This window comes from Pseudomonas sp. TE6283, assembly GCF_054060555.1.
This window is the reverse complement of record NZ_JBSSDH010000021.1, coordinates 1-56,941: the sequence shown is the minus strand read 5'-3', so window position 1 is coordinate 56,941 and position 56,941 is coordinate 1. Positions and strand designations below refer to the sequence as shown.

At 64.8% G+C, this 56,941-nt stretch carries 48 protein-coding genes, 1 tRNA gene and 1 pseudogene (1 of these 50 cut by a window edge); 23 read left to right on the top strand and 27 right to left on the bottom strand.

What is annotated here, in order from left to right; all coding sequences use genetic code 11:
* Positions 1–2,780, top strand: partial view of a DEAD/DEAH box helicase gene (locus tag ACVWZ5_RS22185; protein ID WP_084941385.1) — the 3' portion only. It extends 532 nt beyond the left edge of the window; only the last 2,780 of its 3,312 coding nucleotides appear in the window; the start codon falls outside the window, past its left edge; it ends in the stop codon at positions 2,778–2,780.
* A 54-nt stretch (positions 2,781–2,834) separates the two neighbouring features.
* Here ACVWZ5_RS22185 and nagZ read toward each other — a convergent pair whose 3' ends face one another.
* A complete protein-coding gene (gene nagZ, locus ACVWZ5_RS22180; RefSeq protein WP_196590219.1) occupies positions 2,835–3,833 on the bottom strand; it encodes a beta-N-acetylhexosaminidase in 999 nt (332 codons plus the stop codon).
* 191 nt (positions 3,834–4,024) lie between these two features.
* Positions 4,025–4,729: a TetR/AcrR family transcriptional regulator gene (locus ACVWZ5_RS22175; protein WP_028692735.1), complete on the bottom strand. Its 705-nt coding sequence runs from the start codon at positions 4,727–4,729 to the stop codon at positions 4,025–4,027.
* Positions 4,730–4,948: 219 nt separating this feature from the next.
* Between ACVWZ5_RS22175 and lexA the strand changes: the two genes are divergently transcribed.
* Both lexA and sulA read left to right on the top strand, forming a co-directional pair.
* On the top strand, positions 4,949–5,557 hold the full coding sequence (gene lexA / locus ACVWZ5_RS22170) for a transcriptional repressor LexA (protein ID WP_028692736.1): 609 nt from the start codon (positions 4,949–4,951) through the stop codon (positions 5,555–5,557).
* A gap of 13 nt (positions 5,558–5,570) precedes the next feature.
* Positions 5,571–6,047 (top strand): SOS-induced cell division inhibitor SulA, encoded by a 477-nt coding sequence (gene sulA, locus ACVWZ5_RS22165; protein ID WP_062574613.1) that lies wholly within the window; start codon positions 5,571–5,573, stop codon positions 6,045–6,047.
* Between the two features lie 51 nt (positions 6,048–6,098).
* On the opposite strand, the gene ACVWZ5_RS22160 is transcribed toward sulA, so the two are convergent.
* The 7 genes from ACVWZ5_RS22160 to ACVWZ5_RS22130 form a co-directional block, all read right to left on the bottom strand.
* Entirely contained in the window at positions 6,099–6,332 is a 234-nt protein-coding gene (locus ACVWZ5_RS22160; protein WP_023630868.1) for a hypothetical protein, read from the bottom strand.
* 51 nt (positions 6,333–6,383) lie between these two features.
* Positions 6,384–6,905 carry a DUF6586 family protein gene (locus tag ACVWZ5_RS22155; RefSeq protein ID WP_062574614.1) on the bottom strand — a complete coding sequence of 174 codons (522 nt, stop codon included), beginning with the start codon at positions 6,903–6,905 and terminating at the stop codon, positions 6,384–6,386.
* A gap of 109 nt (positions 6,906–7,014) precedes the next feature.
* Positions 7,015–9,624, bottom strand: a complete 2,610-nt coding sequence (gene topA / locus ACVWZ5_RS22150; protein ID WP_280070543.1) for a type I DNA topoisomerase — start codon at positions 9,622–9,624, stop codon at positions 7,015–7,017.
* A gap of 100 nt (positions 9,625–9,724) precedes the next feature.
* Positions 9,725–9,976 carry a DUF1653 domain-containing protein gene (locus tag ACVWZ5_RS22145; protein WP_028692740.1) on the bottom strand — a complete coding sequence of 84 codons (252 nt, stop codon included), beginning with the start codon at positions 9,974–9,976 and terminating at the stop codon, positions 9,725–9,727.
* A gap of 78 nt (positions 9,977–10,054) precedes the next feature.
* Positions 10,055–11,230, bottom strand: coding sequence for an acetyl-CoA C-acyltransferase FadA (gene fadA, locus ACVWZ5_RS22140; protein ID WP_050704829.1), 1,176 nt, complete (start codon positions 11,228–11,230; stop codon positions 10,055–10,057).
* A 31-nt stretch (positions 11,231–11,261) separates the two neighbouring features.
* Entirely contained in the window at positions 11,262–13,409 is a 2,148-nt protein-coding gene (gene fadB, locus ACVWZ5_RS22135; protein WP_050704828.1) for a fatty acid oxidation complex subunit alpha FadB, read from the bottom strand.
* A 474-nt stretch (positions 13,410–13,883) separates the two neighbouring features.
* A complete protein-coding gene (locus ACVWZ5_RS22130; protein ID WP_028692743.1) occupies positions 13,884–14,321 on the bottom strand; it encodes a hypothetical protein in 438 nt (145 codons plus the stop codon).
* A 110-nt stretch (positions 14,322–14,431) separates the two neighbouring features.
* Here ACVWZ5_RS22130 and ACVWZ5_RS22125 point away from each other — a divergent pair, with 110 nt between their 5' ends.
* Positions 14,432–14,875 (top strand): universal stress protein, encoded by a 444-nt coding sequence (locus ACVWZ5_RS22125; RefSeq protein WP_062574616.1) that lies wholly within the window; start codon positions 14,432–14,434, stop codon positions 14,873–14,875.
* Positions 14,876–14,956: 81 nt separating this feature from the next.
* Here the strand turns inward: ACVWZ5_RS22125 and ACVWZ5_RS22120 are convergent, their stop codons facing one another.
* Positions 14,957–16,888, bottom strand: a complete 1,932-nt coding sequence (locus ACVWZ5_RS22120) for an ATP-binding cassette domain-containing protein (RefSeq protein WP_062359591.1) — start codon at positions 16,886–16,888, stop codon at positions 14,957–14,959.
* Positions 16,889–17,095: 207 nt separating this feature from the next.
* Here ACVWZ5_RS22120 and ACVWZ5_RS22115 point away from each other — a divergent pair, with 207 nt between their 5' ends.
* Positions 17,096–19,024 carry a transglycosylase SLT domain-containing protein gene (locus ACVWZ5_RS22115; protein WP_457340853.1) on the top strand — a complete coding sequence of 643 codons (1,929 nt, stop codon included), beginning with the start codon at positions 17,096–17,098 and terminating at the stop codon, positions 19,022–19,024.
* A gap of 61 nt (positions 19,025–19,085) precedes the next feature.
* Here the strand turns inward: ACVWZ5_RS22115 and ACVWZ5_RS22110 are convergent, their stop codons facing one another.
* On the bottom strand, positions 19,086–19,889 hold the full coding sequence (locus ACVWZ5_RS22110; RefSeq protein WP_084941382.1) for an MOSC domain-containing protein: 804 nt from the start codon (positions 19,887–19,889) through the stop codon (positions 19,086–19,088).
* Between the two features lie 40 nt (positions 19,890–19,929).
* On the bottom strand, positions 19,930–20,859 hold the full coding sequence (locus ACVWZ5_RS22105) for a chemotaxis protein CheV (protein WP_062574619.1): 930 nt from the start codon (positions 20,857–20,859) through the stop codon (positions 19,930–19,932).
* A gap of 335 nt (positions 20,860–21,194) precedes the next feature.
* Between ACVWZ5_RS22105 and ACVWZ5_RS22100 the strand changes: the two genes are divergently transcribed.
* From ACVWZ5_RS22100 to ACVWZ5_RS22090, 3 genes are all read left to right on the top strand, one after another.
* The gene (locus ACVWZ5_RS22100) at positions 21,195–21,698 is read left to right on the top strand and encodes a hypothetical protein (protein ID WP_062574620.1); all 504 of its coding nucleotides are present in this window, start codon (positions 21,195–21,197) and stop codon (positions 21,696–21,698) included.
* 378 nt (positions 21,699–22,076) lie between these two features.
* Positions 22,077–22,973, top strand: coding sequence for a sensor histidine kinase (locus ACVWZ5_RS22095; RefSeq protein ID WP_062574621.1), 897 nt, complete (start codon positions 22,077–22,079; stop codon positions 22,971–22,973).
* On the top strand, positions 22,963–23,622 hold the full coding sequence (locus ACVWZ5_RS22090; RefSeq protein ID WP_062574622.1) for a response regulator: 660 nt from the start codon (positions 22,963–22,965) through the stop codon (positions 23,620–23,622). Before ACVWZ5_RS22095 ends, ACVWZ5_RS22090 begins: the two co-directional genes overlap by 11 nt.
* Here the strand turns inward: ACVWZ5_RS22090 and yegS are convergent.
* Positions 23,606–24,493: a lipid kinase YegS gene (gene yegS / locus ACVWZ5_RS22085; RefSeq protein ID WP_062574623.1), complete on the bottom strand. Its 888-nt coding sequence runs from the start codon at positions 24,491–24,493 to the stop codon at positions 23,606–23,608. The two genes, ACVWZ5_RS22090 and yegS, sit on opposite strands and share 17 nt — an antisense overlap.
* A 267-nt stretch (positions 24,494–24,760) precedes the next feature.
* Between yegS and ACVWZ5_RS22080 the strand changes: the two genes are divergently transcribed.
* A complete protein-coding gene (locus tag ACVWZ5_RS22080; RefSeq protein WP_096049725.1) occupies positions 24,761–26,215 on the top strand; it encodes a mannose-1-phosphate guanylyltransferase/mannose-6-phosphate isomerase in 1,455 nt (484 codons plus the stop codon).
* Between the two features lie 63 nt (positions 26,216–26,278).
* Positions 26,279–27,514 carry a glycosyltransferase family 4 protein gene (locus ACVWZ5_RS22075; protein ID WP_062574625.1) on the top strand — a complete coding sequence of 412 codons (1,236 nt, stop codon included), beginning with the start codon at positions 26,279–26,281 and terminating at the stop codon, positions 27,512–27,514.
* Here ACVWZ5_RS22075 and ACVWZ5_RS22070 read toward each other — a convergent pair.
* On the bottom strand, positions 27,503–28,723 hold the full coding sequence (locus tag ACVWZ5_RS22070) for a molybdopterin molybdotransferase MoeA (protein WP_062574626.1): 1,221 nt from the start codon (positions 28,721–28,723) through the stop codon (positions 27,503–27,505). The two genes, ACVWZ5_RS22075 and ACVWZ5_RS22070, sit on opposite strands and share 12 nt — an antisense overlap.
* Positions 28,707–29,246, bottom strand: coding sequence for a molybdenum cofactor biosynthesis protein B (moaB, locus tag ACVWZ5_RS22065; RefSeq protein WP_028692756.1), 540 nt, complete (start codon positions 29,244–29,246; stop codon positions 28,707–28,709). Before moaB ends, ACVWZ5_RS22070 begins: the two co-directional genes overlap by 17 nt.
* 170 nt (positions 29,247–29,416) lie before the next feature.
* Between moaB and ACVWZ5_RS22060 the strand changes: the two genes are divergently transcribed.
* Both ACVWZ5_RS22060 and ACVWZ5_RS22055 read left to right on the top strand, forming a co-directional pair.
* A complete protein-coding gene (locus ACVWZ5_RS22060) occupies positions 29,417–29,638 on the top strand; it encodes a YgdI/YgdR family lipoprotein (protein WP_023632528.1) in 222 nt (73 codons plus the stop codon).
* 81 nt (positions 29,639–29,719) lie between these two features.
* Positions 29,720–29,796: transfer RNA gene (locus tag ACVWZ5_RS22055), tRNA-Pro, on the top strand.
* A gap of 106 nt (positions 29,797–29,902) precedes the next feature.
* On the opposite strand, the gene mqo is transcribed toward ACVWZ5_RS22055, so the two are convergent.
* From mqo to ACVWZ5_RS22035, 4 genes and pseudogenes are all read right to left on the bottom strand, one after another.
* Positions 29,903–31,468, bottom strand: a complete 1,566-nt coding sequence (gene mqo / locus ACVWZ5_RS22050) for a malate dehydrogenase (quinone) (RefSeq protein ID WP_062574627.1) — start codon at positions 31,466–31,468, stop codon at positions 29,903–29,905.
* A gap of 336 nt (positions 31,469–31,804) precedes the next feature.
* Positions 31,805–32,509, bottom strand: a complete 705-nt coding sequence (locus tag ACVWZ5_RS22045) for a methyl-accepting chemotaxis protein (RefSeq protein WP_425049088.1) — start codon at positions 32,507–32,509, stop codon at positions 31,805–31,807.
* Between the two features lie 228 nt (positions 32,510–32,737).
* Positions 32,738–32,848 (bottom strand): annotated as a pseudogene (locus ACVWZ5_RS22040) (hypothetical protein); the annotation flags it as partial.
* Positions 32,849–33,618: 770 nt separating this feature from the next.
* Positions 33,619–35,382, bottom strand: a complete 1,764-nt coding sequence (locus ACVWZ5_RS22035; protein ID WP_062574628.1) for an ABC transporter transmembrane domain-containing protein — start codon at positions 35,380–35,382, stop codon at positions 33,619–33,621.
* Between the two features lie 246 nt (positions 35,383–35,628).
* On the opposite strand from ACVWZ5_RS22035, the gene ACVWZ5_RS22030 reads away from it, so the two are divergent.
* Positions 35,629–35,802: a PA1571 family protein gene (locus ACVWZ5_RS22030; protein WP_167388413.1), complete on the top strand. Its 174-nt coding sequence runs from the start codon at positions 35,629–35,631 to the stop codon at positions 35,800–35,802.
* Between the two features lie 52 nt (positions 35,803–35,854).
* Here the strand turns inward: ACVWZ5_RS22030 and pdxB are convergent, their stop codons facing one another.
* The 3 genes from pdxB to rlmM form a co-directional block, all read right to left on the bottom strand.
* On the bottom strand, positions 35,855–36,997 hold the full coding sequence (gene pdxB, locus ACVWZ5_RS22025; RefSeq protein WP_062574629.1) for a 4-phosphoerythronate dehydrogenase PdxB: 1,143 nt from the start codon (positions 36,995–36,997) through the stop codon (positions 35,855–35,857).
* Positions 36,998–37,045: 48 nt separating this feature from the next.
* Positions 37,046–37,288: a sulfurtransferase TusA gene (gene tusA, locus ACVWZ5_RS22020; RefSeq protein ID WP_028692762.1), complete on the bottom strand. Its 243-nt coding sequence runs from the start codon at positions 37,286–37,288 to the stop codon at positions 37,046–37,048.
* Between the two features lie 68 nt (positions 37,289–37,356).
* Positions 37,357–38,421 (bottom strand): 23S rRNA (cytidine(2498)-2'-O)-methyltransferase RlmM, encoded by a 1,065-nt coding sequence (gene rlmM / locus ACVWZ5_RS22015; protein ID WP_457340852.1) that lies wholly within the window; start codon positions 38,419–38,421, stop codon positions 37,357–37,359.
* A gap of 219 nt (positions 38,422–38,640) precedes the next feature.
* Here rlmM and acnA point away from each other — a divergent pair, with 219 nt between their 5' ends.
* From acnA to ACVWZ5_RS22000, 3 genes are all read left to right on the top strand, one after another.
* Positions 38,641–41,382: an aconitate hydratase AcnA gene (gene acnA / locus ACVWZ5_RS22010; protein WP_280070539.1), complete on the top strand. Its 2,742-nt coding sequence runs from the start codon at positions 38,641–38,643 to the stop codon at positions 41,380–41,382.
* Positions 41,383–41,512: 130 nt separating this feature from the next.
* Positions 41,513–42,289: a CPBP family intramembrane metalloprotease gene (locus tag ACVWZ5_RS22005; protein WP_280070538.1), complete on the top strand. Its 777-nt coding sequence runs from the start codon at positions 41,513–41,515 to the stop codon at positions 42,287–42,289.
* 200 nt (positions 42,290–42,489) lie between these two features.
* A complete protein-coding gene (locus tag ACVWZ5_RS22000) occupies positions 42,490–44,055 on the top strand; it encodes a methyl-accepting chemotaxis protein (RefSeq protein WP_062574632.1) in 1,566 nt (521 codons plus the stop codon).
* Positions 44,056–44,146: 91 nt separating this feature from the next.
* On the opposite strand, the gene ACVWZ5_RS21995 is transcribed toward ACVWZ5_RS22000, so the two are convergent.
* The 4 genes from ACVWZ5_RS21995 to ACVWZ5_RS21980 all read right to left on the bottom strand — a co-directional run bounded on the left by ACVWZ5_RS21995 (position 44,147) and on the right by ACVWZ5_RS21980 (position 46,976).
* The gene (locus ACVWZ5_RS21995) at positions 44,147–45,031 is read right to left on the bottom strand and encodes a pseudouridine synthase (protein WP_336196887.1); all 885 of its coding nucleotides are present in this window, start codon (positions 45,029–45,031) and stop codon (positions 44,147–44,149) included.
* A 50-nt stretch (positions 45,032–45,081) separates the two neighbouring features.
* The gene (locus tag ACVWZ5_RS21990) at positions 45,082–45,390 is read right to left on the bottom strand and encodes a hypothetical protein (protein WP_050704807.1); all 309 of its coding nucleotides are present in this window, start codon (positions 45,388–45,390) and stop codon (positions 45,082–45,084) included.
* A gap of 68 nt (positions 45,391–45,458) precedes the next feature.
* The gene (locus ACVWZ5_RS21985) at positions 45,459–45,695 is read right to left on the bottom strand and encodes a glutaredoxin family protein (RefSeq protein ID WP_050704806.1); all 237 of its coding nucleotides are present in this window, start codon (positions 45,693–45,695) and stop codon (positions 45,459–45,461) included.
* Between the two features lie 72 nt (positions 45,696–45,767).
* Positions 45,768–46,976, bottom strand: coding sequence for an ammonium transporter (locus ACVWZ5_RS21980; RefSeq protein WP_062575753.1), 1,209 nt, complete (start codon positions 46,974–46,976; stop codon positions 45,768–45,770).
* 302 nt (positions 46,977–47,278) lie between these two features.
* Between ACVWZ5_RS21980 and ACVWZ5_RS21975 the strand changes: the two genes are divergently transcribed.
* The 6 genes from ACVWZ5_RS21975 to ACVWZ5_RS21950 all read left to right on the top strand — a co-directional run bounded on the left by ACVWZ5_RS21975 (position 47,279) and on the right by ACVWZ5_RS21950 (position 54,252).
* The gene (locus ACVWZ5_RS21975; RefSeq protein WP_028692771.1) at positions 47,279–47,590 is read left to right on the top strand and encodes a DUF883 family protein; all 312 of its coding nucleotides are present in this window, start codon (positions 47,279–47,281) and stop codon (positions 47,588–47,590) included.
* Positions 47,591–47,599: 9 nt separating this feature from the next.
* Positions 47,600–47,974, top strand: a complete 375-nt coding sequence (locus ACVWZ5_RS21970) for a phage holin family protein (protein WP_457340851.1) — start codon at positions 47,600–47,602, stop codon at positions 47,972–47,974.
* Positions 47,971–48,300, top strand: a complete 330-nt coding sequence (locus ACVWZ5_RS21965; RefSeq protein ID WP_062574635.1) for a hypothetical protein — start codon at positions 47,971–47,973, stop codon at positions 48,298–48,300. The genes ACVWZ5_RS21970 and ACVWZ5_RS21965 overlap by 4 nt, the downstream gene beginning before the upstream one ends.
* A 78-nt stretch (positions 48,301–48,378) precedes the next feature.
* Entirely contained in the window at positions 48,379–49,710 is a 1,332-nt protein-coding gene (locus ACVWZ5_RS21960) for a deoxyguanosinetriphosphate triphosphohydrolase (RefSeq protein WP_062574636.1), read from the top strand.
* A gap of 281 nt (positions 49,711–49,991) precedes the next feature.
* The gene (locus ACVWZ5_RS21955) at positions 49,992–50,612 is read left to right on the top strand and encodes a response regulator transcription factor (protein WP_084941379.1); all 621 of its coding nucleotides are present in this window, start codon (positions 49,992–49,994) and stop codon (positions 50,610–50,612) included.
* A gap of 52 nt (positions 50,613–50,664) precedes the next feature.
* Positions 50,665–54,252, top strand: a complete 3,588-nt coding sequence (locus ACVWZ5_RS21950; protein WP_336196874.1) for a transporter substrate-binding domain-containing protein — start codon at positions 50,665–50,667, stop codon at positions 54,250–54,252.
* 29 nt (positions 54,253–54,281) lie between these two features.
* Here the strand turns inward: ACVWZ5_RS21950 and ACVWZ5_RS21945 are convergent, their stop codons facing one another.
* Complete coding sequence (locus ACVWZ5_RS21945; RefSeq protein WP_028692777.1) at positions 54,282–54,626, bottom strand: YggL family protein; 345 nt, start codon at positions 54,624–54,626, stop codon at positions 54,282–54,284.
* Positions 54,627–54,812: 186 nt separating this feature from the next.
* Between ACVWZ5_RS21945 and dacB the strand changes: the two genes are divergently transcribed.
* Entirely contained in the window at positions 54,813–56,276 is a 1,464-nt protein-coding gene (dacB, locus tag ACVWZ5_RS21940) for a D-alanyl-D-alanine carboxypeptidase/D-alanyl-D-alanine endopeptidase (protein WP_062574638.1), read from the top strand.
* Positions 56,277–56,941 lie beyond the last annotated feature (665 nt).

The following is a 56,941-nucleotide window of genomic DNA, read 5'->3' as shown; positions in this document are numbered from 1 at the left end:
ACGAGCCGCCGAAGTTCGTCAAGGACGAGGACCTGCGCATCCTGCGCCAGCTCTCGGCGCAGACTGCACCCTACGGCCATGAGCGCGGTTATCCACTCAAGGGACACGAAGGCGGCGAGCTGCTGCAACGGGCACTGGACACCGGGCGCATGATGTTCATCGAAGGCCTGCCCCTGCTGATCCCGGGCGCGCCCCGCCAGGCAGCGTTCCGCTGGGTACGCCTGGACAACGGCGACTATCGCGGCCTGTGGTACAACGGCGAGGTACCGCTCGATTGCGTGCTGCCGCTGGTGCCGCTGTACTACTTCGACATCGACACCCAGGAAGTCGGCACCGTTTCCCACGACCTGGATCCGCACACCGCCCTGCAGCTGTCCCTTGCTCCCGATGTACCGGAACACCTTATCGTGCCCCTCAGCCACAAGCTCAACGCCCTCAATCATCAACTGCCGACGCCCACTACCGTGCAACAGGAACAGCTCGACAACATCGAGCCGATCCCGCACCTGACCCTCGGCAGCCTCGAGTTCAGCGCCTACACGCCCAAGACCGGACGCATGCAACGGCAGATGCAGCACCGCGCCGCGCTGGCGTTCGACTACGACGGCCTGCGCGCCAGCGGCGGTGAAGACAAGCCACTGAGCCGCCTGGTGGGCAGCACCAGCCAGCGCATCCGCCGCCAGCCCCAGGCCGAGCAGGCCCTGCGCAAGGTGTTGCGCGAGCAGGGCTTCAAGCCCGCCACCCGCCAGAGCAAGGCCCTGCCTGACAGCGCCGGTGAAATGTACCAACTGCCCGACGACGAAGCCTGGCTGCGCTTCGCCCGCGAAGGCCTGCCGCGCCTGCGCGAGGCCGGCTGGGCCATTGACGTGCACCGCGACTTCGCTTTCAACCTGCACGAGGTCGACGACTGGTACGCCACCATCGACGAGGCGCCGGGCCACGAATGGTTCGACCTGGAGCTGGGCATCGTCGTCGACGGCCAGCGCCACAGCCTGCTGCCAATAGTCCTGCAGCTACTACGCGCCAGCCCCGAGCTGCTGCGCCCCAGCGAGCTGGCGCGGCGCAGTGACGATGAACACCTGCTGATCGACCTCAACCGCGCCCGCCACGACAGCCCGGCGCTGCGGGTCGCCCTGCCCTACGGGCGGATCAAGGCGGTGATGGGCACCCTGGGCGAGCTGTACCTGCATGAGGACGCCAGCGGCCCGAGCCTGCGCCTGGAGCGCGCCGACGCCGCGCGCCTGAACGACATCGACCACCTGCCACTGCAATGGCAAGGCGGCAGCCATGTCCGCGACCTGGGCCGGCGCCTGCGTGACGCCCGCGACCTGCAGGTGACGCCGCCCAAGGGCCTGAACGCCAGCCTGCGCCCCTACCAGCAGCAAGGCCTGAACTGGCTGCAGGCCCTGCGCGAAATGGGCACCGGCGGCATCCTTGGCGACGACATGGGCCTGGGCAAGACCCTGCAGACCCTGGCCCACCTGCTACTGGAGAAGGAATCCGGGCGCCTGGTCCACCCGGCACTGGCGGTGATGCCCACCAGCCTGGTGCCCAACTGGCTCGACGAGGCCCGGCGCTTCGCCCCCGACCTGCGCATCCTGGCCCTGCACGGCCCCGGTCGCAGCAAGCACTTCGCCAACCTGGCCGACTACGACCTGGTACTGACCACCTACGCCCTCGTCCCTCGCGACCTGGAACACCTCAAGGCCCAGCCCTGGCACCTGCTGGTACTGGACGAGGCGCAGAACATCAAGAGCAGCACCAGCAAGGCCGCCCAGGCGGTGCGTGAGCTGCAGGCCAGCCAGCGGCTGTGCCTGACCGGCACCCCGATGGAGAACAACCTCGGCGAACTGTGGTCGATCTTCCACTTCCTGATGCCCGGCTGGCTGGGTGACAGCAAGCGCTTCACCCAGGACTACCGCACCCCGATCGAGCGCCACGGCGACGCCGAGCGCATGGCCCACCTGGCCAGCCGCATCCGCCCGTTCCTGCTGCGCCGTACCAAGGAGCAGGTGGCCACCGAGCTGCCGGCCAAGACCGAGATGATCCACTGGGTCGAGCTCAGCGACGCCCAGCGCGACACCTACGAGGCGGTACGGGTGGCGATGGACAAGAAGGTCCGCGACGAAATCGCCCGCAACGGCGCCGCCCGCAGCCAGATCGTCATCCTCGACGCGCTGCTCAAGCTGCGCCAGGTGTGCTGCGACCTGCGCCTGGTCAAGGGCACCGAGGCCAAGGGCACATTCGCCGACAAAGGCAAGCTGGGCAGCCTGCTGGAAATGCTCGAGGAGCTGCTCAGCGAGGGGCGCAAGGTACTGCTGTTCTCGCAGTTCACCTCGATGCTGGCGCTGATCGAGTTCGAGCTGGAGAAGCGTGGCATCCGCTACAGCCTGCTGACCGGCGACACCCGCGACCGCCGCGCACCGGTACAGCAGTTCCAGGACGGCGACAGCGAGGTGTTCCTGATCAGCCTCAAGGCCGGCGGCACCGGACTGAACCTGACCGCCGCCGACACCGTGATCCACTACGACCCGTGGTGGAACCCGGCCAGCGAAAACCAGGCCACCGACCGTGCCTACCGTATCGGCCAGGACAAGCCGGTGTTCGTGTTCAAGCTGATCACCCGGGGGACGGTGGAGGAGAAGATCCAGCAGTTGCAGCAGGAGAAGGCGGCGCTGGCGGCCGGGCTGCTCGATGGCGGCCAGGCCGGGCAATGGCGGCTGGGGGATGAAGAGATCGAGGCGCTGTTCGCGCCGTTGCCGGGTAAACGAAGTAAATAAAAGCCCGCCCCACGAGCCCCCAGGGCTTCGCTGGAACGGGCTTGCCCCGCAAGGTCAATCGACCAGTTGGGCTTCCTTCAACGCCCCCAGCGCCTCCAGCCAACGCGGCTGCTGGCGGTAATCGGTACGCGCAAAGCCCTGCCCGCGCATCCGCGCGATCCGCGGCGACGGCTTGACCTTCATCCGCTGCGCCGCGCTCAACGCCAGTTCAGCCGCCGCCCGGTCGTTGCACACCAGGCCCATGTCGCAGCCGGCGCTCAGAGCCGCCTCGATACGACTGGCGGCATCACCCACCACATGGGCGCCGGCCATGGACAGGTCGTCGCTGAAGATCACCCCTTCAAAGCCCAGCTCGCCCCGCAGGATGTCCTGCAGCCAGCGCCGGGAGAAGCCGGCCGGCTGGTTGTCGACCTGCGGATAGATCACGTGGGCCGGCATCACCGCCGCCAACTGGCCACCCAGGCGGGTGAACGGCACCAGGTCGGCCGCGCGCAGCTGCTCCAGGCTGCGCTCGTCGACCGGGATCGCCACATGGGAGTCGGCCTCGGCCCAGCCGTGGCCGGGGAAATGCTTGCCGCAGGCAGCCATGCCCGCGGCGTTCATGCCGCGGATGAACGCACCAGCCAGCGCGGTGGCACGCTGTGGATCGCCTTCGAAGGCGCGGCTGCCGACCACGGCGCTGCGCTGGTGATCAAGGTCCAGCACCGGAGCGAAGCTCAGGTCCAGGCCCACCGCCAGCACCTCGGTGGCCATCAGCCAGCCGCACTGCTCGGCCAGGTACTCGGCATTGGCGTTGTCGGCGATCGCGCGCATGGCCGGCAGGCGCACGAAGCCCTGGCGCAGGCGCTGGACCCGCCCGCCTTCCTGGTCCACGGCGAGGATCAGTTCGGGACGGATGGCGCGGATCGACGCGCACAGCTCGCGCACCTGGCGCGGACTGTCGATGTTGCGGGCAAAGATGATCAGGCCGGCCACTTCGGGCTGGCGCAACAAATGGCGGTCTTCGGCGGTCAGCCATTTACCGGCGATATCCACCATCAGGGAGCCTTGCAGGCTGGCAGTCATAGGGAGTCCTTCATGGGAGGTCCAGGGGCGCTTCGCCGTGGCGCAGGCACACGCAACCATCGGACAACGAACTGCCCGATGGTTCAGTGGCGAAGCGGCCGTGGTGGCGGAAAATGCGGCGGGAGACAAGGTCTGGCATGGGCGTTAGCTTAGCGCAAGCGCCCTGCCCCGCCCAGTGCTCAGGCCTTGGCGGGGGCGGCGGACTTGCTGCGCGGACGCAACTGCGCCGTGGCCATGGCCTCGTCGGTGACGCCGCTGTCGGCGCGCATGCCGGCGGCCAGGAACGGCACCATCAGGCGCATGACCTGCTCGATCGAGGTGTTGATGCCGAAATCGGTCTCGGCGATGGCCCGCAGGGCCTTGATCCCCGACATGCTGAACGCCGCGGCGCCAAGCATGAAGTGCACGCGCCAGAACAGCTCCAGCGGCGGAATACGCGGCGCGGCCTCGTTGACCAGCAGCATGTAGCGGCGGAACACCTTGCCGTACATGTCTTCCAGGTAGCGCCGCAGGTGGCCCTGGCTCTGGCTGAAGGCCAGGCCCAGCAGGCGCATGAAGATCGACAGGTCGTTGTTGCTGCGCGGCTGCACGGCCAGGGCCTGCTCCACCAGCATTTCCAGCAGTTCCTCAAGCGAGGCCTTCTGCTCGGGACGCGCCTGGCGGCGCTCCAGCTCGCGCTCCAGGCTTGCGCAGAACGGCCCCAGGAAGCGCGAGAACACCGCCTGGATCAGGGCTTTCTTCGAACCGAAATGGTAGTTCACCGCCGCCAGGTTGACCCCGGCCTTGCTGGTGATCAGCCGCAATGAGGTTTCCGCGAACCCGCGCTCCGCGAACAGCTGCTCCGCCGCATCGAGGATGCGTTCAACGGTTTCCGATTGGGCCATGACTACTCCGCCTGACAAACAGTTGTTTGAAACATACGTTTCAGGCCTGCCAATGTCAAGGCTGGGTGACCGGTCGGTCGCCATTTAAAAGCGCCAAGAGTCAGGCTGCAAGCGACAAGATGCGTCGGCCATCCGATCTTTCTTGGTCCGGGTGGGTTGCAGGCTGCGAGCCACTGTATATAATCCCAGTCACTGTATAAAAAGACAGAGCCCTCGCCCATGCTGAAACTGACGCCACGCCAAGCCGAGATTCTGGCCTTCATCAAGCGCTGCCTCGAAGACAACGGCTTCCCGCCGACCCGCGCCGAGATCGCCCAGGAGCTGGGCTTCAAGTCGCCCAACGCCGCCGAGGAACACCTGAAGGCCCTGGCCCGCAAGGGCGCCATCGAGATGACACCCGGCGCTTCCCGCGGCATCCGCATTCCCGGCCTGGAGCCGAAAAGCGACGACAGCGGCCTGCCCATCATCGGCCGGGTCGCCGCCGGCGCGCCGATCCTCGCCGAGCAGCACATCGAGGAATCCTGCAACATCAACCCGGCCTTCTTCCATCCCCGCGCCGACTACCTGTTGCGCGTGCACGGCATGAGCATGAAGGACATCGGCATCTTCGACGGCGACCTGCTGGCCGTGCACACCACCCGCGAAGCCCGCAACGGCCAGGTGGTGGTGGCCCGCATCGGCGACGAAGTGACCGTCAAGCGCTTCAAGCGCGAAGGCAGCAAGGTCTGGCTGCTCGCCGAAAACCCCGAATTCGCCCCCATCGAAGTCGACCTGAAAGAACAGGAGCTGGTGATCGAGGGCTTGAGCGTCGGCGTCCTGCGCCGCTGAACCAGGAGGCGCCATGCAGCCGTTCACCCATGCACCCCAGCAAGCCCAGCTGCCGCTGTTCGAAGCCTTTCTCGCCCAGCCGGTGCTGCCTGGCCTCAAGCCCGCCCCGACGCCGCGCAAGAGCAGCCAGCCCGAGCTGTTTAGCGAACTGACCCTGCGCGGCGCACCCGGGCATTGCCAGAGTCTGCTGGCACCGGTCCTGCGAGAACTCAGCGAAGAAGACGAGAGCCGCTGGCTGACGCTCATCGCCCCGCCCGGCAGCCTCACCCAGGCCTGGCTACGCGATGCCGGCCTGAACCGTGAACGCATCCTGCTGCTGCAACCCGGTGGCAACCAGACCGCCCTGCAACTGGCCTGCGAAGCCTTGCGCCTGGGCCACAGCCACACGGTGGTCAGCTGGCTAGGCACCCTGAATAGCAATGCTCGTCAACAGCTCCAGCGCGCCGCCGCCAGCGGAAACGCACAAAGCCTGAACATCCGCCTCGGCTGATGTTCAGGCTTTGCCTGTCAAACGCTTGAAACCCTGGGCCTGTAACCTGCCTCAGTGAAGGACGCGTGGCCCCTCTTCACGTTCGAAGTCACCCTCGACGAGGCGACCGGCCATCTGCACACCGACGCTGAGCATGGCCTTGGCCACTTCCACATGCTGTCCTTGCAGGAATGCCTTGGCATCCTCGGAGAAATCCAAGGTCACCAGGGAGCCTTCATCTTCGGCGCGGCGCAGCTCGATCCGGCCATCAGGCAACTCGACAATTTCTAGAAAGGACGTTGACATAAAGGGCCTGCTTTTCACGAAAGGCCAGTAGTGTACCAGCCATGGCGGCAGTCAGCACTCACTCAGCGCTTCGCGGAAGCGTCTCACCAGGCTTTTCAGATTCTGCCGCCAGGCTTCGAGCTCCTCGCGGGAAAGCTCGGCTGGCTCGCGCGCGTCCAGATTGACGGCTTGGATCAGCGGTTGGGTGACGTCGCCCTTCACGGTTTTCTGCGCGACCGGCGGTCGGAACAAATCGGCATAAGCGGCCAGCAGACGCGCCAGCCAGGTTTCCGGCTGACGGGCGAGCTCCAGCAGCTCGGCCATTTCCGGGATCGCCACGCTCTGCAGCACCTCGTCACTGAACAGCAGCTCGGCCCGTGGCGCTGAAGCCTGCGGCAAGCGGTAGAAGCCGGCGATTTCGTGGCACAACCCCAGCAGTGCGCCATACAGGTGGAACAGCGCCGATTCGCGCTCGGCCTGGAGCAGACCCTGGGCGTTCATGGCCTGGCTGTCGGCGGCCTTGGCCATGGATTCCAGGGCAAGGCCGGCGAAGAACAGTTTCTGGTTGGTGCGGGTGTAGAGTTCCTGGGCCATTTCGGCTGACTCCTGAAGGCTGCAAGGCGATTGCCTGCAGTTTCAGGGATTGCGCTTTGCTTGTCATCAAATGACTGGGGCCGCTTCGCGGCCCCAGTCACAACTTAGATCAGCGCTTGTCTTCGACCTTCCACGCCTTGCCGTCGTAGAACGCCTTCCAGCCGGTCGGCTTGCCGTCGACCTCGGACTGCACGTACTGCTCCTTGGTCTTGCGGCTGTAGCGAATCACCGCCGGGCGCCCGTCCGGGTCCTTCTGCGGCGCTTCGCAGAGGAAGTGGTACTTCGGATCGATCTCGTGCTTGTGCGGAACGATCTCCAACACCAGCGGCGCACGGGTCTCGCGGTTCTTCGGGAACTGGCTGGCAGCCAGGAACAACCCCGAGGCGCCGTCGCGCAGCACGTAGGTGTCGTCGACCTTCTCGCACTTGAGCTCCGGCATGTCCACCTTGTCCATCTTCGGCGGCGCTGCCTCGCCGCTCTTGAGCAACTTGCGGGTGTTCTTGCAGGTGGGGTTGGTGCAGCCGAAGAACTTGCCGAAACGACCGGTCTTGAGCTGCATCTCACTGCCGCACTTGTCGCACTCCAGGCTCGGGCCTTCGTAGCCCTTGATGCGGTAGCTGCCCTCCTCGATCTCGTAGCCAGCGCAGTCCGGGTTGTTGCCACAGATGTGCAGCTTGCGCTTCTCGTCGAGCAGGTAGGCGTCCATCGCAGTGGAGCAGATCGGGCAACGGTGCTTGCCCCGCAGCACCAGCGACTCGGACTCGCCCTCGTCGTCGGCAGCGATCTCGTCGCCCGGCACCAGGTTGACCGTGGCCTTGCAGCGCTCCTTCGGCGGCAGGCTGTAACCCGAGCAACCAAGGAACACGCCGGTGGAGGCGGTACGGATCATCATCGGCCGGCCGCATTCCTTGCAGGCGATGTTGGTCAGGGTTGGCTGGTTGGCCCGCATGCCGTGCTCGGTGGACTCGGCAGTCTGCAGCTTCTTGCTGAAGTCGCCATAGAACTCGTCAAGGACGTTCTTCCAGTCACGCTCGCCCTGGGCCACGTCGTCGAGGTTCTCTTCCATGCCGGCGGTGAAGCCGTAGTCCATCAGGTTGGCGAAGCTCTCGGACAGGCGCTCGGTGACGATGTCGCCCATCTTCTCGGAGTAGAACCGACGGTTGTGCAGGGTAACGTAGCCACGGTCCTGGATAGTCGAGATGATCGCCGCGTAGGTCGACGGCCGGCCGATGCCGCGCTTTTCCATTTCCTTGACCAGGCTCGCTTCGGTGAAGCGCGCCGGTGGCTTGGTGAAGTGCTGGCTGGGATCGAGCTGGATCAGCTTGAGCGCCTCGCCCTGGGCCATTTCCGGCAGCACGTCGTCCTCGCCCGGCTTGCTCTGCTGCGGCAGGACGCGGGTGTAACCGTCGAACTTGAGGATGCGGCCCTTGGCACGCAGCTCGAACTCGCCGGCCACCACGGTGACGCTGGTGGACAGGTATTGCGCCGGCGGCATCTGGCAGGCCAGGAACTGGCGCCAGATCAGCTCGTACAGGCGCTCGGCGTCACGTTCCATGCCGCTGAGCTTGGTCGGATGGGTGTTTACATCCGACGGACGAATCGCCTCGTGCGCCTCCTGGGCGCCTTCCTTGCTTCCGTAGACGATCGGCGCGGCGGGCAGGTACTGCTTGCCGAATTCTTTCTCGATGTAGCTGCGCGCCATCTCGACCGCGTCGGTCGACAGGTTGGTCGAGTCGGTACGCATGTAGGTGATGTAGCCGGCTTCGTACAGACGCTGGGCCATCATCATGGTCTTCTTCACCCCGAAGCCCAGGCGGTTGCTCGCGGCCTGCTGCAGGGTGGAGGTGATGAACGGCGCCGAAGGCTTGCTGCTGGTCGGCCGGTCCTCGCGCTTGCTCACGCTGTAGCTGGAGGCCTTGAGCTTCTCCAGCGCGGCCATGGCCTGGGCTTCGTTGAGCGGCTTGAAGGCCTCGCCCTTCTCGCGAGCCACCTCGAAACGCACCTTGGCGTTCTTGGTGGTGCCCAGGTCGGCGTGGACTTCCCAGTACTCTTCCGGATTGAACGCGCGGATCTCGCGCTCACGCTCGACCACCAACTTTACCGCCACCGACTGCACACGACCTGCGGAGAGGCCGCGGGCGATCTTGGCCCACAGCAGCGGCGAGACCATGTAGCCGACCACGCGGTCGAGGAAGCGCCGCGCCTGCTGGGCGTTGACCCGGTCGATATCGAGCTCGCCCGGCTGGGAGAAGGCTTCCTGGATAGCCTTTTTGGTGATCTCGTTGAACACCACGCGCTTGTAGCGGCTGTCGTCGCCGCCGATGGCTTCGCGCAGGTGCCAGGCAATGGCTTCCCCCTCGCGATCCAAGTCGGTTGCGAGATAGATGGTGTCGGCATCCTTGGCCAGGCGGCGCAGCTCCTCGATCACCTTCTCCTTGCCGGGAAGGATCTCGTACTTGGCCTTCCAGCCCGCTTCCGGATCGACGCCCATGCGCGCGACCAGGGTGCGGCGCGCCTTCTCCTTCGGCGACAAGGCCGGGGCCTCGGCCGCGGTCTTGCCGCGCTTGGCCGCCGGTTCCTTGCTCGCACTGGCGGAACCGCTGGTGGGAAGGTCACGGATGTGGCCGATACTCGACTTCACCACGTACTGGCTGCCCAGGTACTTGTTGATGGTCTTGGCCTTGGCCGGGGATTCCACAATGACCAGCGATTTGCCCATGGATCGGAGTATTCCTGAATCTGAAGATGAAAAACGCGTCAGGTGCCGGACGCGGCACCGCTATATATAGTGGCAAAAGAGTGAGGTCAAGCGTGGTCGATCACTCGTGCGCCTTGCCAAGCCGCTCGCCCAGCCCCTCTTCGGCCTTGACCAAAGCAAAGCGTGGCACCTGCTCGCCGTCAACCTCGACGGACTCCTGGAACATCGAAAGTGGCCTGACCCAGTAGCTGTAGTCACCATACAGGCACTGGTAGAAGACCATCCATTCTTCGCTTTCGGAATGCCGCGCCGCACTGAACACGCGGTATTCAGGGCCTTTGTAATGCCGGTACACACCAGGTTGTATCTGCATGTCGCTCGCCCTCTTGAACAAATCCTGTAAAAAACAAAAGCCGGGGCACATGGCCCCGGCTGCTGTCCCGCAACGCGATCAGACGCGTTCGAAGACAGTGGTGATGCCTTGGCCCAGGCCGACACACATGGTGGCGACGCCCAGGGTACCGCCATTTTGCTTCATGACGTTGAGCAGGGTGCCGGAGATCCGCGCACCGGAGCAACCGAACGGGTGGCCCAGAGCGATGGCGCCGCCGTGCAGGTTAACCTTCTCATCCATCTTGTCGAGCACTTTCAGGTCCTTCAGCACCGGCAGGGCCTGTGCGGCGAAGGCTTCGTTGAGCTCGAAGAAGTCGATGTCGGCGATGGTCAGGCCAGCGCGCTTGAGGGCTTTCTGCGTCGCCGGGACCGGGCCGTAGCCCATGATCGCAGGGTCGACACCGGCCACCGCCATCGAGCGAATCACCGCCAGTGGCTGGATCCCCAGGTCCATGGCGCGCTGGCCGGACATGACGATCATGCACGAGGCGCCGTCGGTGATCTGCGAGGAGGTACCCGCGGTGACGGTGCCACCTTTGGGGTTGAACGCAGGCTTGAGCGACGCCAGGCCTTCGAGGGTGGTTTCCGGGCGAATGGTCTCGTCGTAGTCGAAGACCTTCAGGAAGCCGTTCTCGTCGTAACCCTGCATCGGGATGATCTCGTCCTTGAACTTGCCCTCGACCGTCGCCTTGTGGGCGAGCTGGTGCGAACGCAGGCCGAACAGATCCTGTTGCTCACGGGTGATGCCGTGCATCTTGCCGAGCATCTCGGCGGTCAGGCCCATCATCCCGGAAGCCTTGGCGGCGTGCAAGGACATGTGCGGGTTGGGGTCGACGCCGTGCATCATGCTGACGTGGCCCATGTGCTCGACGCCACCGACCACGAAAACATCACCGTTACCGGTCATGATCGCCTGGGCGGCGGTGTGCAGCGCGCTCATCGACGATCCGCACAGGCGGCTGACGGTCTGGGCGGCGGAGGTGTGCGGGATCTGGGTCATCAGCGACGCCATGCGGGCGATGTTCCAGCCCTGCTCCAGGGTCTGGTTGACGCAGCCCCAGATCACGTCCTCGACTTCCTTCGGATCGACCTTGTCGTTGCGCTCCAGCAGCTTGCTGATCAGGTGCGCGGACATGTCCTCGGCGCGGGTGTTGCGGTGCATGCCACCCTTGGAACGACCCATCGGCGTGCGACCGAAGTCGACAATCACCACGTCTCTTGGATTCAGGCTCATATCAATATTCTCGCTCTAGCTCGTTGGGCGCTCAGTTGAAGAAGCGCTGGCCGTTCTTGGCCATTTCGCGCAGCTTCGCAGTGGGGTGGTACAGCGGCCCCAGGTCGGCGTACTTGTCGGCCAGTGCGACGAACTCGGCGACCCCGATCGAATCGATGTAGCGCAGCGCGCCACCACGGAAGGGAGGGAAACCGATGCCGTAGACCAGGCCCATGTCGGCTTCGGCGGCGGTCTCGACGATGCCGTCTTCCAGGCAACGCACGGTCTCCAGGCACAGCGGCACCATCATCCAGTTGATGATGTCCTCGTCGCTGACTTCACGCTGCTCGAAGATGACCGGTTTGAGCACGTCGAGCACGCTGGCGTCGGCGACTTTCTTCGGCTTGCCGCGCTTGTCGGTCTCGTAGGCGTAGAAGCCCTTGCCGTTCTTCTGACCCAGGCGGTTGGCCTCGTAGAGGGCGTCGACGGCGGAGCGACGATCGTCCTTCATGCGGTCCGGGAAGCCTTCGGCCATCACGTCGCGGCCGTGGTGGCCGGTGTCGATGCCGACCACGTCCATCAGGTAGGCGGGGCCCATCGGCCAGCCGAACTTTTCCATGACCTTGTCGATACGCACGAAGTCGACGCCGGCGCTGACCAGCTTGGCGAAGCCGCCGAAGTAAGGGAACAGCACGCGGTTGACCAGGAAGCCCGGGCAGTCGTTGACCACGATCGGGTTCTTGCCCATCTTCTTGGCGTAGGCCACGGTAGTCGCGACCGCGACTTCGCTGGACTTCTCGCCGCGGATGACTTCGACCAGCGGCATCATGTGCACCGGGTTGAAGAAGTGCATGCCGACGAAGTTTTCCGGACGCTTGAGCGCCTTGGCCAGCAGGTTGATGGAGATGGTCGAGGTGTTGGAGGCCAGGATGGCATCTTCCTTCACCTGGCCTTCCACTTCAGCCAGTACCGCTTGCTTGACCTTCGGGTTCTCGACCACGGCCTCGACGACGATGTCGACGTTGGCGAAATCGCCGTACGACAGGGTCGGACGAATGGCGTTGAGTGCCTCGGCCATCTTCGCCGGGGTCAGGCGACCCTTCTCGACGCGCTTGCCGAGCAGCTTGGAGGCCTCGTTCAGGCCCAGCTGGATGGCTTCCTCGCGGATGTCCTTCATCAGGATCGGCGTGCCCTTGACCGCCGACTGGTAGGCGATGCCGCCCCCCATGATGCCGGCGCCGAGCACGGCGGCCTGCTTCACGTCGTGGGCGATCTCGTCATGGGCCTTGGCCTTGCGCTTGAGCTCCTGGTCGTTCAGGAACAGGCCGATCAGGCTCTCGGCGACCGAAGTCTTGGCCAGCTTGGCGAAGCCGGCGGCTTCGACTTCCAGGGCCTTGTCACGGCCGAAGTTGGCAGCCTTCTGGATGGTCTTGATGGCCTCGACCGGCGCCGGGTAGTTCGGGCCGGCCTGGCCGGCGACGAAGCCCTTGGCGGTCTCGAACGCCATCATCTGCTCGATGGCATTGAGCTTGAGTTTTTCCAGCTTGGGCTGGCGCTTGGCCTTGTGGTCCAGCTCGCCGCTGATGGCGCGCTTGATCAGATCCAGGGCACCGGCCTGCAGCAGCTCGGGCGCCACCACGGCGTCGACGGCGCCGACCTTCAGGGCGTCCTCGGCACGGTTTTCCTTGCCCGAGGCGATCCACTCGATGGCGTTGTCCGAGCCGATCAGGCGCGGCAGACGCACGGTGCCGCCGAAGCCCGGGTAGATGCCCAGCTTGACTTCCGGCAGGCCGATCTTGGCGCTGCTGGACATGACCCGGTAGTCGGCGGCCAGGCACATCTCCAGGCCGCCACCCAGGGCAATGCCGTTGATGGCGACGACGGTCGGCACCTGCAGGTCTTCGAAGTCATTGAAAATGCGGTTGGCTTCCAGGTTGCCGGCGACCAGTTCGGCCTCGGGCAGCTTGAAGTTGTCGACGAATTCGGTGATGTCGGCGCCGACGATGAACACGTCCTTGCCGCTGCTGACGATCACGCCCTTGATCGAGGCATCGCCCTTGATCACGTCCACGGCCTGACGCAGCTCGTTCAGAGTGAGACGGTTGAACTTGTTGACGGACTCACCCTTGAGGTCGAACTTCAGTTCGACGATGCCGCTTTCAAGAGCCTTAACCGTGATGGCTTTACCTTCGTAAATCATCAACTGATCTCCACGATATGGAAGCTGAACAGTACACGTCGAACGCTGGCGCAAGAGCCGGTCTACCGGTCACTCGCTCCAGGCACACCCGTCGACGCGCTAATCGGGATTCTGTAAGAGCCGTCTGACATACAAACGCTCAATTCATACGCCCGTTTGACTTGGGTGTGCACACATTCTCCGAAATGAACGGCGTTGTCAAATGCTCGCGAACACCGTGAAAACGCGACTTTCCAGTCATCTTCTACCCGCCGGGTACGAAACATGATGACAGTGATCGCCGACCATTCATGTCAGCGATAGACCATCACCGACGGCGGACGGCGCTTTTTTCTAAACGCATTCGCCAACGATGGCTACACTGGACCTGCATGACAGTGTTTCCGGCCTGCCTGGCCTTTTTCTGCACTGCAGAACGCAAAACGGCGCGCAAGAGCATGGTTGCTCCTGCGCGCCGTTTTGCGTTGACCAGGCTCAGGCAAGGGTGTCGAGGGCCTGGGCAATATCCTGCAAAACAGATTTATCGCCCCGCTCGCTCCAGTACAGGGCGATCATGCGCCGGTCGGCCTCGACCTTGTAGACGGTTGCCGGCAGACGAGCGAAGACCTCGGCCAGACGCGGCTCCTCGCAGGGTTCGCGCCACTGGTTCCACCACACGCCCGGACTGATCTGCCAGTAGCACCAGCAGTCCTCGCGGCCCTTGCGTCGCGCCCGGTGGTATTGCGGACAGGGGCTGGGCGGCTCCTTTTCCAGCCAGTGCGGCCACTGCTGCGGCGCCAGCTGCATGGCCAGCCCCATGCGCCGCCCCTCCAGGCGCAGGTTCATCTGTTCGCTCTGCTTGCGCGACTGACGCAGCCAGGCCAGCGGGCTGAGCATCAGCGCAAGGATTGACACCACTAGCCATACCGTCATATCTGTAGACCTTATAAAGCGTTGCAAATGAGCGGGTTATCCAGGTTTCACGCACGCCCGGCCCGAAAGCGACCATACTTCTACTATCGCGATTGTCAGGAGTACTGCACATGTCCTACGAACATCTTCTGGTCGCCGTCGACCTGACCGAAGAATGCGACCCGGTGATCAAGCGGGCCAAAGCCATCGCCCTGGCCAGCGGCGCCAAGGTATCCCTGGTGCATATCGTCGAACCCATGGCCATGGCCTTCGGCGGCGACGTGCCAATGGACCTTTCGCAATTGCAGCAGCAACAGTTCGACCAAGCCAAGGAGCGCATGGACCGTCTGTACAACAAGTACCCGGACATCAATCGTGGCGATTCCCACCTGGTCTACGGCCAGCCGCGACAGGAAATCCACCAGTTGGCCAAGGAACAACACTGCGACCTGATCGTGGTGGGCAGCCATGGTCGCCATGGCCTGGCGCTGCTGCTGGGCTCCACCGCCAATGACGTGCTGCACGGCGCGCCGTGCGATGTACTGGCGGTGCGGTTGCAGAAGAAGGCCGAGTAAGCCTGTAATCGCGGGGCAGGCCCGCTCCCACACGGCTCGCCAGACGGGGCTGCGTGGGAGCGGGCTTGCCCCGCGATGCGTTCAGCCTTCCAGCTCGGCCCAGCGCTCCACCAGCACGTCCAGCTCGCCCTGCAGCTTCTCCAGCTTGGCCAGCACTGCGCTGGTTTCATCGATAGGACGCTGGTAGAAGTTCGAGGCATTGACCTCTTCCTGTACCTCGGCCATCTGCTGTTCCAGCGCATCGATTTGCCCTGGCAGCGCCTCCAGCTCGCGCTGCAGCTTGTAGCTGAGCTTCTTCTTGCTGGCATCGGCAGCAGGCGCGACGGCAGCGGCAGGTGCCTGCTCTTCCACCGTCTTGGCTACCACCGCGCTGTTGAGCTCGGACTTGCCGCCCTTGCTCTCGGTCACGCCCAGCAGCTTCGGCGAACCGCCCTGGCGGATCCAGTCCTCGTAGCCACCGACGTACTCGCGCACACGGCCCTCCCCCTCGAACACCAGGGTGCTGGTCACCACGTTGTCGAGGAAGGCCCGGTCGTGGCTGACCATCAGCACCGTGCCCTTGTAGTTGGACAGCACTTCCTCGAGCAGCTCCAGGGTCTCGACGTCGAGATCGTTGGTCGGTTCGTCCAGCACCAGCAGGTTGGCCGGCTTGCTGAACAGCTTGGCCAACAGCAGGCGCGCGCGCTCGCCACCGGACAACGCCTTGACCGGCGTGCGCGCACGCTGCGGACTGAACAGGAAGTCGCCGAGGTAGCTCAGCACGTGGCGGTTCTGGCCATCGATCTCGATGAAGTCGCGGCCTTCGGCCAGGTTGTCGATGACAGTCTTTTCCAGGTCCAGCTGATGGCGCATCTGGTCGAAGTAGGCCACTTCCAGCTTGGTGCCGCGCTCGACCTTGCCAGACGTCGGCTCCAGGTCACCGAGCATCAGCTTGAGCAGCGTGGTCTTGCCGGTACCATTGGCGCCGAGCAGGCCGATGCGGTCCTGGCGCTGCAGTACCATGGAGAAGTCCTTGACCAGTTTCGGGCCATCCTTGTGGGCGAAGCTGACATCTTCCAGCACCATCACTTGCTTGCCTGACTTGTCAGCCACTTCGATCTGGATATTGGCCTTGCCCTGGCGCTCACGGCGCTCGCTGCGCTCCACGCGCAGCGCCTTGAGCGCGCGTACGCGGCCTTCGTTACGGGTACGCCGGGCCTTGATGCCCTGGCGGATCCACACCTCTTCCTGGGCCAGACGCTTGTCGAACAGCGCGTTGGCAGTGGCCTCGGCGGCCAACTCAGCCTCCTTGTGCACCAGGAAGCTGGCGTAGTCGCCGTTCCAGTCGATCAGCCCGCCACGGTCCAGCTCGAGGATGCGTGTAGCCAGGTTCTGCAGGAAGGAGCGGTCGTGGGTGATGAACAGCACCGCGCCGTTGAAGCCGCTCAGGGCCTCTTCCAGCCAGGCAATGGCGCCGATATCCAGGTGGTTGGTCGGCTCATCGAGCAGCAACAGGTCGGGCTCGGAAACCAGTGCCTGGGCCAGCAGCACGCGACGGCGCCAGCCGCCGGAGAGTTCGGCCAGGGTCTTGTCGGCCGGTAGCTGCAGGCGGCTCAGGGTGCTTTCCACCACTTGCTGCAGGCGCCAGCCGTCGCGGGCCTCCAGCTCATGCTGGACGTGCATGAGCTTTTCCAGGTCGTCATCGCCGTGGATGTTCTGGCTCAGGTGGTGGTACTCGGCCAGCAGCTCGCCCACGCCATCCAGGCCTGCGGCCACCACGTCGAACACGCTGCGCTCGTCGGCCACCGGCAGCTCCTGCGGCAGCTCGCCGATCTTCAGCCCCGGCGCACGCCAGATATCGCCGTCGTCGGGCTTCTGCTCGCCCTTGACCAGGCGCAGCATGCTCGACTTGCCCGTGCCGTTGCGGCCGATGATGCACACCCGCTCGCCACGGGCGATCTGCCAGGACACTTTGTCCAACAGCGGCATGGCGCCGAACGCGAGGGACACATCGCTGAATTTGAGCAGGGTCATGATCATCTCCAAAAACCGGGCGCGTATTCTACCTGACTTGCCCCGTCACGGCATCAAAAGCCCATCGCCGGCAGCAGGGCGTCGGATAACAACTCGATACAAGCACAGTGCTTTCACCCGCCACCGGCAAACGGCTAAGCTAGACAGTAATACCCAACAGTGCTGGCTCCGCCGTCACTTTCCATGGTTCTACTGCCCGGACGTATCATGCGCAGCCGCCTGTTACAAATTGCTTCCTGCCTGCTGCTCACCGCCACCGCCGCGAGCGCCGCACAGGCCGTCGACATCACCCAGCAGCGTCAGTACTACGACGAGGCCAAGCGCGCCCTGGCCAAGGGCGACAAGGGCCCTTACCTGCGTTACGCGCAGGCGCTGCGCGATTATCCGCTGACGCCCTACCTCACCTATGACGAGCTGACCGCCCGCCTGAAGAGCGCCAGCAACGAGGAGATCGAGGGCTTCCTCAAGGCCCACGGCGACCTGCCCCAGGCCAACTGGATGAAACTGCGCTGGTTGCGCTGGCTGGCTGAACGCGGCGAGTGGAACACCTTTACCCGCTACTACGACCCCAAGCTCAACTTCACCGAGCTGGATTGCCTCAACGGCCAGTACCAGCTCTCCCACGGCCTGCGCGCCGAAGGTTTCGCCACCGCCGACAAGCTGTGGAACGTCGGCAAGTCGCAGCCCACCGCCTGCGACACCCTGTTCGCCATGTGGGCCGCCGAAGGCCAGCTGACCGAGGCCAAGCGCTGGCAGCGTGCCAAGCTGGCGGCCCAGGCGCGCAACTATGGCCTGGCCAACAGCCTGGTCAAGACCCTCACCACCCTCGCCCCCCAGGGCAAGCTGCTGATCGACGTGGCGCAAAAGCCGGAGTTGCTCAACCAGCCATCGCGCTTCACCCCGGTCAACGAAGCCATGTCCGACGTGGTCAGCCTCGGCCTGCGCCGCCTGGCCCGCCAGGCCCCCGAGCAGGCCATGGCGCTGCTCGACGACTACGCCCAGCGCATGCACTTCTCCCGTGACGAGAAGGTCGCCATCGCCCGCGAGATCGGCCTGACCCTGGCCCGGCGCTACGACCCGCGCGCCCTCGACCTGATGACCCGCTACGACCCCGAGCTGCGTGACAACACCGTCAGCGAATGGCGCCTGCGTCTGCTGCTGCGCCTGGGCCGCTGGGAGGACGCCTACGAGCTGACCAGGCGCCTGCCCCAGGACCTGGCCAGCAGCAACCGTTGGAAGTACTGGCAGGCGCGCAGCCTGGAGCTGGCCCAACCGAGCAACCCGCAGATTCCGCTGCTGTACAAGACCGTCGCCCGCGAGCGCGATTTCTACGGCTTCCTCGCCGCCGACCGGGCGCAGACGCCCTACCAGCTGAACAACAAGCCGCTGGCACTCAGCCAGGCGGTGATCAACAAGGTCCGCAACACCCCGGGCGTGCGTCGCGCCCTGGAGTTCCATGCCCGCGGCCAGATCGTCGAGGGCCGGCGCGAGTGGTACCACGTCAGTCGTCACTTCAACCGTGACGAGATGGTCGCCCAGGCCCGCCTGGCCTACGACATGCGCTGGTACTTCCCGGCCATCCGCACCATCAGCCAGGCCCAGTACTGGGACGACCTGGACATCCGCTTCCCCATGGCCCATCGCGACACCCTGGTGCGCGAAGCCAAGGTCCGCGGCCTGCATTCAAGCTGGGTGTTCGCCATTACCCGCCAGGAAAGCGCCTTCATGGAAGACGCCCGCTCCAGTGTCGGCGCCAGCGGCCTGATGCAGCTGATGCCAGGCACGGCCAAGGAAACCGCGCGCAAGTTCAGCATCCCGCTGGCCTCGCCGGCCCAGGTATTCAACCCGGACAAGAACATCCAGCTCGGCGCCGCCTACCTGAGCCAGGTGCACAGCCAGTTCAACGGCAACCGCGTGCTGGCCTCGGCCGCCTACAACGCCGGCCCCGGACGCGTACGCCAGTGGCTCAAGGGTGCCAAGCACTTGAGCTTCGATGTGTGGGTCGAGTCGATTCCGTTCGACGAGACGCGCCAGTACGTGCAGAACGTGCTGTCGTATTCGGTCATCTATGGGCAGAAGCTCAATTCACCGCAACCGCTGGTGGATTGGCATGAACGGTATTTCGACGATATGTGATCGAACCCTTTCGCGGGGCAAGTCGCATCGGCGCACCGATGTGACTTGCCCCGCGATGGCACTAATCGAGGACCTGGACGTCCATTCCCACCTGCAGCTGCCCCTCGCCATCCACCGCCAGGTTCTGGCCAAACAGCACATCCCCTTCCTTCTCGCGAAACGTCTTGAGCGTGGTCAACGGCTCGCGGTCCGGGCTGCGCTCGCCCGTGACGGGATCAAGGGTGGTGAGGATGCAGCGCACGCTCGGCTTGAGCACGCGGAAGGTCATGTCACCGATACGGATACGCTTCCAGCGGTCCTCGGCGAAGGCCTCGGCCCCCGCGACCACCAGGTTCGGGCGAAAACGCAGCATCTCCATGGGGCGCCCCACCCGATGGTTCAGCTCATCCAGTGAGGCCTGACCGATCAGCAGCAACGGAAAACCATCGGGAAACGCTGCCCGGTCACTGTTGAGGCCGTAGCCGCTGGGCAGGTAGCGAGCCCGCTGTTCGGGGCAGTACACCAGCCTTACCGCCTTGCCCAGCAGGTCGCTGAGCCAGGCTGCAGCGGCATCGCCGGCATCGGGTACGCGCAAGGTGTCCCGCCAGATGGTGACGCCGCGCAGGGCCTCGTCGGCCGGCGGCACGGGCACCTCCAAGGGTGCCTGCCCCGGTGCCTGCAGCAGCAACTGGCCCTGCTCGCCGTAATCGGCGCCGACCTGCCCCAGCCGGGGCCAGGCCCGCTGGGTCAGGAAGCGGCCATTCTCCTGCTCCACCACCAACCAGCGGCGGTCACCGTCCAGGCCCAGATTGCCGACCGCGGACGCTTGCAGGCCTTGGGCCCGCCCCGATTTCACCGGGTATCGATACAACGCACTCAGAAACATCCCTGCTCACCTGGTTTTCATTTAAAAACCAAGCTTACACCTAGGCGTGATCCATGTTCAGACGCTGACGCACCACATCCACCAGACGATCGGGCTGGAACTTGGACAGGAAGTTGTCGCAACCGACCTTCTTGACCATGGATTCGTTGAAACTACCCGACAGCGAGGTGTGCAGCACCACGTAAAGGCCACGCAGGCGCGGGTCGTTGCGGATCTCCGTGGTCAGCCGGTAACCGTCCATCTCTGGCATTTCGGCATCGGTGAAAATCATCAGCAACTTCTCGCAGACATTCTCCCCGGCGTCGGCCCAACCCTTGAGCAGCCGCAGGGCCTTGAGGCCGTCGCTGGCCACGTGCAGCTTCACTCCCAATTGCGACAGGGTGTCGCGCAACTGCGCCAGGGCCACGCTGGAGTCGTCCACCAGCAGCACTTCGCGGCCACGGGCGCGGGCCAGTACCGGGTCTTCCAGCTTGTCGCGGGACACCTTGGCGTTGTACGGCACGATCTCGGCCAACACCTTCTCCACGTCGATGACCTCCACCAGTTGCTCGTCGACCTTGGTGATCGCGGTGAGGTAGTGCTGGCGACCAGCGCTGGCCGGTGGCGGCATGATGGATTCCCAGTTCATGTTGACGATACGATCTACACCGCCCACCAGGAACGCCTGCACCGAACGGTTGTATTCGGTGACGATGATGGTGCTGTCAGGACCCGGCTGCAGCGGGCGCATGCCGATCGCCTGGGACAGGTCGATCACCGGCAGCGTCTGGCCGCGCAGGTTGACCACGCCGCAGACGAAGGAATGGCGCTGCGGCATGAGGGTCAGCTTGGGCAGCTGCAGCACTTCCTGGACCTTGAATACGTTGATGGCGAACAATTGTCGGCCAGCCAGGCGGAACATCAGGATTTCCAGGCGGTTCTCACCCACCAGTTGCGTGCGTTGGTCTACCGTGTCGAGAATGCCAGCCATTGGAAAGCCCCCAGGCGTGAGTCGGTAAAAAAGAATGCATCCCCCTGTATCGGCGGATGCACGCGCAGCTTGACCCCTGATAGAAAAAGCCGCGCCGGGTGATTGATATCACTTTACCATCATGTTTTACTGCTGCCACATCCCGCCGCGTCCCTCGCTCGCAACGAACGAACCACCTGAATCCTCATCAGGGAAACCCCTAGTAGCAATCGGGTGCAACCTGATGTTCGCAATATCCATTAGCCATTAATGTGACGCCATTCTCACTGCATGAACGGAGTCAGGCTTTTGCGAGCGATCATCTTGGTACGGCCAATCCCTGACCACGGGGCGCCATGATGGATAGCACACCACTGCACAACGCCGCCGTGGCGGCCTTTTTGCAGGACGCGCAGGTCCTGCTGGCCAGGTCCCAGGAATGCCTGCAGCACCTGGAACTGATCGCCAACGACCCGGACGCCTGCCACAGCCTCACCACTGCACTCGACACCCTGGCCCGCCGTGCCGACACGCTCGGCCTGCTCGAGGTCGCCCACTATGCGTTCGCCTTGCAAAAGCTGCTCGCACCCACCTGCGCCCAGCAGCACCTGCACGGCAGCAGCCTGCCTGCACTGGACGCCTGCCTGACCCTGCTCGACTGGCAACTGGAGTTGCTTGACCCACACACCGGCCAGCTAGGCATGGACACCGATGAACAGCAGCAGCTGCTGGGTGAACTGGCCGCCGCGCTGGGCCAGCCGTCCACGCAGCTGTGTACGGACTGCCAGCAGACGGGGGTGTTCTGCGCTCACCCCCATACAGTGGATAACGGCACCGAGGCTTGCGACCTGCAACACTAAAGCGAGCAACTGAGTCCCAACTAAGCCCGCACCCGGGTTAAACTTGCAAAGTTGGCCAAGTTTTTCCAAATGTGTTGGCAAAGACGAATTGTTAGTTATTCCACAACCAGCGGAAACATTATTTAATAATGGCACTCTGCTAGCCAGCACCCCTCGCCCGACAGGCCCGCCACAGCCCGGAAAATACGAGGTTTCAAGCAGTTATCCCCCCGCGACCAAACTCAATCAAAGTGATAACATGCGTGCATTCGAACATGCGCGCCCAGGTTATCGGCCGATTGGATCCGCATCCGCCACTTGATGGGTGGTGGAGCGGAAAAATCTCGGGCAGACGTGTGCAATGCTAAAAACCGCTATAACTCAGTGGCTTCCCTATCTATGCTCCCACGCTTGAAGTTTCTCCGGCGTTGCCGCTCCCGCGTTGCCCTGCTGCGCTGGACGACCGCCCTGCTGTGCGTTGCATCGCTGGCGGCGAACCTGGTGGTGTACCTGAGCACCAAGCCCATGTCGGCCAGCCTGCTGCTGCTGCAACTGCTGGCGATGCTCGGCGTCGGCTGGCACCTGCGCCACTGGGCGCGCTCGATCAGCCTGCGCCCGGCGGAATTGGCCACGCGCATGCTCAAGGTGCAGGAAAGCGAGCGTCAGCGACTGAGCCGCGAGCTGCACGACGATATCGGCCAACTGCTGACCGCCGCCAAGCTCCAGGTCGACTGGCTGCAACGCCGGGTACCGGCCGAGCTGCAGGAGCACTGCGGCACCCTGCGCAGCACCCTGGACCTGACCCTGAGCAACGTGCGCGACGTTTCCACCATTCTCAACCCGCGCCAGCTGGCCAGCCTGGGCCTGGAGGCAAGCCTGCGCGCGCACCTGCTGCGCACCCTGGAGAACACCGAGGTGCACTGGAGCCTGGAATGCAACCAGCGCCTGGGCGGCATCAGCGAAGAAGTGGCCATGGCTGCCTTCCGCATTACCCAGGAGGCGGTCACCAACATGCTACGCCACGCCGACGCGCGTAACCTGGTGGTTCGGTTGCAACGCACCCCGGCCGGCTTGGCCCTGTCGATCCACGACGACGGCGGCGGCTTCGTTCCGGCCCAGTTCCCCGCAGAATACGGCCAGCGCGGCATGGCTGGCATGCACGAGCGGGTGACCGCGCTGCAAGGCAGCCTGACCATCACCAGCCAGCCCGGCCAAGGCACCCAGATCGAAGCCCTCTTTCCGTGGCCGCCCCGCAGCCAAGAACGCGCCAGGACCCCTGCCCCCGATGACCTGTAGATTACTGCTGGTGGACGACCACTCCCTGATTCGCGCAGGCGTCAGGGCACTGGTATCGGACATCCCCGGTTACACCGTGATCGGCGAGGCCGACGACGGCAGCCAGCTTCTGGACCACGTGCTGCGTCTGGCGCCTGACATCGTCCTGCTGGACATTTCCATGCGTACGACCAGCGGTCTGGACGCACTTACGCAATTGCGCGCAAACGGTTGCACCTGCAAGGTCCTGATCCTGTCGATGCACACCGATCCGGAAATGATCATGCGCGCCTTGGAAAGCGGCGCCCACGGCTACCTGCTCAAGGACACCACGGCCACCGAGCTGGAACAGGCGCTCACCGCGCTGCGCAACGACGAACGCTACCTCAGCCCGGCCATCGCCCACACTGTCATCAACCAGGCGCTGCTGCGCGCCCAGAACGGCCGCCAGCCGAGCAGCGAAGGTCACAACCTGACCGGTCGCCAGCTGGAGATCCTGCGCCTTATCGTGCGCGGCAAGTCGACCCGAGAGATCGCCGCCGGCCTGGGCCTGTCGATCAAGACCGTGGAGACCCACCGCTCGCAGATCATGAAACGCCTGCAGATCTACGACGTGGCGGGCCTGGTACTGTTCGCCGTGCGCGAAAAGATCATCAGCCTGGACGACTGAGCAGCGGCGAGTCCGCAGGCAAGTGCACGCGCAACGCCTGCGGCATGGCCTCGAAACGCAGGCTGGCGGCCTGCAGCGGCTCGCCGTCGAGGTTCATGTCCAGCCCCTGGGCACCCTTGATTTCCACCCATGGCAACCGCGCACGAACGAACAGTCCGTCGCCGGCCAGCAAGTCGCGCAAGGCCCCCGCCACCTCCTGCGGCGCCGGCAGAATGCCGATATCCAGCAGGCCGTCATCCACCGTCGCCTCCGGGCACAGCACATGCCCGCCGCCGGCCTGGCGGCCGTTGCCGATGCCCAGCGCCAGCAATTCGCCCTGCCAATGGAAGCCGGGCCCCTGCAGTTCCACCGAGGCGGCCTGCAGCTCGCTGAAGCGTGACAGGCCGGTGAACAGGTAGGCGGCCGCGCCCAGCACTTTCTTCAGGTCTTCCGAGGTGTTGGCCGTGACCTGGCTGCCGAAGCCCCCTGTGGCCATGTTCAGGAACAACTGGTCGCCCACCCGACCCAGGTCGATCGGCCGCGCCGGCACCTCCAGCAGGTCGAGAGCCGCCTGCGGTTCGAGGGGCACGCCGGCCGCCCTGGCGAAGTCGTTGGCGGTGCCCAGCGGCAACAGTGCCAGGCTGGCCTGGGTCGCGGCCAGGCCCATGGCTTCGGCCACATCACGCAACGTGCCGTCACCGCCACCGGCCACCAACTGACCATAGCCCGCGGCCAGCGCCTCGCCGACCAGGCGCTGGGCGTCGCCGCCCTCCCAGGTCAGGCGCACATCCAGGGTCCAGCCCCGCTCACGCAGTTGGCCCACTGCGGCTCGCACCTCGTCGTTGCCGGCCTGTTTGCCATGCAGGATCAACAGTGCCTTGCGCTCGCTCATGCCGTTCTCCCCGAATAGAAATGCCCTACCGCAATCTCGACCACTGCGACGAGCAGATTGCTCCCTGCATCGCCGAAAAACCGCCGCTTCACACAAATGCCATTGAAAGCCGAGCGCCACAGGTGCATCATCTGACAAATATTTGGCCATCACGGACGAAGCCGACCAAAAAAGTCATTTTATTGACTTTGTGCCGCCAGACGCCTGACAGGTCGAGATTTCCTTGCATTGCGCCGTCCCCCGGCGCCCTGATTCGAGGCTGTGACTATGAGCGTTCTGATTCCCTGCATCATCGCTGGCGGCGCCGGCACCCGATTGTGGCCGGTCTCCCGCGAGGCCATGCCCAAGCCCTTCATGCGCCTGCCCGATGGCATGAGCCTGCTGCAAAAGACCTTCAGCCGCGCCAGCAGCCTGCCCGGCGTCGATCGGGTACTCACGGTGACCAACCGCGAAGTGGTGTTCCGTACCCAGGACGAATATCGCCAGGTCGGCACCCAGCGCATCGCCTTGGACTTCATCCTCGAACCCTTCGGTCGCAACACCGCCCCCGCCATTGCCGCCGCGGCGCTGCACTGCGCCCGCCTGCATGGCGAGGACAGCCTGCTGCTGGTACTCCCCGCCGACCACCTGATCCAGGACCAGGATGCCTTCGAGGCGGCTGTCCAGCGGGCCATGGCCCTGGCCGCACAAGGCTGGCTGACCACCTTCGGCCTGCTGCCGACCCGCGCCGAGACCGGCTTCGGCTACGTCGAACTGGGCCAGCCGCTCGACGGCGACAGCCACCGGGTCGCCCGCTTCGTCGAAAAGCCCGACACAGACACCGCCCAGGCCTACCTGGACGGTGGCCGGCACCTGTGGAACGCCGGCATGTTCTGCCTGCGCGCGGGCACCGTGCTGCAGGAGCTGCAGGCCCACGCCCCCGAGCTGCTGCACAACGTGGCCCACTGCCTGGCGCAGAGCGCGTTCAAGGAGGGGACGTGCGGCCAGCAGGTGGAACTCGACGCCGACAGTTTCGCGCTCGCCCCAGATATCTCTATCGACTACGCGCTCATGGAGCCCTCCACCCAGGTGGCCGTGGTGCCCTGTGCCATCGGCTGGAGCGATATCGGCAGCTGGGAAGCGGTGCGCGAGCTGCGCCCGGCCGACAGCCAGGGCAACCACTGCAACGGCGAAACCGTGCTGCATGACGTGAGCAACTGCTACATCGACTCGCCGCGACGGTTGGTGGGCGCGGTGGGCCTGGACAACCTGATCGTCATCGACACCCCCGACGCCCTGCTGATCGCCGACGCGGCGCGCAGCCAGGAGGTCAAGGTGATTGCCCAGCAACTCAAGCGCCAGGGCCATGACGCCTACCGCCTGCACCGCACCGTGACCCGCCCCTGGGGCCTGTACACCGTGCTCGAGGAAGGGCCACGGTTCAAGATCAAGCGCATCATGGTCCGCCCCGGCGAATCGCTGTCGCTGCAGATGCACCATCACCGCAGCGAGCACTGGATCGTGGTCAGCGGCATGGCCTGCGTGACCAACGGTGAAGAGGAGTTTCTGCTCGACACCAACGAGTCGACCTTCATCAAGCCCGGGCGCAGCCATCGCCTGACCAACCCCGGCGTCATCGACCTGGTGATGATCGAGGTGCAGAGCGGCGAGTACCTGGGCGAAGACGACATCGTGCGCTTTACTGATATCTATGGACGCGCCCCGGCAGCAGCATCTGCTTGACTGCCAGAGGGCGCGTCTTGCCATCCAGGGCCGACACCCGGCCAACCGCGAGGATTCGGGCTCATGCGCATACTCTGGACCCTGCCCTACCTGCCCTGGCCCACCACCAGCGGCAGCAAGACCCGGCAATACCACCTGCTGCGCGCCCTGGCGCAGCATGGCCACCGGATCACCTTGCTGGTGCAGTCGAAGATCCCTTTGAGTGACGCTGCGCGCGAGGCCCTGGAGCCCTTGGTGGAGCGCCTGCTGGTGCTGCCCCGGCGCCCACTGCACAGCCCGCTGAACCTGTTGGCCTCGCCCATTATCGACTACCCCATGCGGGCCATCATCAACGGCCTGGCGCCGTGCCTGAGGCACCGTTTCGAGCAACTGCTGGACGAACCCTGGGATGTAATCCAGATCGAGCACAGCTACAGCTTCCAACCGTTCGAGAAGGCCTTGCAGGCTCGCGGCATGCCCTACATGCTCAGCGAGCACTACCTGGAATCGGTGACGGGCGCCGCCTGCCACGACCGCCTGCCCTTGTGGCTACGGCCATTGAACGCCTTCGACCGCTGGCGTTATCGGCGCTGGGAACAGCGGGTGCTGCGCCAACCGACAGAAGTGGTGGCGGTCAGCGCCCACGATGCCGAGCTTATCAGCCAGATCAGCGGCCGCCCGGTGAACGTGGTGGTCAATGGCGTGGACTGCGACCACTATCAGGACGTGCGCCCCACGCCGCACAGCCAGCGCCTGCTGTTCGTCGGCAACTTCGAGTACGGCGCCAACCTGGAGGCCATCGAATGGGCGCTGGAGGAGATCCTGCCCCAGGTGTGGATGAGCAATCCGGCGGTGCGCCTGGCCATCGCCGGCCACGCCCTGCCGGCCAGCTGGAAGCTGCACTGGAACGACCCGCGCATCGAGTGGGTGGGCTATCGTCCCGACCTGCGCGAGCTGCAACGGCGCTCGGCACTGTTCTTCGCGCCGCTGCGCCATGCCGGCGGCTCCAAAGTAAAAATCCTTGAGGCGATGGCCGCCGGGTTGCCGGTAATCACCACCAGCAAGGGCGCCTCGGGCCTGGCCATGAACAACGGCGAGCACTACCTGGGCAGCGACGACAGCGGCCAGCTGGCGCTGCTGGTCACCCAACTGCTCAACCAGCCATGGCGCATGTGCCAGCTCAGCGAGGTCGGGCGCCAGTTCGCCCGCCAGCGTCATGACTGGAGCGTCGCCGCCCAGCAGCTGGAGAACGTGCACATGCGCCTGACCCAACTGGCGCCGACCGGCGCGGCAGCCACCGGTAGCGTACTAGCCAAGTAGTTCGCTGAACGGGATGAATGTCACCGTATCGCCCTGTTGTGGCGTCGTGCCTTCGAGCACTTCCACCACGCCGTCGGCCCATGCCGCGCTGCGCAGCACCCCGGAGCTCTGGTTCTTGTAGATCCGCACGCGACCGTCCTCGATGCGCGCCCGCAGGTACTCTCGGCGGGTTCCGGCCTTGGGCCAGTCAAAGCCCGCCGGCACGCTGAAGCGCAGCGGCGCGACATGGGCCACGCCCAGTCGGCGCAGCAGATAGGGCCGGGTCAACAGGCCGAAGGTGACCAGGGTAGAGGCCGGGTTGCCCGGCAGGCCGATCACCGGCACACCCTGGTAATGACCGAAGGTAAGCGGCTTGCCCGGCTTGATCGCCAGCTTCCATAGCGCCAGCTCGCCCGCCTCGCGCAGGGCCAGGCCGAGAAAGTCGGCTTCGCCCACCGACACGCCGCCGGTGGACAGGATCAGGTCGACATCACCCAGCCCGGCCAGGCACTGGCGGGTACGCTCAAGATCGTCCGGGAGGATGCCGGCATCGACCACCGTGCAGCCCAGGCGTTGCAGCCAGCTGACCAGCAGGCGTCGGTTGCTGTTGTAGATCTGCCCGGGGCCCAGGGCCAAGCCCGGCTCGACCAGTTCGTCGCCGGTCGACAGCACAGCCACTCGGGGCCGGCGCCGCACTTCAAGCGTAGCGAAACCCAGGGTCGCGGCCAGGCCGAGTTGGATCGGGCCCAGCCGCGTGCCGGCGCTCATCACCTGTTCGCCGACACGGGTTTCCTGGCCCTTGGGGCGAACGTTCTGCGCCAGCGCCAGGGGCTCAAGAAAGCGCACACGGCCGTCTTCAAGCACTTCGGTGTTTTCCTGCATCTCGACGCAATCGGCGCCTTCCGGCAGCGGCGCGCCAGTGAAGATCCGTGCGCAGGAGCCAGGCTCCAGGGGCTGTGGCGCATGCCCGGCGAAGATGCGCTGGGTCACCCGCAGCGCTTCGCCCTGCCAGTCGGCCAAGCGCAGGGCGTAGCCGTCCATGGCGCTGTTGGGCCATGGCGGCAGGTCGAGGCCGGCCACCAGCTCATGGGCCAGGACCCGACCTTCGGCCTCGCCCAGCGCTACGTGTTCAGTCTCGGCGATGGGCGCCGTGTCGGCCAGCGCCAGCAGGCGCTCCAGGGCCTCTTCCACCGGTATCAAGGACCGGGCCACCTCAGCCACGGCTGTCACAGGCCGCCGCCTGCTTCAGGTGCGGCACGAAATTGCACGGCCGGTGACGGGCGTCCAGCTGCTCGGCGAGGATGCCGTCCCAGCCGGTGCGCACAGCGTTGGTCGAGCCCGGCAGGCAGCAGACCAGGGTGCCGTTGGCAAGCCCCGCCAGGGCGCGGGACTGCACGGTGGAGGTGCCGATGTCGGCCACCGAGATCTGCCGGAACAGCTCGCCAAAGCCCTCGACCTGCTTGTCCAGCAGGCACGCCACGGCTTCCGGGGTGCTGTCGCGGCCAGTGAAGCCGGTACCGCCGGTGATCAACACCACCTGCACCTGGTCGTCGGCGATCCAGGTCGCGACCTGGGCGCGGATCTTGTACAGGTCGTCCTTGAGCAGCACGCGCTCGGCCAGGCGGTGCCCGGCGGCGCCCAGGCGATCGACGAACAGCTGGCCGGAGGTGTCGGTGTCGAAGGTGCGGGTATCGCTGACTGTCAGCACGGCGATGTTCAGCGCAACGAATGGGGTATCTGCCTTGGCTTTCATGGGGGTCCGTCGCAGGGTAACTGGGAATGTGCGCTGTTATATCACAGGCGGCCTGCGGCGTTGTTCTTGGTCAATGCCGCCGCGATGGCGCTATGCTGCACTGTGCAAGGAACTTGCGTGGACGCCCTGCGTCTTAATGACATCTAGCACCATCGCACTGGAGAAACACGATGATCCAACGGACCCTTCCCGCCTTCCTGCTTGCCCTGGGCCTGGGCGCCCTCGCCGGCTGCGCCTCGCCAACCGTCATCACCCTGAACGACGGCCGCGAGATCCAGGCGGTGGACACCCCATCCTATGACGACGATTCCGGTTTCTACGAATTCGAGCAGCTCGACGGCAAGCGCACGCGTATCAACAAAGACCAGATCCGCACCGTCAAGGAGCTGTGATCCGGGAATGCTTTTGGACGCAACTCCTTTTTGCAACAAGGGGTTGCGTTGAAAAAAGCGATGCAGTAGCATTTTGGACATCGGAGTGTAGCGCAGCCAGGTAGCGCGTCTCGTTCGGGACGAGAAGGCCGCAGGTTCGAATCCTGTCTCTCCGACCATTTCCCGCAAAAAACCCGCCTCGAGCGGGTTTTTTGTTGCCTGCGAAAAGGCCCGGAGTAAGACTGGCCCGTGCCGTGACGCTGCATGGCACGGGCTTCTACTGCTTTACTCCGGCAACACCGGCACATGCAACAGTTGCAGGCGCGCACTGCTCCACTCACGGGTCTTGTTGGTCAGCTCGAGGTCGTTGTTCAGCTTCTGGCCGTAGGTGGGCACGATCTGCTTGAGCTTGGCTTGCCATTCGGCACTGTTGATGCGGTCCTTGAAGGTCTTCTCCAGCACGCTCAGCATGATCGGCGCGGCGGTCGAGGCACCGGGCGAGGCGCCCAGCAGCGCGGCAATGCTGCCGTCCTTGGCGGCCACCACTTCGGTGCCGAACTGCAGCACGCCACCGTGCTCGGGATCCTTCTTGATCACCTGCACGCGCTGGCCGGCCTGGAGCAGCTTCCAGTCTTCGTTCTTGGCATTGGGGAAGTACTCGCGCAGCGCTGCCATGCGGTCATCGAAACTCAGCATCAGCTGGCCCATCAGGTAGGTGCTCAGGTCAATGTTATCGATCCCGGCATGCATCATCGGGCTGATGTTGTGGGTGGTCAGCGAGCTGAACATGTCCAGCAACGAGCCGTGCTTGAGGTACTTGGTGGAGAAGGTCGCGAACGGGCCGAACAGCAGCACTTCCTTGCCATCGATCACCCGGGTGTCCAGGTGCGGCACCGACATCGGCGGCGCGCCGACCGAGGCCTTGCCGTACAGCTTGGCCTTGTGGCGGGCGACCAGATCGGCATTGTCGGTCATCAGGAACTGGCCACCCACCGGGAAGCCGGCATAGCCTTCGGCCTCTGGAATGCCGGACTTCTGCAGCAACTTGAGCGCGCCGCCACCGGCGCCGATGAAGACGAATTTGGCTTTGACCGTCGACTCCTTGCCACCGTTGGCCAGGTCGGCCACCACCACATTCCAGCTGCCATCGTCATTGCGCACGATGTCGCGCACTTCGTGGCTCAGGTGCAGCTGCACATTGGGGTTGCGGGTCATGGAGGCGAAGAGCTGGCGAGTGATCTCGCCGAAATTCACGTCGGTGCCGATGGCCATGCGGGTCGCGGCCACCTTCTGCCCGGGATCACGGCCCTCCATCACCAGCGGCACCCACTTGCGGATCTGCTCGTGGTCCTCGGTGATCTCCATGCCGCGGAACAGCGAGCTGTGTTGCAGGGCTTCGACGCGCTTGTGCAGGAAGGCGACGTTCTCGTCACCCCAGACGAAGCTCATGTGCGGCACGTTATTGATGAACGAACGCGGGTTGCTCAGCACGCCCTGCTCGACCTGGTAGGCCCAGAATTGCTTGGATACCTCGAACTGCTCGTTGACGTTGACCGCCTTGCCGATGTCGATGCTGCCGTCCTTGCCGACGCTGGTGTAGTTCAGCTCGCAGAACGCCGAGTGGCCGGTGCCGGCGTTGTTCCAGGCGTTGGAGCTTTCCTCGGCGACCTGCTCCATGCGCTCGTAGACGTCGACCTTCCAGTTCGGTTCCAGCTCGGTGAGGTAGGTCCCAAGGCTTGCACTCATGATGCCGCCGCCGATCAGCAGGACATCGACGGACTTCTGTGGCTCCGCGGGCTTGGAGCAGCCGATGACGCCCAGGCACAGGAGCGTCAGCAGGATTTTTTTCATTAGCTCAATCCAATTGAAGTGAAGGACTGGCAGTCGTTGCCCCCGGCGTGCACGCCCGGATGTTGTTGTTCTGGTCAGCAGGAGTCTTGCGAAATCGGGGCACGATCGCCTCGGGCCGTGGCCCGGGGCGGCGTAAAGCAGAGAGTGTGCCAGGTTGACCTGGGTCGCGACTGATGCCGCCCCTGGCGCTCCCGGCTACCCAGTGGATGGCGACAATCCGCCACAGGCATCTGATACCCCATGCGAAACTGGCGGATTTCCCCACCCTTAAAAGCATCGCGGGGCCAGCCCGCTCCCACGATCGCGTGGGAGCGGGCTGGCCCCGCGAAGGCGATTTCAAGCGCTCAGGCGGGAAGTGACCTCGCCCAACTGTCCCGACAATCCGTGCAAGCGCTGCCCGGCCTGTTCGGTGTGCTGCACGGCCTCCTGGTTGGCGGTGGCGATGCGGGTGATCTCGACCAGGTTGCGCGAGATGTCCTCGGCGACGCTGGTCTGCTCCTCGGCAGCGGTGGCGATCTGCCGGTTCATGTCGCGGATCGCTTCAACCGCCGTGGTGATGCGCTGCAGCATCTGCCCGGCCTGCTGCACCTGCTCAGCGCCCTCCTCGCTGCGCTGCTGGCCGCTTTCGATGGCCTTGACCGCCTCTACCGCGCCCGACTGCACGGCCTCGATGATCTGGTGGATCTCGGCGATCGACGCCGCGGTGCGCTGGGCCAAGCTGCGCACCTCGTCGGCCACCACCGCGAAGCCGCGCCCGGCTTCGCCGGCACGGGCGGCCTCGATGGCGGCGTTGAGCGCCAGCAGGTTGGTTTGCTCGGCGATGCCGCGAATCACTTCAAGCACCTTGCCGATGCGCGTGCTGTCGTGCTCCAGGTGACGGATCACCGTCGCGGTACCGGCGATCTCGCGGTTGACCACGGCGATGGTAGCGATGGTCCGCTGCATGACCTGCTCGCCGGCCTGGGCGCTGTGGTCGGCCTCGTCCGCGGCGCGGGCGGCGTCGGCGGCGTGGCGCGCCACTTCCTGGGCGGTGGCCGACATCTCGTGCATGGCCGTGGCGACCTGGTCGGTGCGCTGGAACTGGTCGTGGGTGCCGTGGGCCATGTCGCCGGCGATGCTGCGCAACCGGGCGCTGGCTGTTTCCAGCTCCTCGGCATTGTCCTTCAGGCGTCCGACGGTATCGGCGAGGAAGTCACGCAGCGTATTGGCGGCCAGCGCCAGGCGTCCCAGTTCATCCTCGCGGCGGCTGTCGACGCGGGCGGCGAAACGCCCCTGGCTGAGCTGGGCGACATAATCGATCAGCTGGCGGATCGGCTCGACCAGGCTACGGTTGACCAGCCACAGGCTGAACAGCCCGACCAGCACAGCTGAACCCAGCATTACCAGCACGCCCAGCCACACCGTGCGCTCGGCGCTGGCGCTGATGGCGGCGGCACGCCCGTGGGCATCGGCGCGCAACTGCTCCACCAACGCGCTCATCTGGTCGCTGGTGGCACGGTCCACGCCCTTGACCGCCAGGTCGCCCGCCACCGGGTCGCCGCCGGCGGCCAGGAACGCCTGGCGACCTTGCGCGTAGGCCGAGCCCAGCTGCCGGTGACTGGCCTTGAGCTGCTCCAGGCGCGCCCTGAGCGCTGGCTCGCTGCTGTCGATCAGTTGCCCCAGCAACTGCTGCACCTGCTGTTCGCGGGCCTGGAACTGCTGCCAGTACTTGTCCAGCTCCGCTGGCTGGCGACCACGCAACAGCACGTTCTTCCACTCCTGCACCTGGATCTTGAACTGCAGATTGGCTTCGTCTATCAGTTGCGAGGCACGCAACGGCCCATCCACCAGCTCGGCATAGCCGCGCACGCTGGACGACAGGAACTGGAAGCACACCAGGGCGATCAGCAGGATCGCCAGCAGGCTGCCGCCGAGCAGGGAGAGAATTTGCACTCTGAGGGATTTACGCAAGATTGCGGATCTCGGAACAAGGAAGAGGGAAAACGGCACACGACGGCACCGCCGACGGAGGCATCCTTGTCCTCTTTCGCTGGCCCGAAAACGCCGCCATCGGGCGATGGCAGCGAGGGCGAGCAGCTGCGCAACAGCGAGGCAGATAGTCTCAGGCAATTGCTACAGAATTGTTACAAAACTGCGACAGCCATGGCCGCTCAGGCCGGGTTGAACTGCAGCGCCGCCAGGCGTGCGTAGAGTGGGCTTTGCTCGATCAGTTGTCGATGGCTGCCGACTGCCGCCAGTCGGCCTTTGTCGATCACCGCGATACGGTCGGCATGCTGCACCGTCGCCAGGCGGTGGGCGATGACCAGCGTGGTGCGCCCGGCCATCAACAGCGGCAAGGCCTGCTGGATCAGGTGCTCGCTCTGCGCGTCCAGGGCGCTGGTGGCCTCGTCCAGCAGCAGGATCGGCGCATCCACCAACAGCGCCCGGGCAATCGCCAGGCGCTGGCGCTGGCCGCCGGACAAGCCCACGCCGCCCTCGCCCAGCAGCGTCTGGTAGCCCTGGGGTAACTGGGCGATGAATTCATCGGCATGGGCGCTGCGCGCCGCCGCCTCGACCTCAGCCAGGCTGGCGTCGGGCCGGCCGTAACGGATGTTGGCCTCGACCGTGCCACGGAACAGTGCCGGTTGCTGGGCCACCAGGGCGAACTGGCGGCGCAGCTCGGCAGGCTCCAGCCCGGTGATCGATCGGCCATCGAGCAGAATCTCGCCCTCCTGCGGGTCGTAGAAACGCAGCAACAGGTCGAACAGGGTCGACTTGCCGGCCCCCGACGGCCCGACCAGGGCCACGGTCTCGCCCGGGCGGATGTGCAGGCTAAGGCCATCAATGGCCGCCGCCATGGGGCGCGATGGGTATGCGAAGCGCACGTCGCTCAGCTGGATATCGCCTGTGGCGCGGCCCTGCGCCAGCCCCTGTGGTTGCGTTGGCGCCAGGATCGCCGTCTGCGCCGCCAGCAGCTCGGCGATACGTTCGGCGGCACCCGCGGCCCGTTGCAGTTCGCCGATCACCTCGCTCAGAGTGCCAAAGGCACTGCCGACGATCAGGCTGTAGAACACGAAGGCGGCCAGCTCGCCACCAGAGATGCGCCCGGCAATCACATCCATGCCACCGACCCAGAGCATCACCCCCACCGCCCCAAGCACCAGCACGATCACCAGGGTGATCAACCAAGCGCGCTGGGCGATGCGCCGGCGCGCCACGCCGAACGCCGCCTCCACGGTCTCGGCGAAGCGCGCCTGGTCATGCCCCTGATGGTTGTAGGCTTGCACCGTCTTGATCTGGCCCAGGGTCTCGGCGACATAGCTGCCCACGTCGGCCACCCGGTCCTGGCTCTGCCGCGACAGGCTGCGCACACGCCGGCCAAACAGCAGGATCGGCGCCAGCACCAGCGGCAGTGCCAGCACCACGATGCTGGTCAGCTTGGGATTGGTGACAAACAGCAGGATCACCCCGCCCAGCACCATAAGCGCGTTGCGCAGGAACATCGACAGCGACGAGCCGATCACCGACTGCAGCAAGGTGGTGTCGGCGGTCAGCCGCGACTGGATCTCAGAGCTGCGATTGTCCTCGAAGAAGCCCGGATGCAGGCCGATCAGGTGGTCGAACACCGCCCGGCGGATATCGGCCACGCAGCGCTCCCCGATCCACGACACCAGGTAGAAACGAGCGAAGGTCCCCACTGCCAGCCCCACCACCAGCAGCAGGAACAGGCCGATGGTCTGGTTGAGCTGGTGCGCCGAGCCGGTCATGAAGCCCTGGTCGACCAGCAGACGGATGCCCTGGCCCATGGAAAGGGTGATGGCGGCGGTGACCACCAGTGCCAGCAAGGCCAGCAGGGCCTGGCGGCGATAGGGACGAACGAAGCGCCAGCCCAGGTACAGGGCGCGGCGCTGGCGGGCAGAGATAGGATCGGGCATGGCGAGGGTGGTTCCATACGGAGACAAGACCAAGACTACCACTCGTCGGCCCTGTGCAACGTCCGGGAATACGACGCCGTCCCATGAACGAATAGAACGACAGTGACTATGCCCATTCGTTCTAACCTGCGACTAGAGCTTTACCACCGTTTCTGTTGGACTGATCCGGCATGACGCCGAAAACTGTCACAGACCAGTCACGGCGAAGCGCTACCTTGAGCTTGAACCTGAAAGAGGAGACAGGACATGAGCTTGCAGCACAGCACCGACACGCCCAAGACACAGAACCGTCCGCAACCTCAGGTCTGCGGCTCGATCATCGATGCCCAGGGCCGTGAGGTCCCGATCACCGAGCAGATGATCCAGAAGGCCTGCAAGGACCTGGAAGAGAGCCGGGTCAAGAAAACCGGCAAGGCCTGACCCCGAATTGCGTGCAACCCGGCGCTTGCGCCGGGTTTTTATTGGCCGGCCGTCAGGCCAGCACCGCCCCCAGAGCACTGACCAGTTGCGCCAGTTGCGGCGCCTGCCCACCTACACGCACTGCCAGCCCCTCGATCTCACGCCGTACCGGATAGTGCTTGCGCAGCAGGTCAAACGCCGCACGCTGGTCGGCTGGGTCTTCACTGAGGCTGCGACGGAAATCCGCATCGTCACGGCGGGGGTCATAGACCGCCCGGCACAGGGTGGCCAGCGCCCAGGCCGGGTCCGCGTTCGCGTCAAACTCGATCTGCGCCAGGCCCGGAGCCGGCAGAAGATCGGCCAGGGATACCTGCTCGGGTTCCCCGCGCCAGCGGCAGAAGGCCTGGTAGATCTGTGCCGTGCCCCGCTGCTTGCCATCCAGGCTGTAGCCGGCGATATGCGGCGTGGCCAGGGTGCAAAGATCGGCCAGTTGCAGGTCCACCTGCGGCTCGCCCTCCCACACATCGAGCACCGCGTGCACATCCTCGCGGTCCAGCAGCAATTCGCGCAGGGCCGCGTTGTCTACCACCGGGCCGCGGCTGGCGTTGATCAGCCAGGCGCCGGCACGCAGCCGCGCCAGGCGCGAATGGTCGAGCAGGTGCCAGGTCGGGTGCTCGCCGCCGCGCTGCAGCGGCGTGTGCAGGCTGATCACGTCGCACTGATCAAGAATCGTCTCCAGGTCGACAAAGTCGCCGCCCTCGCCGGCCTGGCGCACCGGGTCGCACACCAGCACCTTCCAGCCCAGGCCGTGCAGCACCCTAACCAGACGGCCACCGACCTCGCCGGCGCCGACCACGCCATAGATCCGCTTGCCCAGCTCTACCCCTTCAAGCTCGGCCAGGGTCAGCAAACTGCCCAACACGTAGTCCACCACGCCACGGGCGTTGCAGCCCGGCGCGCTGCTCCAGTGGATACCGGCCTGGGCGAAATATTCGAGGTCAAGGTGGTCTGTACCGATGGTGCAGGTGCCGACAAAACGCACCCGGCTGCCTTCGAGCAGTTGCCGGTCGACGCGGGTCACCGAGCGCACCAGCAGCACGTCGGCATCCTTGACGCAGGCGGCGTCGATGGCCCGGCCGGGGTAACGGCGGATCTCGCCGAAACCGGCGAAGAAGGCATCGAGCAGCGGGATATTCTCGTCGGCAACAATCAGCATGGCGCTCTCCTGTCAGGGGGAGCGCAGTGTAGCGCGATCACAGGCGGCTCAGTCGGCCTTCTTGCGGATCCAGTACAGGTAGGTGCCGGACTCTTCCTGCTGGCCGAGTAGCTCGTGGCCGAGGAAGATGCAGAACTTGGGAATGTCGCGGCGGGTCGACGGGTCGGTGGCGATCACCTTGAGCACGCCGCCGCCGGCCAGCTCGCGCACGTGCTTGTGCAACATCATCACCGGCTCCGGGCAGTTCAGGCCGGTGGCGTCGAGGATCGCATCATGGGTGAAATCGGTCATGTAGGGCTCCGCAAAATGATCGTCATTGTGGCGCATCAAGCGGGGCTGTCACAGCCCCCGCGCTGGCCTCAGCGCGGTTTCAGGTCCAGCCGGCGCAGGTGGCAGGTCACTTCCTCGCGGTCGTGATACAGCTGCTTGCAGGCGATCGACACCTTCACATTGCGCGCCTTGAACCCGGCCTCGATGCGCTCGAGCAGCTTGCGCACCTCGGCGTGGCGCTGCTTCATCGGCAGCTTCAGGTTGACCACTGCCTCGCGGCACAGCCCTTCGCCCAGCCAGGTCTCGATCAGCGAAGCGGTGCGCGCCGGCTTCTCGACGATATCGCAGACCATCCAGTCGACGGTCTGGCGGGGCTTCCAGGTGAAGCCGTCGGCCATCAGGTGGGTGACCAGGCCGGTGTCCATCAGGCTTTCGGCCATCGGCCCGTTGTCGATGGCGGTCACCAGCATGCCGCGCTTGACCAGCTGGTAGGTCCAGCCGCCGGGCGCGGCGCCCAGGTCGACGCCGGTCATGTCGTCGTTCAGGCGCTGGTCCCACTGCTCGCGGGGAATGAACTGGTGCCACGCCTCCTCGAGCTTGAGGGTCGAGCGACTAGGGGCTTCGCGGGGGAACTTCAGGCGCGGGATGCCCATCGGCCACAGCGCCGAGTTGTCGGCCTCGGCAAGCCCCAGGAACACCCGCCGGCCGCTGATGAAGGTCAGCAGCAGGCGTGGCCGCCGGGCGTCGTCCACCAGCCGCCCGGCCTTTTCCAGGGCCTTGCGCAGCGGCACCTCGAACTTGCGGCAGAAGGTCGACAGCTCCTTGCCATCGTTACTGTCGAGCACTTCCAGCCACAGGCTGCCGCACACCGGCAGCGCGGCCAGGTGCTCGAGCAGCACGCTGATGCGATCGGTCTCCGGCAGCTCGACGTAGGTGCCGCGGGCCCACTGGCGCGGGAAGATCAGCTGCGAGAAGCGCAGCGTCTGCATCATGCGTTCGGCACCGTCCGGCTCGCTGCAGACGAACTCGGCGCAGGCGCTCTGCGGCTTGCCCTTGGCATAGCCGGACACGCCCAGGTGGGCGGCGTGTTCGCTGATTTCGGCGCAGACCTCGCCCTCGAAGCCGGGCCGGCAATGCATGAACAGGGTATTCATTTTTCACTCCACATCACTGGCGCAGACGGCGCCAGGGCGGCGAATGATAAAGGAAGATCGGAACCGACGACACGCCCCATCGGTCCAGAAAAGGGTCAGGCCAGACAAACCGGTCTAACCTGACTGTTCAGCCAGGTCCGTGCCGTGCGGACCGGTCCAGAGCGGTGACACCGGCGAGCGACACGCAATCGCCGGGCACCGGAGCACAAGGAGTTGTAAATGCCCTCGCTCGATAGCCTGAAAACCCTCAAGACTCTCCAGGTGGCCGACCGTGTCTACCACTATTTCAGCCTGCCCGATGCCGCGCGCCAGCTCGGCGACCTGCAGCGCCTGCCCATGTCACTGAAGGTGCTGCTGGAAAACCTGCTGCGCTGGGAAGACGGCAAGACCGTCACCGGCGACGACCTGCGCGCCCTGGCCCAGTGGCTGCAGGAGCGTCGCTCCGACCGCGAGATCCAGTACCGCCCGGCGCGGGTGCTGATGCAGGACTTCACCGGCGTACCGGCGGTGGTCGACCTGGCCGCCATGCGCGCGGCGATGGCCAAGGCCGGCGGCGACCCACAGCGAATCAATCCGTTGTCGCCGGTGGACCTGGTGATCGACCACTCGGTGATGGTCGACCGTTACGCCAGCCCCAATGCCTTCGCCCAGAACGTCGACATCGAGATGCAACGCAACGGCGAGCGCTACGCCTTCCTGCGCTGGGGCCAGAGCGCCTTCGACAATTTCCGCGTGGTACCGCCGGGCACCGGCATCTGCCACCAGGTCAACCTCGAGTACCTGGGGCGCACCGTGTGGACCCGTGAGGCGGACGGCCGCACCTACGCCTTCCCCGACACCCTGGTCGGCACCGACTCGCACACCACCATGATCAACGGCCTGGGCGTGCTCGGCTGGGGCGTCGGTGGTATCGAGGCCGAGGCGGCGATGCTCGGCCAGCCGGTGTCGATGCTGATCCCCGAGGTCATCGGCTTCAAGCTCACCGGCAAGCTGCGCGAGGGCATCACCGCCACCGACCTGGTGCTTACGGTGACACAGATGCTGCGCAAGAAGGGCGTGGTGGGCAAGTTCGTCGAGTTCTACGGCGACGGCCTGGCCGACCTGCCGCTGGCCGACCGCGCCACCATTGCCAACATGGCCCCTGAGTACGGCGCCACCTGCGGTTTCTTCCCGGTGGACCAGGTGACCTTGGACTACCTGCGCCTGTCCGGGCGCCCCGAAGAGGCCGTGCAACTGGTCGAGGCCTACAGCAAGGCCCAGGGATTGTGGCGCCTGCCAGGCCAGGAGCCGCTGTTCAGCGACACCCTGGCACTGGACATGAACGACGTCGAAGCCAGCCTCGCCGGGCCCAAACGCCCGCAGGACCGGGTCGCCCTGGGCCAGGTCGCCCAGGCCTTCGACCACTTCATCGAACTGCAGCCCAAACCCCTGGCCAAGGAGGTCGGCCGCCTGGAAAGCGAAGGCGGTGGTGGGGTGGCGGTGGGCAATGCCGACCAGGCCGGCGAGATCGACTACAGCCATGCCGGCCAGACCCACACCTTGCGCGACGGCGCCGTGGTGATCGCCGCCATTACCTCCTGCACCAACACCTCCAACCCCAGCGTGATGATGGCCGCCGGGCTGGTGGCGAAAAAAGCCGTGGAGAAGGGCCTGACCCGCAAGCCCTGGGTCAAGAGCTCGCTGGCCCCAGGCTCCAAGGTGGTGACGGACTACTTCAAGGCCGCCGGTCTCACGCCTTATCTGGATCAGCTCGGCTTCGACCTGGTCGGCTATGGCTGCACCACCTGCATCGGCAACTCCGGTCCCCTGGACGAGGCGATCGAGAAAGCCATCGGCAGCGCCGACCTCACCGTGGCTTCGGTACTGTCGGGCAACCGCAACTTCGAAGGCCGGGTGCACCCATTGGTCAAGACCAACTGGCTGGCCTCGCCGCCGCTGGTGGTGGCCTACGCCTTGGCCGGCAGCGTGCGCGTCGACCTGACCCAGGACTCGCTGGGCACCGGCAAGGATGGCAAGCCCGTGTACCTGCGCGATATCTGGCCCAGCCAGCAGGAGATCGCCGAGGCCGTGGGCAATGTCGACACGCGCATGTTCCACAAGGAATACGCCGAAGTATTCGCCGGCGACGCCCAGTGGCAGGCCATCGAGGTACCCCAGGCGGCCACCTATGTCTGGCAGGACGATTCCACCTATATCCAGCACCCGCCGTTCTTCGACGACATCAGTGGACCACTGCCGGAAATCGGCGATATCCACGGCGCGCGCATCCTTGCCCTGCTCGGCGACTCGGTGACCACAGACCATATCTCCCCGGCTGGCAACATCAAGGCCGACAGCCCGGCCGGCCGCTACCTGCGTAGCAAGGGCGTGGAACCGCGGGACTTCAACTCCTACGGCTCACGGCGCGGCAACCATGAGGTGATGATGCGCGGCACCTTCGCCAACATCCGCATCCGCAACGAAATGCTCGGTGGCGAGGAAGGTGGCAACACACTGTACGTACCCACGGGCGAGAAACTGTCGATCTACGATGCCGCCATGCGCTACCAGCAGGATGGCACGCCGCTGGTGGTGATCGCCGGACAGGAATACGGCACCGGCTCCAGCCGCGACTGGGCGGCCAAGGGCACCAACCTGCTGGGGGTCAAGGCAGTGCTGGCGGAAAGCTTCGAGCGCATCCACCGCTCCAACCTGGTGGGCATGGGCGTGCTGCCGTTGCAGTTCAAGGCTGGCGACGACCGCAGGCGCCTCGGGCTGACCGGCAAGGAACGCATCGATGTGCTGGGCCTTGGCGGCGCGCAGATCCGCCCGGGCATGAGCCTGCCGGTGCGCATTACCCGCGAGGACGGGCGCCAGGAGCAGATCGAGGTACTGTGCCGGATCGATACCCTCAATGAGGTGGAGTACTTCAAGTCGGGAGGGATCCTTCATTATGTGCTGCGGCAATTGATCGCAGGGTAAGGCCCCATCGCGGGGCAAGCCCGCTCCCACGCAATGTGGGGGGCTTGCCCCGCGTGGCTGATTTCAGGTGTCCTGACGGCCAAACGAGGAGTCCTACCCTCCTCGGATTCACCGGCACTAAGGAAATGTCATGCCTCTTCCCCACTGGATCGCCCTGATCCTGCTCGCCCTCGGCTATGCGACCGCCCTGACCTACGGCAGCCTCGGTCTCGCTGCCCTGCCCGCCTTGCTCGCCCTGCTGTGCAGTGCCCTGCTCGCCCGCCGTCCGGAGCGCTGGCAACAAAGCCTCGGCCACCTGTTGTTCATCCTCCTGGCCATCGCCCTGGCCCTGCACTGGCTACCTGGCTTCCACAGCGCCAAGGTGATCGACAAGGCCGTGCTCAGCGACGGCGCCGTGCCCTTCTCCCTGTACCTCAACCTCGACAAGCCCCTGATCGGCCTGTGGTTGCTGCTGGCCTGCCCGTGGCTGGTCATGCTGCGCCCACGCGGCCTGTTGCCGGGCCTGGCGCTGACCCTGCCCCTGACCCTGCTCGCTTGCCTGGGCGGCGCCTGGGCCCTGGGCATGCTGGCCTGGGCACCGAAATGGCCCGACCAGGCCTGGCTGTGGCTGCTGAACAACCTGCTACTGGTAAGCCTGACCGAGGAACTGCTGTTCCGTGGCTACATCCAGGGCGGCCTGCAACGACTGTTCAGGCACGAGGGTTTGGCATTGCTGGTCGCCGCGCTGTTATTCGGCCTTGCGCACCTGGCCGGTGGCTGGCAATGGTTCTACCTGGCGACCCTGGCCGGAGTGGGGTATGGTCTGGCCTATCGCCATGGCGGGTTGGCGGCGGCGGTGCTCTGCCACACCTGCGTCAACCTGGCGCACTTCGCCGCTTTCAGCTACCCGATGCTGGCCCCGCATTGAACAATCGGTCATGATCAGACCTATTCGTCATCATTTATAAATAAAACTGCAATATTGGCGGCAACGGCTGCGATCAGGTGGGCTGCATTAGCTCAGCGGCACTGATGGCACCTTGCCCCAGATCAAGCCAGTTAAATATTCATTCAATAAAACCAGAGGCTTGCCGATACCCGTCGAAAGCCTTGCGGATTGAACAGCCAATGCGTAACAACCAGCCGATTACCCAGAGAGAACGGACTTTCCCTGCCCAGCAGCGGTTGATCTCCACCACCAACGCCAAGGGCGTGATCACCTACTGCAACGATGCCTTCATCGAGATCAGCGGTTTCACCCGCGAGGAATTGATGGGCGCGCCGCACAACCTGGTGCGCCATCCCGATGTGCCGCCGGCCGTGTTCGCCCACATGTGGCAGACCCTCAGGCAAGGCCTGCCGTGGATGGGCATCGTCAAGAACCGCTGCAAGTCGGGCGACCATTACTGGGTGAATGCCTACGTCACGCCGATCTTCGACAACAACCAGGTAATTGGTTATGAGTCGGTGCGGGTCAAGCCCACCGCCGAGCAGATCCGCCGCGCCGAGGCGCTGTACCAGCGCATCAACCAGGGCCGCTCGGCCATCCCGAAACGCGACAAGTGGCTGCCGGTGCTGCAGGACTGGCTGCCGTTCATCCTGGTCAGCCAGATCGGCTTCCTGATCGGCAACTGGCTCGGCCACTCCTGGGGATTCGCCCTGGCCGCCGGCCTGTCGGTGCCGCTCGGCCTGCTCGGCCTGAGCTGGCAGCAGCGCGGCCTCAAGCGCCTGCTACGCCTGGCCGAACAGACCACTTCCGACCCGCTGATCGCGCAGATGTACACCGACAGCCGCGGTGTCCAGGCACGCCTGGAAATGGCCATGCTCAGCCAGGACGCACGGATGAAGACCTGCCTGACCCGCCTGCAGGACAGCGCCGAGCAGCTCAGCGACCAGGCACGCCAGTCCGACGCCTTGGCCCACCAGAGTTCCTCGGGCCTGGAGCGCCAGCGGGTGGAAACCGAGCAGGTCGCCGCCGCCGTCAACCAGATGGCCGCCACCACCCAGGAAGTGGCCAACCATGTCCAGCGCACCGCTGACGCCACCCAGGAAGCCAATCGCCTGACCAGCCAAGGCCGCAACATCGCCGGCGAAACCCGTGACGCCATCGAGCGGCTGTCCGCCGCCGTGGGCGAGACCGGGCTGACCGTCACCCAGCTGGCCAAGGACAGCGACGAGATCGGCGGCGTGGTCGATGTGATCAAGGGCATCGCCGACCAGACCAACCTGCTGGCGCTCAACGCCGCCATCGAAGCGGCACGCGCCGGCGAGATGGGCCGCGGCTTTGCCGTGGTCGCCGACGAGGTCCGTCAGCTGGCCCAGCGCACCGCCGAATCCACCGGGCAGATCCACACCCTGATCGCCAAGCTGCAACAGACCGCCAACAACGCGGTGCAGACCATGGAGACCGGCCACCGCCAGGCCCAGGAAGGTGTCGAGCGGGTGATGGAGGCCGACCAGGCGTTGGTGGGCATCAGCGAGGCCGTGGCCAACATCACCGACATGGCGACCCAGATCGCCGCCGCCACCGAAGAGCAGAGCGCGGTGGCCGAGGAGATCAGCCGCAACATCAGCACCATTGCCGACCTGGCCGATCAGACCTCCGGCCAGGCCCAGCGCTCGGCGCTGCTCAGCGAAGAACTGACCAGCACCGCGGGTACCCAGTACTCGCTGGTGGAACGCTTCAACCGCTGAAACCGGTAGACACCATCGCGGGGCAAGCCCGCTCCCACAGGTCTGGCACTCTGCACAGGATTTGTGGGAGCGGGCTTGCCCCGCGATGCGTTTACCAGTCGAGCGTCAGCCGGCTCTCGAAATACCGCACCTCACCCGTCAACGGATCCTCGAAGCGCAGGCTGTGGGCCAGCAGCTTGAGTGGCCGTGCGTAATCATCCTGCTCGTTGACCAGCTGCGGATAGAACGGATCGTTGCAGATCCCCGCGCCCAACGCCGCCATGTGCACCCGCAACTGGTGGGTCTTGCCGGTGACCGGTGACAGGCCATAGCGCCACAGCTCGCCGTTTTTCTCCAGCACACAGGCATGAGTTTCACTGTTATCGGCTCCTTCCACTTCATGCATGCGAAAGAACGGCTCGCCATGCACCAGGCGGCTGCGGTGCACCAGCGGGTAGTCATGCTGCGGCATGGCTGCGGCGATGGCCTGGTAGTGCTTGTCGATGCGTCGCTCGGGAAACAGGCGCTGATAGACGCCACGGCTTTGCGGGTTGGCGGAAAACAGCACCAACCCGGCGGTGTGTCGGTCGATGCGGTGCAGCGGCACCAGGTGCGGGTTGTCCAGACGCCGGATGAGCCGGCGCAGCAGCGTCTGTTCGACGTACTCGCCGGTGGGGGTGACCGGCAGGAAGTGCGGCTTGTCCGCCACCACCAGGTGCTCGTCGACATGCAGGATCTCTTCCTGCACCGGGATCACCTTCTCGTTGGGCACTTCACGGAAATAGTGCAAACGCATGCCCCGCCGATAAAGCGTATCCGCCGCAATAGGCTGGCCATCGGCATTCAGCACCCGGCCCCGGGCGAAGCGGTCGAGCCACTGCTCACGGTCGATGCCCTTGAAATGATCGCACAGGCAGTCGAGCACGGTCGTCCAGGACCCTGGGGGCAGGCATACGGTGCTGGCTTGCTGGCGGGCGGGGTCGAAAGGCGTGATCATCATCAGGCTCGGTTTTGCAGGGGGCGGCATTATCCCCTACCCCACGCCCCTCAACCAGCCTCGCTGGCCGGCTCGCAACGCGCCTTGAGCCAGCGCAGCACCTGCACCGCGTCCCAGCGCCCCGGATCGTAGAGGGCGTAGCTCAGGCCCTGGTAGCCCACCACGTCCAGCGGACGGTGGAAGCCGGCACGCTGGAACAGCGCCTCGATCTCGGCGAAGCAGGTGTTGAAATGCACCTTGCCGAACGGCGTGCGCTCGTCGGTGACGATGCCGTCGAGGCGCAATTCCAGCACGGCCTCGCACACACGCTCGGGAGCCATGTGATTGATGCTGTACTTGAGTTGCTCGACATTTAGCATGGGTTCACCTCATACACTGTATTTATATACAGCATACGGAGCGAGCCACCTGCTCGTCAATGCGCGACTCAACCCAGGAAGGCCACCACCTGCTCGGCATCGAACGGCCAGCCCAGCTCGGCGCCGGTATCGCAACGGCGTAGCACGGGAATGCTCAGCCCGTAGCGTTCGAACAGCGCTTCGCTGTCGGCAATATCGACCAGCTCGACCAGCAGACCGTGCTCGACGAACGGCATCAGCACGGCCTCGGCCACTTCGCACAGGTGGCACCCCACGGTGCCGAACAACTGGGTTTCAGGGAGCATGCAGACATCCGTAATTCGCATGAATGGATGCTCATTCTAGGTCCGAGCCCGCCGACGCGCACCTGACCTGGCTCAATCCTGACTGGTGGCGCCGATCCTGTGCACGGCCAGGTCCGCGCCCTGGAACTCCTCTTCGTGACTCAGGCGCAGGCCATGCAGCGCCTTGATCAGGCCATACACGGCAAAACCCCCGGCCAGCGCCACCAGCACGCCCGCCAGGCTTCCCAGCAGTTGGCTGGCCAGGCTGACACCGCCCAACCCGCCCAAGGCCACCTGTCCGAACACGCCGCAAGCGATGCCGCCCCAGACACCGCACAGGCCGTGCAATGGCCACACCCCCAGCACGTCGTCGATCTTCCAGCGATTCTGCGCGGCGGTGAAGCACCAGACGAATAGTCCACCGGCCACCAGCCCGGTGACCAGCGCGCCCACCGGGTGCATCAGGTCGGACCCCGCGCACACCGCCACCAAGCCTGCCAACGGGCCGTTGTGCAGGAAGCCCGGATCGTTGCGCCCGGCCAGCAGGGCCGCCAACGTGCCGCCAACCATCGCCATCAGCGAGTTGATCGCCACCAACCCACTCACCCCCTGCAGGGTCTGCGCACTCATGACGTTGAAGCCGAACCAGCCAATGATCAGAATCCAGGAACCCAGCGCCAGAAATGGAATACTCGACGGCGCGAACGCCACCAGGCGCCCGTCGCGGTAGCGCCCCCGGCGTGCACCGAGCAGCAGCACCGCCGCCAGCGCCAACCAGCCACCCATGGCGTGCACCACCACGGAACCGGCGAAATCATGGAACGGCGCACCGAAACGCGCCTGCAACCAGGCCTGCAGGCCGAAGTTGCCATTCCACACAACGCCTTCGAACAACGGGTAGATGAACGCCACGATCAATGCCGTCGCGCACAGTTGCGGCGCGAAGCGTGCGCGCTCGGCGATACCGCCGGAGATGATCGCCGGAATGGCTGCGGCAAAGGTCAGCAGGAAGAAGCACTTGACCAGGGCATAGCCGTGATCGTTGGCCAGCGTCGCCGCCGGCTGCAGGAAACTCACGCCGTACGCGACCCAATAACCGATGAAGAAATACACCAGGGCCGAGATGGCGAAGTCGCTGAGGATCTTCGACAAGGCGTTGACCTGGTTCTTGTGCCGCACCGTGCCAACCTCGAGAAAGGCGAACCCCGCGTGCATGGCCAGGACCAGGATCGCGCCCGTGAGGATGAACAAGGTGTTGGAGCCATGGACCAGTGAGTCCATCGCGTTGTGCATGTTTTCCATGAAGTGGCAGACCTGCAAAAAGGCACCAGGACAGTTCAAGAACCGGCATCCATGCACCGGATCGGTGCCAGGCCCCTGCCCTGTTTCGGTGAGCCGGGCGGAACCTGCGTGGTTTTTTCTTGGGTTTGTCGTGGATTGAGTTAAGGTTTAGCGGTATCCGCAGCGCTGGCGCATGGTTTCGGCGCAAGCCTTGGCGGACGCGCACCGCTTTTTAGCAAGCGCTGTACCAACACATCGCGCTGAACCTTCCGCGGCACCGATCACTCGAAATAGCCAGTACACATCCACAGGGAGGCCCATCCATGGCCAGCAAATCGGCAAAGACTGCACAGGAAATATTGATGGCTGACTTCCAGGCCTTGGTCCGCGACACCGAGAAGCTGCTCGCCGACACCGCCAACCTGGCCGGCGACCAGGCCGACGAACTGCGCGAGCAGATCCACGAACGCCTGGTGCAGGCCCGCGAGACCCTGCAACTGACCCAGGATTCGGTGCGTGCCCGCGGCCAAGCGGCCCTTGGCAACGCCGAACAGTACGTACAGGAAAACCCGTGGCAGGCCATTGGCATAGCCGCCGGCGTCGGCCTGCTGATCGGCCTGCTGGCCAAGCGCTGAGGAGCCGGCATGGATAACGACGCCATCGGCACGGGCGCCTCCGGCCGGCGCCTGAGCGCGGCCATATTGGGCCTGCTGCACAGCCATATCGAGCTGTTCGGCATCGAGTTGCAGGAGCAAAAGGCCCGCACCCTCAGCCTGTTGTTGTTCGCGGGCCTGGCCCTGGTGTTCGCCCTGCTGCTGCTGACCGCGCTGTCGGGCCTGCTGCTGGTGCTACTGTGGGACAGCTACCGCCTGGCCGGGATCATCGGCCTGTGCGTGTTCTACGGGGTCGCCGCGCTATACTGCGGCCTGCGCCTTAAGGCCGCGGTATTCGATGAGTCCTCGCCGTTCAACGCCACCCTCGAGGAGTTGGCCAAGGATCGGGAGCGCCTGCTGCCATGAGCCTGCCCGAACTGCCCAACACCCGTAACCCGCGTGAGCTGCGCAAGGCGCTGCTGCGCCTGCGCATGGAAATGCACCGCCAGGAAATCCGCCACGAGTCCGGCCAGTTGCTTGAGCCCGTCCGTCGCCTGCGCGGGATGGGCAACTCGTTCGGCGAGGGCCTTGGAGTCAAGCATGGCTCACTGTGGGGCATCGGCGCCGTCGTTGCCCTGGGTTTTCTCACCGGCAAGGGCGTGCGCAGCGGCAACCTGGCGCGCCTGGTACGCCTGGGCACCAGCCTGGTGCCGCTGATCCGCCTGTTCCTCGGCAACAGCCGCCGCCCCTGAAGCCAAGGCGCGCCCGACACTTGCACGGGCGCGCCGGACGCAGGAAGCTATCCCGACTCTACGATGGGAGAACACGCCTTGGACTGGCACACCCTGCTGACCCGCGAACGACTGGGCAAGGCCCTCTACAGCCCCGAGGAACTCGGCCGCAGCCCGTTCCACAAGGACCACGACCGCATCATCTTCTCCGGCGCCTTCCGCCGCCTGGGGCGCAAGACCCAGGTGCACCCGGTATCCAGCAACGATCACATCCACACACGCCTGACCCACTCCCTGGAGGTCAGCTGCGTCGGCCGCTCGCTGGGCATGCGCGTCGGCGAGACCCTGCGCGAGCAACTGCCGGACTGGTGCGAGCCGAGCGACCTGGGGATGATCGTGCAGTCGGCCTGCCTGGCCCACGACATCGGTAACCCGCCGTTCGGCCACTCCGGCGAAGATGCCATCCGCCATTGGTTCCAACAGGCCGCCGGGCGCGGCTGGCTGGACGACATGAGCGACGACCAGCGCGCCGACTTTCTCAACTTCGAAGGCAACGCCCAGGGCTTTCGCGTGCTCACCCAACTGGAGTACCACCAGTTCGACGGCGGCATGCGCCTGACCTACGCCACCCTCGGTGCCTATCTGAAGTATCCCTGGGCGGCACGCCATGCCGACGCCCTGGGCTACAAGAAACACAAGTTCGGCTGCTACCAGAGCGAACTGGGACTGCTCGAACAGATCGCCGGCAAGCTAGGCCTGCCGCAGCTGGAGCACCAGCGCTGGGCCCGCCACCCCCTGGTGTACCTGATGGAGGCCGCGGACGACATCTGCTACGCCCTGATCGACCTCGAGGACGGACTGGAGATGGACCTGCTGCAATACGCCGAGGTCGAATCGCTGCTGCTGGACCTGGTGGGCGATGATCTACCGGAAACCTATCGCCTGCTTGGGCCCGGCGAATCACGCAGGCGCAAGCTGGCGATCCTGCGCGGCAAGGCCATCGAACACCTGACCAATGCCGCCGCCCAGGCCTTCGTCGAACAGCAGAAGGCCCTGCTCGCCGGCCAGCTCACAGGCGACCTGGTCGAGCACATGCACGGGCCGGCGCAACGCTGCGTGCTGCAGGCCAAGGACATGGCCCGCAAGAAGATCTTCCAGGACAAACGCAAGACCCTGCACGAGATCGGTGCCTACACGACCCTGGAGATCCTGCTCAACACCTTCTGTGGCGCGGCGCTGGAACAGCATGGCGGCCGTACTCCCTCATTCAAGAGCCGGCGGGTGCTTGACCTGATCGGCAACAACGCTCCCGACCCGCACGGTTCGCTGCACGGCGCCTTCCTGCGCATGATCGACTTCATCGCCGGGATGACCGACAGCTACGCCAGCGAAATGGCACTGGAAATGACCGGGCGCTCAAGTCCGAAGTAATGACGAGACGAGGTGGCAGGCGTCTGTTTGCCACCCACGTTTATTATGCGTGAAATTTCCCACGCAACATTGTTTGCTGTTAAACACGCACACCAATAGCACCGACAAAAACGATCAAACCCTGACAAACGCCTACTAATATCGTCATTGCTCGTAGCAATGCTTCGCCAGCGCTGTAAGTAATTTCCTATATCCCTGATTTGGCAACCACTTCCCTGCCCGCCGACATTCAACTGAGCTAATGTGCCGGCTGCTTTCACGCGCAGCTTGGAATGTTGAATATGCACTCAGTCTTTATAGTTGATGACCATCCCGTCATACGCCTGGCGATACGGATGTTGCTGGAAAACCAGGGATACAAGGTAGTTGGAGAATCGGACAATGGCGTGGACGCCATGCAGATGATCCGCGAAACCCCGCCGGACCTGGTTATCCTCGACATCAGTATCCCCAAGCTGGACGGCCTGGAAATGCTTTCACGCCTGCAGGCCATGGCCATTTCGCTGAAGGTCCTGGTGCTGACCGCCCAATCACCGGCCCTGTTTGCCGTGCGCTGCATGCATTCCGGCGCGGCCGGGTATGTGTGCAAGCAGGAAGACCTCAGCGAATTGCTCAGCGCCATCAAGGCCGTACTGTCGGGATACAACTATTTCCCCAGCCAGGCGCTCAACCCACCCCCGACCGGCAGCAACCAGGAGCTGGAACTGTTTCGCCAAGTCAACGACCGGGAACTCATGGTCTTGCAACTGTTCGCCCAGGGCCGCAGCAACAAAGAGATCGCCAAGGGCATGTTTCTCAGCAACAAGACTGTCAGCACTTACAAGAAACGCCTTATGCACAAGTTGCGCGCCAGCACATTGGTGGAGTTGATCGACGTCGCCAAACGCAACGCACTGGTCTGAGGTCATGATGTGGAGGTGTATCGTTACATCACTGCTCTGCCTGGGGCTGGGTATGCCGCTGCACGGTGCCGGCGTAACAGTTGACACGGGTCGAACCTATACCCTGCTCAGCCGCTCGGCGTCGGCTTCCGTCCAGCCGTCCCTGACGCCAGCCCAGCGCACCTGGCTCGCGGAGCGTCGGGAGCTGGTCCTGGGTACCTCGGCCCCTGACTATCCTCCGTTCGACATCGCTACCGGCGGACGCGAGTACCAGGGGCTGACTGCCGACTATGCTGGCCTGATCGGCAGTGCCCTGGGTCTGTCGGTGCGGGTACAGCGCTTTCCCAGCCGACCAGCGGCAGTCGCGGCGCTCAAGAGTGGCCATATCGATCTGCTGGGCAGTGCCAACGGCTATGAGGCGTTAACCCAGGGGCTTGCCCTCTCGCGCCCCTACGCTATCGACCAACCCGTGCTGGTGACCCGCGAGGATGAAACCCGGGCACTGGACACGGGCCTGGCGGGCATGCGCCTGAGCATGCTGTATCACTACCTGCCGCCAGGGGAGATCCATACCAACTACCCCAAGGCCGAGCTGCTCACCTTCGAGTCATCCACCCAGGCTTTGAATGCCGTAGCCTTCGAGCAGGCGGACGTATTCATCGGCGACACTATCTCCACCCACTACCTGATTAGCCAGGGGCACCTGCCGCACCTGCGCATGGCCAATTTCGGCAAGCACGAGGCCGTGGGTTTCAGTTTTGCCATGCGCGAGGACGCGCGCACCCTTCAGACCCTGGTGAACGCCGCGCTCGAAGCCCTGCCCAACGCCAGCCGCAACGATATCTTCAAGCGCTGGAGCGCCAGCAGCGGCAGCCTGCTGACCGACCGCAAGCTGCAGTTGTCGGCGCGCGAGGAAAAATGGCTGAGCGAGCACCCGATCATGCGCGTGGTGGTCAACGACACGGCCGCGCCCCTTACATTCTTCGACAGCAATGATCGCCTGCGCGGCATCGTCGCCGACCTGCTCGAACTCATACGCCTGCGTACCGGGCTACGCTTCGAAATCCGCCGCGCCAGTGGCGACGGCGACATGATCGACCAGCTCAAATCCGGCCGCGCCGATATCATCGCCAGCCTCTCCACCGACGCCCGTCGGGGCAGCCCATTGCAGGTCAGCCGCCCCTACCTGGAAAGTGCCTACGTGCTGGTCAGCCACACCGGCAGCGACCAGCCCAGCAGCCTTAAGCAACTCAACGGCAAGCGCGTCGCCGTGCCTCGCGACAGCACCGTGGCCACCCTGCTCGCGACACGCCACCCACGGATCCACCAGGTCGCCACCGAGAGCACCTACTACTCCATGGTACTGCTCGGCAGCGGCGCGGTGGATGCGGCGATCGCCACCCTGATCGATGCCAACCACATGCTCGCCACCAACAACGACCTGGTGATCCGCAGCACCGTGGGCACGGAGCCTGCGGCATTTTCCATGGCGACCGCCCCCGACGCCAACGAACTGGGCTCGATCCTCGACAAGGCGTTGCTGAGCATTTCGCCGGAGGAAATGGGTGTGATCAACAGTCGCTGGCGGGACCACGGCCTGCGGGACGACGCCTACTGGCGCAGCTACCGTCGGGTAATTCTGCAGGTGGTGGGGGTCATTGCCGTCCTGCTGGTGCTCGCACTGGTATGGAATGCCCGGCTGCGCCGCCAGATCAAGCAGCGCCAGCGGGCCGAGCGGGCACTGAACGACCAGTTGGAGTTCATGGGCGCGCTGCTCAACGGCACGCCCCATCCGATGTATGTGCGCGATCGTGAGGGACGCCTGCAAAGCTGCAATGACAGCTACCTGCAGGCAGTCGGTGCCAGCCTCGAGCAGGTGCTGGGCAAACGCTTGGAAGATGCGCCCTTCAGCGACTGCGACTACACGCTCCAGGTCCAGGACGACTACCAGCGAGTGATGGCACAGGGCAAGCCGCTGATTCTCGACCGCCCGCTGCGCCTGAAGGATCGCGAACTGACGATCTATCACTGGATCCTGCCCTACCGCGACTCGTTGGGCGAGATGCAAGGCATCATCGGTGGTTGGATCGACATCAGCGAACGCCGCAACCTGGTTCAGGACCTGCGCCTGGCCAAGCAGCAGGCCGATGATGCCAACCGGGCCAAGAGTACCTTCCTGGCCACCATCAGCCATGAGATCCGCACCCCGATGAACGCGCTTATCGGCATGCTGGAGTTGGCCCTCAAGCGTGCCGAACAGGGCAAGCCGGACCTCCCGTCACTGGAGGTAGCCCACCACTCGGCCAGCGACCTGCTGGGGCTGATCGGCGATATCCTGGATATCGCCCGGATCGAATCCGGGCAGATGTCTCTGGCTCCCGAGCCTGTCGACCTGGCGGCCCTGGTCGAGTCTGTAGGACGCGTGTTCGATGGCGTGGCCCGGCACAAGGGCCTGGTGCTGGACGTGGTGATCGCTCGCGAAGCCCGCTGCCATGCAATGCTGGATCCGCTGCGCTTCAAGCAGGTGCTGTCGAATCTGGTAAGCAATGCGATCAAGTTCACCGAACAGGGGCAGGTACGCATCAGCGTCCGTTTACGCAACGACGGCGATCAGGCAGTGCCGACCCTCGACCTGGAAGTGCGCGACAGCGGCATCGGGATCCACGAGCAGGACCTGCAACGCCTGTTCTCACCCTTTGTGCAGGCCAACCCCTACAGCGACGGCGCCCGTGCCGGCACCGGGCTGGGGTTGGTCATCAGCCGAGACCTGTGCGCGATGATGGGCGGCGAGCTCACCCTGCAGAGCCTGCAAGGCGTCGGTACCCGCGTGCGCCTGATGATGCCGCTGCAACGCGTCGAGCCGGTCACGGCCCTTTCGCGCCCCGCCGCCGACATCCTGCAGCCAGACCAGCAGTTGAGCATCCTGGTGATTGACGACCATCCGGCCAACCTGCTGTTGATGGCACAACAACTGAACTACCTGGGTATGAGCCAGGAAAGCGCTGAAGAGGGAAGCGAAGGCCTGCGCAAGTGGCGCGAGGGTCGTTTCGATGTGCTTATCGTCGACTGCAACATGCCGCAGATGAATGGCTACCAACTGGCCAGGACGGTACGCATGGAGGAGCGCCTGCACCAGCGGCCACGCTGTATCATCCTCGGCTATACCGCCAATGCCCAGCCCGAGGTTCGCCAGCAGTGCCTGGACGCCGGCATGGACGATTGCCTGCTCAAGCCCATCGGCCTGCAGGTGCTGGGACAACGCCTGAGGGCCATTGCACGGATCACCCACCAGGACGACGCCCCACCAGCCCCGCCACCGCGCTTCGACCTCGAAGGTCTGTCCGCGATCGTCGGCGACAACCCCGCCGATCGCGACCGCATTCTCGACACCCTGATAACGAGCCTACGCCAGGACCTGAAGATCCTGATGGCCATCGACCCGCAGCGTGAGCGCGACGGGCTGGCGCTACAGGCACACAAGATCCTCAGCGCGGGACGGATGCTGGATGCTCATGCATTGATCGAGGCGTGCGAGGCGCTGGAGGAAACGGAGCTGTCGCTGGCTGAACTGAAAAAACGCCGCCAGGCGCTGGCGCGGCACATGCGCCGCGTGGAGAAAGCCCTCGCCAGGCAACGGGAGCGCCTGGCCGAGGTCGGATGAGGCGGTACGGACCGTACCGCCGACATCGATCAGGAAGCCGGGTTGACCGGTTTCTCCGGGTACCAGGCGTCCAGCAGCGGGCTGACTTCGATCTTGGTCAGTTCGCTACGGCCCTTGAGCCAAGCTTCAACAGCGGCACGCTGTTCTTCGCTGACCGAACCGCGGGTGGCCTTGCAGACCAGGCCGAAGTCGTCGCCGCCGACGTAGTCCAGGCCGTTGGCATCCATGGCTTCAGCCAGGAAGGCGTCGAGGAAGGCATCGATGGCTTCATCGGACAGGTCTTCCTTGAAGTCCAGGTTCAGTTCGAAACCCAGCTCCTGGAATTCGTCCACGCACAGTTTCTTGCGCAGGCGACGGGAACGGTTGGTAGCCATGAAACAATCCTCTCAATTAATTACGCGCGGCACTTTACCAGTTTCCGGCGCCTAGCGGCGCTTTTCCGTCGAATGAAGCCCATGTACGTTCTGCTTGGGGCATAATGCGCACTACATTTTGTCCTGGGGCCATCACTCCCTACAGCCCCGTTGTCTTTTCCCCTCGCCTGCAGGGTTTGTCCATTTATGATCAAGACGCTCCGCCCACTGCTGCTCGCCGGCCTGTTCCTGCCCCTTTCGCTGTCCGTGCAGGCCGCCACCGTCAACACCAGCCTGCCACCCAAGGTGCAGCAGGCGCTCAAGACCAACAAGCTGCAGGACTCTGCCCTGTCCCTGGTCATGCTGCCACTGGACGGCCCGGGCACGGCAACCGTGTTCAACGCCGACGTGTCGGTCAACCCGGCCTCGACCATGAAACTGGTCACCACCTACGCCGCGCTGGAACTGCTGGGCCCGACCTTCCAATGGAAGACCGAGTTCTATACAGACGGTACCCTGAGCAATGGCGTGCTTAACGGCAACTTGTACCTCAAAGGTGGCGGCGATCCCAAGCTGAACATGGAGAAGCTCTGGCTGCTGATGCGCGATCTGCGCGCCAACGGTGTGCGCACCGTGACCGGCGACCTGGTCCTTGACCGTAGCCACTTCGTGCAGCCCAACCTGCCGCAGTTCGATGACGACGGCGGCGACGAGAACAAGCCGTTCCTGGTCAAGCCGGACTCTTTGCTGGTCAACCTCAAAGCCCTGCGCTTCGTCGCCCGCAACGACGGTGGCAAGGTCAATGTCTCGGTCGAGCCGCCGATCGCCAGCATCCGCATCGACAACCAGGTCAAGGCCGTGGCCGGCAAGCAGTGCACTGGCGAGGTTCGTTACAACCCGGTAGTCCAGCCTGATGGCGTTAGCGTCACGGTCAGTGGCCAGCTCGCCGACGGCTGCAACTCGCAGACCTACCTGTCGCTGCTGGACCACCCGACCTACGCGGCCGGTGCCGTGCGGGCAATCTGGAACGAGCTGGGCGGCAGCATCCAGGGCCGTGACCGCATCGAGAACGTGCCCAAGAGCGCTCGCCTGTTGGCCCGCGCTTTCTCGCCGGACTTGGTCGAAGTCATCCGCGACATCAACAAGTACAGCAACAACACCATGGCCCAGCAGCTGTTCCTGAGCCTTGGCGCGCAGTTCCGCACCGACGCCGACGGCGACGACGCCCGTGCCGCCCAGCGTGTGGTGCGACAGTGGATGGCCAAGAAAGGCATCACCTCGCCGCACCTGGTGATGGAGAACGGCTCGGGCCTGTCCCGTGCCGAGCGGGTCAGCACCCGCGAGATGGCGGCACTGTTGCAAGCGGCCTGGAAGAGCCCTTACGCGGCGGAGTTCATCAGCTCGATGCCGCTGGTGGGGATGGACGGCACCATGCGCAAGCGGCTCAAGCGCACGGCCATGACCGGTGAAGGGCACATCAAGACCGGGACCCTGAATACCGTGCGGGCGATTGCCGGGTTCAGCCGGGACAGTAACGGGCACACCTGGGCGGTGGCGGCCATTCTCAATGATCCCAAGCCTTGGGGGGCTTCCCAGGTGCTGGACCAGGTGTTGCTGGATCTTTACCGGCAGCCCAAGGCGGGGAATGGGACTGTTGGGGTGATGCCTTGATTTGAGTGGGCTTGGGCTTTCAGGGTGGTGGTTTTGAGGGTTGTAAGCGCATTCATTGGCGATGGTGACGCATAGTCACCTTTTCGCCCTTACGGCGAGTTCCTTTTTGAAGGATCAAAAAGGAACCAAAAAATCCTCGCTCCATTCATCCGGCCCCTACGCTTCGCTTCGGGGTTCCCTCGCTCCGTTCTTGCTCCCGGGAGGACCGCGCTGCAGGGCCCATCCTGGGCCCCAGCGCTTGACGGCCATCCATGGCCGTCACCTCCCTGCGCAAGAACTCCGCTCGGCCTCCTGAAGTCGCAATTGGTGGCGCCTGGACTATCGCGCGCTTAGAAACAAGAGCAAGAGCAAGAAATGCGAAGTTAGTTGTTTTACAGTCAATTATGTATTGGCTGTTCCGGCCCTTTCGCGGGGCAAGCCCGCTCCTACAGAGTTTTATATAACGACGACTATTGCGTGGGAGCGGGCTTGCCCCGCGATGCGATCGATAGATTAATTAAGTTCAAACTAGCGACAGCCGCGCCAGTTTAGGCGCCGCCCGTAACTTCGCGACTTCAGGAGGCCGAACGGAGGTCTTGCGCAGGGAGGTGACGGGCATGGATGCCCGTCAAGCGCTGGGGCCCAGGATGGGCCCTGCAGCGCGGTCCTCCCGGGAGCAAGGCCGG

Coding starts and splice junctions, on each gene's coding strand:
- ACVWZ5_RS22175 (WP_028692735.1), bottom strand. CDS start 4,729: ATGGCCCAATCGGAAACCGTTGAACGCATCCTCGATGCGGCGGAGCAG.
- lexA (WP_028692736.1), top strand. CDS start 4,949: ATGCTGAAACTGACGCCACGCCAAGCCGAGATTCTGGCCTTCATCAAG.
- sulA (WP_062574613.1), top strand. CDS start 5,571: ATGCAGCCGTTCACCCATGCACCCCAGCAAGCCCAGCTGCCGCTGTTC.
- ACVWZ5_RS22160 (WP_023630868.1), bottom strand. CDS start 6,332: ATGTCAACGTCCTTTCTAGAAATTGTCGAGTTGCCTGATGGCCGGATC.
- ACVWZ5_RS22155 (WP_062574614.1), bottom strand. CDS start 6,905: ATGGCCCAGGAACTCTACACCCGCACCAACCAGAAACTGTTCTTCGCC.
- topA (WP_280070543.1), bottom strand. CDS start 9,624: ATGGGCAAATCGCTGGTCATTGTGGAATCCCCGGCCAAGGCCAAGACC.
- ACVWZ5_RS22145 (WP_028692740.1), bottom strand. CDS start 9,976: ATGCAGATACAACCTGGTGTGTACCGGCATTACAAAGGCCCTGAATAC.
- fadA (WP_050704829.1), bottom strand. CDS start 11,230: ATGAGCCTGAATCCAAGAGACGTGGTGATTGTCGACTTCGGTCGCACG.
- fadB (WP_050704828.1), bottom strand. CDS start 13,409: ATGATTTACGAAGGTAAAGCCATCACGGTTAAGGCTCTTGAAAGCGGC.
- ACVWZ5_RS22130 (WP_028692743.1), bottom strand. CDS start 14,321: ATGACGGTATGGCTAGTGGTGTCAATCCTTGCGCTGATGCTCAGCCCG.
- ACVWZ5_RS22125 (WP_062574616.1), top strand. CDS start 14,432: ATGTCCTACGAACATCTTCTGGTCGCCGTCGACCTGACCGAAGAATGC.
- ACVWZ5_RS22120 (WP_062359591.1), bottom strand. CDS start 16,888: ATGACCCTGCTCAAATTCAGCGATGTGTCCCTCGCGTTCGGCGCCATG.
- ACVWZ5_RS22115 (WP_457340853.1), top strand. CDS start 17,096: ATGCGCAGCCGCCTGTTACAAATTGCTTCCTGCCTGCTGCTCACCGCC.
- ACVWZ5_RS22110 (WP_084941382.1), bottom strand. CDS start 19,889: ATGTTTCTGAGTGCGTTGTATCGATACCCGGTGAAATCGGGGCGGGCC.
- ACVWZ5_RS22105 (WP_062574619.1), bottom strand. CDS start 20,859: ATGGCTGGCATTCTCGACACGGTAGACCAACGCACGCAACTGGTGGGT.
- ACVWZ5_RS22100 (WP_062574620.1), top strand. CDS start 21,195: ATGATGGATAGCACACCACTGCACAACGCCGCCGTGGCGGCCTTTTTG.
- ACVWZ5_RS22095 (WP_062574621.1), top strand. CDS start 22,077: ATGCTCCCACGCTTGAAGTTTCTCCGGCGTTGCCGCTCCCGCGTTGCC.
- ACVWZ5_RS22090 (WP_062574622.1), top strand. CDS start 22,963: ATGACCTGTAGATTACTGCTGGTGGACGACCACTCCCTGATTCGCGCA.
- yegS (WP_062574623.1), bottom strand. CDS start 24,493: ATGAGCGAGCGCAAGGCACTGTTGATCCTGCATGGCAAACAGGCCGGC.
- ACVWZ5_RS22080 (WP_096049725.1), top strand. CDS start 24,761: ATGAGCGTTCTGATTCCCTGCATCATCGCTGGCGGCGCCGGCACCCGA.
- ACVWZ5_RS22075 (WP_062574625.1), top strand. CDS start 26,279: ATGCGCATACTCTGGACCCTGCCCTACCTGCCCTGGCCCACCACCAGC.
- moaB (WP_028692756.1), bottom strand. CDS start 29,246: ATGAAAGCCAAGGCAGATACCCCATTCGTTGCGCTGAACATCGCCGTG.
- ACVWZ5_RS22060 (WP_023632528.1), top strand. CDS start 29,417: ATGATCCAACGGACCCTTCCCGCCTTCCTGCTTGCCCTGGGCCTGGGC.
- mqo (WP_062574627.1), bottom strand. CDS start 31,468: ATGAAAAAAATCCTGCTGACGCTCCTGTGCCTGGGCGTCATCGGCTGC.
- ACVWZ5_RS22045 (WP_425049088.1), bottom strand. CDS start 32,509: ATGTCGGCCACCGCCCAGGAAGTGGCGCGCCACGCCGCCGACGCCGCC.
- ACVWZ5_RS22035 (WP_062574628.1), bottom strand. CDS start 35,382: ATGCCCGATCCTATCTCTGCCCGCCAGCGCCGCGCCCTGTACCTGGGC.
- ACVWZ5_RS22030 (WP_167388413.1), top strand. CDS start 35,629: ATGAGCTTGCAGCACAGCACCGACACGCCCAAGACACAGAACCGTCCG.
- pdxB (WP_062574629.1), bottom strand. CDS start 36,997: ATGCTGATTGTTGCCGACGAGAATATCCCGCTGCTCGATGCCTTCTTC.
- tusA (WP_028692762.1), bottom strand. CDS start 37,288: ATGACCGATTTCACCCATGATGCGATCCTCGACGCCACCGGCCTGAAC.
- rlmM (WP_457340852.1), bottom strand. CDS start 38,421: ATGAATACCCTGTTCATGCATTGCCGGCCCGGCTTCGAGGGCGAGGTC.
- acnA (WP_280070539.1), top strand. CDS start 38,641: ATGCCCTCGCTCGATAGCCTGAAAACCCTCAAGACTCTCCAGGTGGCC.
- ACVWZ5_RS22005 (WP_280070538.1), top strand. CDS start 41,513: ATGCCTCTTCCCCACTGGATCGCCCTGATCCTGCTCGCCCTCGGCTAT.
- ACVWZ5_RS22000 (WP_062574632.1), top strand. CDS start 42,490: ATGCGTAACAACCAGCCGATTACCCAGAGAGAACGGACTTTCCCTGCC.
- ACVWZ5_RS21995 (WP_336196887.1), bottom strand. CDS start 45,031: ATGATCACGCCTTTCGACCCCGCCCGCCAGCAAGCCAGCACCGTATGC.
- ACVWZ5_RS21990 (WP_050704807.1), bottom strand. CDS start 45,390: ATGCTAAATGTCGAGCAACTCAAGTACAGCATCAATCACATGGCTCCC.
- ACVWZ5_RS21985 (WP_050704806.1), bottom strand. CDS start 45,695: ATGCTCCCTGAAACCCAGTTGTTCGGCACCGTGGGGTGCCACCTGTGC.
- ACVWZ5_RS21980 (WP_062575753.1), bottom strand. CDS start 46,976: ATGGAAAACATGCACAACGCGATGGACTCACTGGTCCATGGCTCCAAC.
- ACVWZ5_RS21975 (WP_028692771.1), top strand. CDS start 47,279: ATGGCCAGCAAATCGGCAAAGACTGCACAGGAAATATTGATGGCTGAC.
- ACVWZ5_RS21970 (WP_457340851.1), top strand. CDS start 47,600: ATGGATAACGACGCCATCGGCACGGGCGCCTCCGGCCGGCGCCTGAGC.
- ACVWZ5_RS21965 (WP_062574635.1), top strand. CDS start 47,971: ATGAGCCTGCCCGAACTGCCCAACACCCGTAACCCGCGTGAGCTGCGC.
- ACVWZ5_RS21955 (WP_084941379.1), top strand. CDS start 49,992: ATGCACTCAGTCTTTATAGTTGATGACCATCCCGTCATACGCCTGGCG.
- ACVWZ5_RS21950 (WP_336196874.1), top strand. CDS start 50,665: ATGCCGCTGCACGGTGCCGGCGTAACAGTTGACACGGGTCGAACCTAT.
- ACVWZ5_RS21945 (WP_028692777.1), bottom strand. CDS start 54,626: ATGGCTACCAACCGTTCCCGTCGCCTGCGCAAGAAACTGTGCGTGGAC.
- dacB (WP_062574638.1), top strand. CDS start 54,813: ATGATCAAGACGCTCCGCCCACTGCTGCTCGCCGGCCTGTTCCTGCCC.